Annotated in this window: 54 protein-coding genes and 1 pseudogene (1 of these 55 running past the window's edge); 25 read left to right on the top strand and 30 right to left on the bottom strand. The window is 72.9% G+C overall.

From position 1 onward, the window contains the following. Positions 1–191: 191 nt before the first annotated feature. On the bottom strand, positions 192–581 hold the full coding sequence (locus tag ACK4LS_RS06585) for a hypothetical protein (RefSeq protein ID WP_409714980.1): 390 nt from the start codon (positions 579–581) through the stop codon (positions 192–194). A gap of 129 nt (positions 582–710) precedes the next feature. Here ACK4LS_RS06585 and cofG point away from each other — a divergent pair, with 129 nt between their 5' ends. From cofG to cofC, 4 genes are all read left to right on the top strand, one after another. Further along, entirely contained in the window at positions 711–3,167 is a 2,457-nt protein-coding gene (cofG, locus tag ACK4LS_RS06590; protein ID WP_409714983.1) for a 7,8-didemethyl-8-hydroxy-5-deazariboflavin synthase CofG, read from the top strand. Further along, positions 3,164–4,627 (top strand): flavin-containing monooxygenase, encoded by a 1,464-nt coding sequence (locus tag ACK4LS_RS06595; protein ID WP_409714986.1) that lies wholly within the window; start codon positions 3,164–3,166, stop codon positions 4,625–4,627. The genes cofG and ACK4LS_RS06595 overlap by 4 nt, the downstream gene beginning before the upstream one ends. A 49-nt stretch (positions 4,628–4,676) precedes the next feature. Further along, positions 4,677–5,687, top strand: coding sequence for a glucose-6-phosphate dehydrogenase (coenzyme-F420) (fgd, locus tag ACK4LS_RS06600; RefSeq protein WP_409714989.1), 1,011 nt, complete (start codon positions 4,677–4,679; stop codon positions 5,685–5,687). Positions 5,688–5,898: 211 nt separating this feature from the next. After that, a complete protein-coding gene (cofC, locus tag ACK4LS_RS06605) occupies positions 5,899–6,534 on the top strand; it encodes a 2-phospho-L-lactate guanylyltransferase (RefSeq protein WP_409714992.1) in 636 nt (211 codons plus the stop codon). A 27-nt stretch (positions 6,535–6,561) separates the two neighbouring features. Here the strand turns inward: cofC and cofD are convergent, their stop codons facing one another. The 6 genes from cofD to hemQ form a co-directional block, all read right to left on the bottom strand. Beyond that, positions 6,562–7,527, bottom strand: coding sequence for a 2-phospho-L-lactate transferase (gene cofD / locus ACK4LS_RS06610; RefSeq protein ID WP_409714995.1), 966 nt, complete (start codon positions 7,525–7,527; stop codon positions 6,562–6,564). A 261-nt stretch (positions 7,528–7,788) separates the two neighbouring features. Then, positions 7,789–9,129: a glutamate-1-semialdehyde 2,1-aminomutase gene (gene hemL, locus ACK4LS_RS06615; RefSeq protein WP_409714998.1), complete on the bottom strand. Its 1,341-nt coding sequence runs from the start codon at positions 9,127–9,129 to the stop codon at positions 7,789–7,791. 181 nt (positions 9,130–9,310) lie between these two features. Then, the gene (hemB, locus tag ACK4LS_RS06620) at positions 9,311–10,294 is read right to left on the bottom strand and encodes a porphobilinogen synthase (RefSeq protein ID WP_409715001.1); all 984 of its coding nucleotides are present in this window, start codon (positions 10,292–10,294) and stop codon (positions 9,311–9,313) included. Further along, positions 10,291–11,106, bottom strand: a complete 816-nt coding sequence (locus tag ACK4LS_RS06625) for a uroporphyrinogen-III synthase (RefSeq protein WP_409715003.1) — start codon at positions 11,104–11,106, stop codon at positions 10,291–10,293. The genes hemB and ACK4LS_RS06625 overlap by 4 nt, the downstream gene beginning before the upstream one ends. Further along, positions 11,103–12,101, bottom strand: coding sequence for a hydroxymethylbilane synthase (gene hemC / locus ACK4LS_RS06630; RefSeq protein ID WP_409715006.1), 999 nt, complete (start codon positions 12,099–12,101; stop codon positions 11,103–11,105). Before hemC ends, ACK4LS_RS06625 begins: the two co-directional genes overlap by 4 nt. Next, on the bottom strand, positions 12,098–12,772 hold the full coding sequence (gene hemQ / locus ACK4LS_RS06635; RefSeq protein ID WP_409715009.1) for a hydrogen peroxide-dependent heme synthase: 675 nt from the start codon (positions 12,770–12,772) through the stop codon (positions 12,098–12,100). Before hemQ ends, hemC begins: the two co-directional genes overlap by 4 nt. Before the next feature lie 172 nt (positions 12,773–12,944). On the opposite strand from hemQ, the gene ACK4LS_RS06640 reads away from it, so the two are divergent. After that, positions 12,945–13,733 (top strand): DUF4239 domain-containing protein, encoded by a 789-nt coding sequence (locus ACK4LS_RS06640; protein WP_409715012.1) that lies wholly within the window; start codon positions 12,945–12,947, stop codon positions 13,731–13,733. 212 nt (positions 13,734–13,945) lie between these two features. Here ACK4LS_RS06640 and ACK4LS_RS06645 read toward each other — a convergent pair whose 3' ends face one another. From ACK4LS_RS06645 to hemE, 5 genes are all read right to left on the bottom strand, one after another. Continuing rightward, the gene (locus tag ACK4LS_RS06645) at positions 13,946–14,224 is read right to left on the bottom strand and encodes a hypothetical protein (RefSeq protein ID WP_409715015.1); all 279 of its coding nucleotides are present in this window, start codon (positions 14,222–14,224) and stop codon (positions 13,946–13,948) included. Further along, on the bottom strand, positions 14,214–14,624 hold the full coding sequence (locus ACK4LS_RS06650; protein ID WP_409715018.1) for a phage holin family protein: 411 nt from the start codon (positions 14,622–14,624) through the stop codon (positions 14,214–14,216). The genes ACK4LS_RS06645 and ACK4LS_RS06650 overlap by 11 nt, the downstream gene beginning before the upstream one ends. Before the next feature lie 3 nt (positions 14,625–14,627). Then, positions 14,628–15,029 (bottom strand): hypothetical protein, encoded by a 402-nt coding sequence (locus tag ACK4LS_RS06655; RefSeq protein WP_409715020.1) that lies wholly within the window; start codon positions 15,027–15,029, stop codon positions 14,628–14,630. Positions 15,030–15,140: 111 nt separating this feature from the next. Then, a complete protein-coding gene (gene hemG / locus ACK4LS_RS06660) occupies positions 15,141–16,649 on the bottom strand; it encodes a protoporphyrinogen oxidase (protein WP_409715023.1) in 1,509 nt (502 codons plus the stop codon). Next, positions 16,646–17,683, bottom strand: coding sequence for a uroporphyrinogen decarboxylase (gene hemE, locus ACK4LS_RS06665; RefSeq protein ID WP_409715026.1), 1,038 nt, complete (start codon positions 17,681–17,683; stop codon positions 16,646–16,648). Before hemE ends, hemG begins: the two co-directional genes overlap by 4 nt. 100 nt (positions 17,684–17,783) lie before the next feature. Here hemE and ACK4LS_RS06670 point away from each other — a divergent pair, with 100 nt between their 5' ends. The 3 genes from ACK4LS_RS06670 to ACK4LS_RS06680 all read left to right on the top strand — a co-directional run bounded on the left by ACK4LS_RS06670 (position 17,784) and on the right by ACK4LS_RS06680 (position 20,403). Then, positions 17,784–19,121 carry a glutamyl-tRNA reductase gene (locus ACK4LS_RS06670; RefSeq protein ID WP_409715029.1) on the top strand — a complete coding sequence of 446 codons (1,338 nt, stop codon included), beginning with the start codon at positions 17,784–17,786 and terminating at the stop codon, positions 19,119–19,121. A 204-nt stretch (positions 19,122–19,325) separates the two neighbouring features. Further along, on the top strand, positions 19,326–19,607 hold the full coding sequence (locus tag ACK4LS_RS06675) for a hypothetical protein (RefSeq protein ID WP_409715032.1): 282 nt from the start codon (positions 19,326–19,328) through the stop codon (positions 19,605–19,607). A 223-nt stretch (positions 19,608–19,830) separates the two neighbouring features. Next, complete coding sequence (locus ACK4LS_RS06680) at positions 19,831–20,403, top strand: HhH-GPD-type base excision DNA repair protein (protein WP_409715035.1); 573 nt, start codon at positions 19,831–19,833, stop codon at positions 20,401–20,403. 10 nt (positions 20,404–20,413) lie between these two features. On the opposite strand, the gene ACK4LS_RS06685 is transcribed toward ACK4LS_RS06680, so the two are convergent. Further along, positions 20,414–24,514: an SCO7613 C-terminal domain-containing membrane protein gene (locus tag ACK4LS_RS06685; RefSeq protein WP_409715038.1), complete on the bottom strand. Its 4,101-nt coding sequence runs from the start codon at positions 24,512–24,514 to the stop codon at positions 20,414–20,416. 376 nt (positions 24,515–24,890) lie between these two features. Here ACK4LS_RS06685 and ACK4LS_RS06690 point away from each other — a divergent pair, with 376 nt between their 5' ends. Continuing rightward, the gene (locus tag ACK4LS_RS06690; protein ID WP_409715041.1) at positions 24,891–25,061 is read left to right on the top strand and encodes a hypothetical protein; all 171 of its coding nucleotides are present in this window, start codon (positions 24,891–24,893) and stop codon (positions 25,059–25,061) included. A 228-nt stretch (positions 25,062–25,289) separates the two neighbouring features. Here the strand turns inward: ACK4LS_RS06690 and ACK4LS_RS06695 are convergent, their stop codons facing one another. From ACK4LS_RS06695 to menC, 3 genes are read right to left on the bottom strand one after another with little or no spacing between them, the layout of a single operon-like run. Beyond that, positions 25,290–26,678 (bottom strand): glycine--tRNA ligase, encoded by a 1,389-nt coding sequence (locus ACK4LS_RS06695; RefSeq protein WP_409715044.1) that lies wholly within the window; start codon positions 26,676–26,678, stop codon positions 25,290–25,292. Positions 26,679–26,735: 57 nt separating this feature from the next. Beyond that, on the bottom strand, positions 26,736–27,434 hold the full coding sequence (locus ACK4LS_RS06700) for a hypothetical protein (RefSeq protein ID WP_409715047.1): 699 nt from the start codon (positions 27,432–27,434) through the stop codon (positions 26,736–26,738). Then, positions 27,431–28,564 (bottom strand): o-succinylbenzoate synthase, encoded by a 1,134-nt coding sequence (menC, locus tag ACK4LS_RS06705; RefSeq protein ID WP_409715050.1) that lies wholly within the window; start codon positions 28,562–28,564, stop codon positions 27,431–27,433. Before menC ends, ACK4LS_RS06700 begins: the two co-directional genes overlap by 4 nt. 366 nt (positions 28,565–28,930) lie before the next feature. On the opposite strand from menC, the gene ACK4LS_RS06710 reads away from it, so the two are divergent. Beyond that, positions 28,931–29,743: an SDR family oxidoreductase gene (locus ACK4LS_RS06710; protein ID WP_409715053.1), complete on the top strand. Its 813-nt coding sequence runs from the start codon at positions 28,931–28,933 to the stop codon at positions 29,741–29,743. A 5-nt stretch (positions 29,744–29,748) separates the two neighbouring features. Further along, positions 29,749–29,958: a multidrug transporter gene (locus tag ACK4LS_RS06715; RefSeq protein WP_409715056.1), complete on the top strand. Its 210-nt coding sequence runs from the start codon at positions 29,749–29,751 to the stop codon at positions 29,956–29,958. Between the two features lie 54 nt (positions 29,959–30,012). Here the strand turns inward: ACK4LS_RS06715 and ACK4LS_RS06720 are convergent, their stop codons facing one another. The 3 genes from ACK4LS_RS06720 to ACK4LS_RS06730 form a co-directional block, all read right to left on the bottom strand. Then, positions 30,013–30,699, bottom strand: coding sequence for a GNAT family N-acetyltransferase (locus ACK4LS_RS06720; protein ID WP_409715059.1), 687 nt, complete (start codon positions 30,697–30,699; stop codon positions 30,013–30,015). A gap of 97 nt (positions 30,700–30,796) precedes the next feature. Continuing rightward, positions 30,797–32,119, bottom strand: coding sequence for an MFS transporter (locus ACK4LS_RS06725; RefSeq protein ID WP_409715062.1), 1,323 nt, complete (start codon positions 32,117–32,119; stop codon positions 30,797–30,799). Positions 32,120–32,129: 10 nt separating this feature from the next. Beyond that, positions 32,130–32,705 carry a TetR family transcriptional regulator gene (locus ACK4LS_RS06730; RefSeq protein WP_409715065.1) on the bottom strand — a complete coding sequence of 192 codons (576 nt, stop codon included), beginning with the start codon at positions 32,703–32,705 and terminating at the stop codon, positions 32,130–32,132. 80 nt (positions 32,706–32,785) lie between these two features. Between ACK4LS_RS06730 and ACK4LS_RS06735 the strand changes: the two genes are divergently transcribed. Next, positions 32,786–33,904, top strand: a complete 1,119-nt coding sequence (locus tag ACK4LS_RS06735) for a zinc-binding alcohol dehydrogenase family protein (protein ID WP_409715068.1) — start codon at positions 32,786–32,788, stop codon at positions 33,902–33,904. Between the two features lie 94 nt (positions 33,905–33,998). After that, positions 33,999–34,880 carry a formyltetrahydrofolate deformylase gene (gene purU, locus ACK4LS_RS06740; protein WP_409715071.1) on the top strand — a complete coding sequence of 294 codons (882 nt, stop codon included), beginning with the start codon at positions 33,999–34,001 and terminating at the stop codon, positions 34,878–34,880. 140 nt (positions 34,881–35,020) lie between these two features. On the opposite strand, the gene ACK4LS_RS06745 is transcribed toward purU, so the two are convergent. After that, entirely contained in the window at positions 35,021–35,914 is an 894-nt protein-coding gene (locus ACK4LS_RS06745; protein ID WP_409715073.1) for an FHA domain-containing protein, read from the bottom strand. A 14-nt stretch (positions 35,915–35,928) separates the two neighbouring features. Beyond that, positions 35,929–36,204, bottom strand: coding sequence for a hypothetical protein (locus ACK4LS_RS06750; protein ID WP_409715076.1), 276 nt, complete (start codon positions 36,202–36,204; stop codon positions 35,929–35,931). 155 nt (positions 36,205–36,359) lie between these two features. Between ACK4LS_RS06750 and ACK4LS_RS06755 the strand changes: the two genes are divergently transcribed. Continuing rightward, on the top strand, positions 36,360–36,968 hold the full coding sequence (locus ACK4LS_RS06755; RefSeq protein WP_409715079.1) for a helix-turn-helix domain-containing protein: 609 nt from the start codon (positions 36,360–36,362) through the stop codon (positions 36,966–36,968). Beyond that, positions 36,965–38,170 carry an MFS transporter gene (locus ACK4LS_RS06760; protein WP_409715082.1) on the top strand — a complete coding sequence of 402 codons (1,206 nt, stop codon included), beginning with the start codon at positions 36,965–36,967 and terminating at the stop codon, positions 38,168–38,170. The genes ACK4LS_RS06755 and ACK4LS_RS06760 overlap by 4 nt, the downstream gene beginning before the upstream one ends. Positions 38,171–38,173: 3 nt before the next feature. Here ACK4LS_RS06760 and ACK4LS_RS06765 read toward each other — a convergent pair whose 3' ends face one another. Together ACK4LS_RS06765 and ACK4LS_RS06770 are read right to left on the bottom strand one after the other, a co-directional pair. After that, entirely contained in the window at positions 38,174–39,136 is a 963-nt protein-coding gene (locus tag ACK4LS_RS06765; RefSeq protein WP_409715085.1) for a serine hydrolase, read from the bottom strand. A gap of 48 nt (positions 39,137–39,184) precedes the next feature. Further along, positions 39,185–41,164, bottom strand: coding sequence for a M13 family metallopeptidase (locus tag ACK4LS_RS06770; protein WP_409715088.1), 1,980 nt, complete (start codon positions 41,162–41,164; stop codon positions 39,185–39,187). A 233-nt stretch (positions 41,165–41,397) separates the two neighbouring features. Between ACK4LS_RS06770 and ACK4LS_RS06775 the strand changes: the two genes are divergently transcribed. After that, a complete protein-coding gene (locus ACK4LS_RS06775; protein ID WP_409715091.1) occupies positions 41,398–42,726 on the top strand; it encodes an MATE family efflux transporter in 1,329 nt (442 codons plus the stop codon). A gap of 21 nt (positions 42,727–42,747) precedes the next feature. On the opposite strand, the gene ACK4LS_RS06780 is transcribed toward ACK4LS_RS06775, so the two are convergent. The 5 genes and pseudogenes from ACK4LS_RS06780 to ACK4LS_RS06800 all read right to left on the bottom strand — a co-directional run bounded on the left by ACK4LS_RS06780 (position 42,748) and on the right by ACK4LS_RS06800 (position 46,229). Continuing rightward, positions 42,748–43,158, bottom strand: coding sequence for a RidA family protein (locus tag ACK4LS_RS06780; RefSeq protein WP_409715094.1), 411 nt, complete (start codon positions 43,156–43,158; stop codon positions 42,748–42,750). Positions 43,159–43,178: 20 nt separating this feature from the next. Continuing rightward, complete coding sequence (locus ACK4LS_RS06785; protein WP_409715200.1) at positions 43,179–43,814, bottom strand: TrmH family RNA methyltransferase; 636 nt, start codon at positions 43,812–43,814, stop codon at positions 43,179–43,181. Between the two features lie 426 nt (positions 43,815–44,240). After that, a pseudogene (locus ACK4LS_RS06790) lies at positions 44,241–44,378 on the bottom strand (TetR family transcriptional regulator); the annotation flags it as partial. Between the two features lie 7 nt (positions 44,379–44,385). Then, on the bottom strand, positions 44,386–45,600 hold the full coding sequence (locus ACK4LS_RS06795; protein ID WP_409715097.1) for a low temperature requirement protein A: 1,215 nt from the start codon (positions 45,598–45,600) through the stop codon (positions 44,386–44,388). Then, the gene (locus ACK4LS_RS06800) at positions 45,597–46,229 is read right to left on the bottom strand and encodes an NAD(P)H-binding protein (RefSeq protein WP_409715100.1); all 633 of its coding nucleotides are present in this window, start codon (positions 46,227–46,229) and stop codon (positions 45,597–45,599) included. Before ACK4LS_RS06800 ends, ACK4LS_RS06795 begins: the two co-directional genes overlap by 4 nt. A 143-nt stretch (positions 46,230–46,372) precedes the next feature. Between ACK4LS_RS06800 and ACK4LS_RS06805 the strand changes: the two genes are divergently transcribed. Together ACK4LS_RS06805 and ACK4LS_RS06810 are read left to right on the top strand one after the other, a co-directional pair. Continuing rightward, entirely contained in the window at positions 46,373–47,698 is a 1,326-nt protein-coding gene (locus tag ACK4LS_RS06805) for an Nramp family divalent metal transporter (RefSeq protein WP_409715103.1), read from the top strand. Between the two features lie 9 nt (positions 47,699–47,707). Then, the gene (locus ACK4LS_RS06810) at positions 47,708–48,343 is read left to right on the top strand and encodes a metal-dependent transcriptional regulator (protein WP_409715106.1); all 636 of its coding nucleotides are present in this window, start codon (positions 47,708–47,710) and stop codon (positions 48,341–48,343) included. 110 nt (positions 48,344–48,453) lie between these two features. Here the strand turns inward: ACK4LS_RS06810 and ACK4LS_RS06815 are convergent, their stop codons facing one another. Then, positions 48,454–49,401, bottom strand: a complete 948-nt coding sequence (locus tag ACK4LS_RS06815) for an SDR family NAD(P)-dependent oxidoreductase (protein WP_409715109.1) — start codon at positions 49,399–49,401, stop codon at positions 48,454–48,456. A 191-nt stretch (positions 49,402–49,592) separates the two neighbouring features. Between ACK4LS_RS06815 and ACK4LS_RS06820 the strand changes: the two genes are divergently transcribed. The 4 genes from ACK4LS_RS06820 (at position 49,593) to ACK4LS_RS06835 (ending at position 51,549) form a co-directional block, all read left to right on the top strand. After that, positions 49,593–49,763 (top strand): CsbD family protein, encoded by a 171-nt coding sequence (locus ACK4LS_RS06820; protein WP_409715112.1) that lies wholly within the window; start codon positions 49,593–49,595, stop codon positions 49,761–49,763. Between the two features lie 138 nt (positions 49,764–49,901). Then, on the top strand, positions 49,902–50,732 hold the full coding sequence (locus ACK4LS_RS06825) for an HAD-IIA family hydrolase (RefSeq protein WP_409715115.1): 831 nt from the start codon (positions 49,902–49,904) through the stop codon (positions 50,730–50,732). 2 nt (positions 50,733–50,734) lie between these two features. After that, positions 50,735–51,307 carry a YdeI/OmpD-associated family protein gene (locus ACK4LS_RS06830; RefSeq protein WP_409715118.1) on the top strand — a complete coding sequence of 191 codons (573 nt, stop codon included), beginning with the start codon at positions 50,735–50,737 and terminating at the stop codon, positions 51,305–51,307. Between the two features lie 92 nt (positions 51,308–51,399). Beyond that, positions 51,400–51,549, top strand: coding sequence for a hypothetical protein (locus tag ACK4LS_RS06835; RefSeq protein ID WP_409715121.1), 150 nt, complete (start codon positions 51,400–51,402; stop codon positions 51,547–51,549). 531 nt (positions 51,550–52,080) lie between these two features. On the opposite strand, the gene pyrE is transcribed toward ACK4LS_RS06835, so the two are convergent. Next, a complete protein-coding gene (pyrE, locus tag ACK4LS_RS06840; protein WP_409715124.1) occupies positions 52,081–52,659 on the bottom strand; it encodes an orotate phosphoribosyltransferase in 579 nt (192 codons plus the stop codon). Positions 52,660–52,742: 83 nt separating this feature from the next. Between pyrE and ACK4LS_RS06845 the strand changes: the two genes are divergently transcribed. The 3 genes from ACK4LS_RS06845 to ACK4LS_RS06855 form a co-directional block, all read left to right on the top strand. Then, positions 52,743–53,588 carry an exodeoxyribonuclease III gene (locus ACK4LS_RS06845; RefSeq protein WP_409715127.1) on the top strand — a complete coding sequence of 282 codons (846 nt, stop codon included), beginning with the start codon at positions 52,743–52,745 and terminating at the stop codon, positions 53,586–53,588. Between the two features lie 173 nt (positions 53,589–53,761). Continuing rightward, on the top strand, positions 53,762–54,187 hold the full coding sequence (locus ACK4LS_RS06850; protein ID WP_409715130.1) for a YciI family protein: 426 nt from the start codon (positions 53,762–53,764) through the stop codon (positions 54,185–54,187). Between the two features lie 11 nt (positions 54,188–54,198). Further along, a protein-coding gene (locus ACK4LS_RS06855) for an RNA polymerase sigma factor (RefSeq protein ID WP_409715133.1) crosses the window boundary here: on the top strand, positions 54,199–55,325 show its 5' portion. Its footprint extends 115 nt past the window's final position; 1,127 of the gene's 1,242 nt are visible here — the first part of the coding sequence; it begins with the start codon at positions 54,199–54,201; its stop codon lies off the right edge, out of view.

The raw sequence follows: 55,325 nt of genomic DNA on the forward strand, positions 1-55,325 counted from the left end.
GCTCGCCCGCCCGCTCGCCCGCCCGCCCTCCCGCCCGCCCGCCCGCCCGCCCGCTCGCCCGCCCGCCCGCCCGCCCGCCCGCCGAGTGTCCAAGAAACCCGGACGGCACGAGATCCTGTCCGGGTGTTCTGGACACTCGATGCTCGTCAGGGGGCGCGGGGGCGGGACGGCGGGGGCGGGGGCGGGGGCGCTCAGCGGACGATGTGGGCGACGTTCTCGGGCTCGGATGCCACGTCGAGCCGCAGCGCCTTCACCAGTGCCACGCCGTGCGAGGTGGTGAGCACGAGACGCTCGAACTCGTCATGACCGGAGAGGTCGACGACGACGCTCGGCTTGCGACCGCGGATGACGACGAAGTCGTTGCCGCCGGCGGACTTCCACGTGCCGGCGCCAACGGCGACGGGCAGGTTGATCCCGGGATTGGGCACCCCGCGGATCCACGTCCACGCGTCGTCGGTCAACTGCACCCGGTCGATGTGCTCGCGGGGAACGACGATGTTGCTCTTGCGGAACGACAGAGCGCGCTCGGTGGGAGACAGCACGACCTCGAGCTGCGTCGAATCCAACAGCAGGGTCACCATGCCCTCCATCCTGCCAGCGTCGCCCGGGCCGCATCGGCCCCCGGTCTCACAGGAGCGCAACGATCGCCGGCGATCACCGGCGGCGCCGCCCACGACCCCGATGTCGGCGCTGCGGGATAGCCTGGAGCGATGAGCACGGGCAGCGCTGCGCCGCGAGTCGCACCGGCCCGGGGCACCACGATCGACGATCTGCTGCGGCGCGTGCGCGCGGGTCACCGGCCCGACGTCGACGAGACCGAGGCCCTGCTGGGCGCCGACCTCGACGCGCTCCTCCCGACCGCTGCGGCCCTGCGCGACGAGGGACTCGAACGGGCCGGGCGCGCGCGCGTGATCACCTACTCGCGCAAAGTGTTCGTGCCGCTCACGACGCTGTGCCGCGACCGCTGCCACTACTGCGTGTTCGTCGACACCCCCGGCCAGCTCGCCCTGCTGCGCAAGCCCGCCTACATGAGCCCTGAGCAGGTGCTCACCGTCGTGCGCCAGGGGCAGGCCCTCGGCTGCAAAGAGGCGCTGCTGACCCTCGGCGACCGCCCCGAAGAACGCTGGCCCGAGGCCCGCGTGTGGCTCGACGAGCACGGTTTCGCCTCCACGATCGACTACGTCGCGCACATCGCCCGCCTCATCACCGCCGAGACCGGCATGCTCGTGCACGCCAACCCCGGCGTCATGCACCCCGACGAGCTGGCGACGCTGCGGCCCGTCTCGCCGTCCATGGGCATGATGCTCGAGACCACGTCGCGGCGCCTGTTCGAGGAGCCCGGGCAGGTGCACTTCGGCTCCCCCGACAAAGACCCCGAGCTGCGCCTCACGGTGATCGACGACGCCGGGGCCGCCGGCATCCCGTTCACCACCGGCATCCTGGTCGGCATCGGCGAGACCGTGCGCGATCGCGCCGAGTCGCTCGTCGCGCTTCGCGACAGCGACGACCGGCACGGCCACGTGCAGGAGGTGATCGTGCAGAACTTCCGCGCGAAGCCCCGCACCGCCATGCAGGGCGCCCCGGATGCCGACATGGCCGAGTACCTCGCCGCCGTCGCCGTCGCGCGATTCGTGCTCGGACCCGACATGCGCATCCAGGTTCCGCCGAACCTGTCCGACCCCCGCGAGCTGGGCCTGCTGATCGCGGCGGGAATCGACGACTGGGGAGGGGTGTCGCCGCTCACCGCCGACCACGTCAACCCCGAGCGCCCGTGGCCCCAGATCGACGAGCTCGCCGCCTCCACCGCGCGCCACGGCTACGAGCTGCGCGAGCGCCTTACCGCCCACCCCGAGTACGTGCACGACGCCCCCCGCTGGATCGACCCCGCCCTGCATGCACCCGTGCGGGCGCTGGCGGATGCCGACGGCCTCGCCGCCGACGTGATCCCCGGTGCCGCGCGGACGGCCGCGGCGGCCGCGACGGCGACAGAGGGAGGAACGCCCCGGCCCGTGGCATCCTCCGCTCAAACCGCAGACCCCGGCGTCCGGCGCCTCGCGGAGTCCGCCGCGGCCGACCCGCTCGCGCTCGACGACGCCGAGTGGACGCGGCTGCTGCGCGCCACGGGCGCCGAGCTCGACGCCCTCACCGTCGCGGCCGACGACGCGCGCCGCTACACCGTCGGCGAGCCGGTGACCCTCGTGCGCAACCGCAACCTCACCTCGACCGGGTTCCGTCGCGCGGGCCGCGCCGGCGCGGGCGAGTTCGACCTCGCGGATGCCGAGGCGATCGCCGCGGATGCCGCCGGGCTCGGTGCCACCGAGATCTGCGTCCAAGGCACCCTGGCCGAGGGCGAAGACCCCGCCGGGTACCTCGACCTCGTGCGGGCCGTGAAGCGCGGGGCTCCCGGCATCCACGTCCACGCGTTCCGCCCGCTCGACGTCCGCGATCTGGCCGATCGCGGCGGATGGGGGCTCGAGGGGGCGCTCGCGGCGATGCGCGAGGCCGGCGTCGACACCGTTCCAGGTACCGGAGTGAAGGTGGTGAGCGAGCGCGTCCGCGGGCTCATCGCCCCGGGCGACCTCGAGATCGACCGCTGGGTCGAGGGCATCACGGCCGCCCACCGAGCCGGCTTCCGCTCCACCTCGGTGCTGTTCTACGGCCACGTCGAGACCGCCGAGGAGCGCGTCGCGCACCTGCGGACGCTTCGGGGCATCCAGGCCGAGACGAAGGGCTTCGCCGAGTTCGTGCCGATCCCGCTCCCCGGTGGCGACGTGCCCCTGGTCGAGGGTCGTTCCCCGCTGGACGAGCACCGCGCGATGGTCGCGGTGTCGCGACTGCTCCTGTCGGGGGCGATCCCGCACGTGCAGATCCCCTGGACCCGCGTGGGGCGCGAGAGCGCCGCGGTGCTGCTGCGTTCCGGGGGCGACGACCTCGGCGGCACGCTCTTCGACGGGCGCGTGCTGCCCGACACCGGCATCGAGCAGGGCCTCGAGCTGCCCGTCGCGGCGGCTGAGCGGATCGCGCGGAGCCTGATGCGCCCGTTCCGCCTGCGCACCACCGACTACGGCGCGGTCGTGCCGCCGATCGACCCCGCCCCGCCGTACGTCGTCACGGGCGGGGGCACGACGTTCCCGGTCGCCCACCCCGCCGCCGGGGCCCCGGCGTGAGCGTCGTCGACGTCGTCGTGGTCGGCGCGGGCTTCGCCGGGCTCGGCATGGCCGACGCCCTGCGGCGCGCGGGACGCGACGACGTCGTGGTCATCGAGCGCGCGGGCGACGTCGGCGGCACGTGGCGCGACAACACGTATCCGGGCGTCGCGTGCGACGTCCCGGCGCACCTGTACAGCTACGCCGCGCACCCGCACGCGGGGTGGTCGCGAACGTTCGCCGAGGGGCACGAGATCCAGCAGTACCTCCGCGACGTCGCCGCGGGCCTCGGCGACCGCATCCGCCTGCACACCCCGCTCGTCGGGGCGGAGTGGGATGCCGAGACCTCGGTGTGGCACATCGACACCGGCGCCGCGACCCTTCGGGCGCGCTCGCTGGTGCTCGCGTGCGGACGACTCACCGAACCGCACGTGCCCGCGATCGACGGCCTCGAGTCCTTCCCCGGTCCGCTGTTCCACTCCGCCCGCTGGGACCACGCCGTCGACCTCACCGACAGGAACGTCGCGGTGGTCGGCACCGGCGCGAGCGCGGTGCAGCTCGTCCCCGAGCTCGCCCGCCGCGCCGCGCACGTGACGCTGTTCCAGCGCACCCCGGCGTGGATCGTGCCCCGCGGAGGTGGCGAGATCCCCGCGGCCGAGCGCGAACGTCTCGCCGACGACCCCGGCGCCCTCGCGCGGCTGCGCGCCGAGCTGTACGCCGAGGGGGAGGCGCGCTTCGCGTCGCGCTCGGGCGATGACGCGGCCGCCTCCGCCGCTCGCGAAGTCGCGCTCGCGCACCTGCACGCCCAGGTGTCCGACCCCGCGTTGCGCGCCGCGCTCACCCCCGACTACGCCTTCGGGTGCAAGCGGGTGCTGCTCTCCGACGCGTTCTACCCCGCCGTGGCATCCGACCGGGTCACCCTCGAACCCACCGCCCTCGACCGGGTCGACGGGTCGACGCTCACCGCCGCGAGCGGGCGCCGCCACGAGGCCGATGTGCTCGTGCTGGCGACGGGCTTCGCCTCGACGCAGCAGCCGTACGCCGACCTGGTGCGCGGTGACGACGAGACGCTCGCCGAGCACTGGAGCACGGGAATGACCTCGTTCAGCTCCACGGTCGTCGCGGGCTTCCCGAACCTCTTCGTGCTGAACGGTCCCAACGCGAGCCTCGGCCACAACTCGGCCGTCCTCATGGCCGAGGAGCAGGCGGCCTACGTCGTGCGCGCCCTGTGCGAGCGCGACCGCCGGCCCGGGCGCGTGCTGCGCGTGCGCCCGGAGGCCGAGGCGGCGTACACCGACGAGATCGCCGCGGCCGCGGCATCCACCCCCTGGCTGACCGGCGGATGCCGCAACTGGTACGTCGACGAGCGGTCGGGGCGCCTGACGCTGTTGTGGCCCGGGACCGTGCAGGCGTTCCGCGAGCGCCTCACCGGCGCCGACGGGTCGGAGTTCGAACCCGCGCACACCCCCGTGCGCGGCTGACGCATCGCCCCGCGCACGCCCCGTGCGCGACCCACGCAGAAGGAGAGTCATGAGCGTTCCGCTGAGATTCGGTTACAAGGCCTCGAGCGAGCAGTTCGGGCCCAACGAGCTGCTCGACTTCGGCGTGCTCGCCGAAGAGATGGGCTTCGACTCGGTCTTCCTCTCCGACCACCTGCAGCCGTGGCGGCACGAGGGCGGGCACGCCCCGAATGCCCTGCCGTGGCTCGGCGCGCTCGGTGCCCGCACCCAGCGCGTGATGCTCGGCACGAGCGTGCTCACCCCCACGTTCCGCTACCACCCGGGCGTCATCGCCCAGGTGTTCGCCACTCTCGGTGTGATGTTCCCGGGCCGCGTCGCCCTCGGTGTCGGCACGGGTGAGGCGCTCAACGAGGTGACCCTCGGCCTCGACTGGCCCGAGCCGCCCGAGCGCTTCCAGCGCCTGAAAGAGGCCATCACGCTCATCGACAAGCTGTGGACCGAAGACCGGGTCACCTTCGAGGGCACCTACTACTCGGTGAAGGATGCCACGATCTACGACCGGCCCGAGCAGAAGGTGCCGATCTACATCGGCGCCTCGGGTCCCGCGGCCACGCGCCTGGCCGGCCGCATCGCCGAGGGGTACATCACCACGAGCGGCAAGGATCCCGAGCTCTACACCGAGAAGCTGCTGCCCGCTCTCGACGACGGGCTCGGCAAGGCCGGCCGCACGCGCGACGACGTGGACACGCTCATGGAGGTCAAGGTCTCGTACCACCCCGACCACGCCACCGCGCTCGAAAAGACGCGCTTCTGGGCTCCGCTGGCGCTCTCGGCCGAAGAGAAGATGAGCGTGCACGACCCCCTCGAGATGCAGCGCCTCGCCGACGAGCTGCCCATCGAGCGCGCGGCATCCCGGTTCATCGTCTCGACCGATCCCGACGAGCACGTCGAGCGCATCGCGCACTACGTCGACCTCGGGTTCCGTCACCTCGTGTTCCACGACCCCGGTCACGACCAGGAGGAGTTCCTGCGCACCTACGGGTCGGAGATCCTGCCCCGCCTGCGCAAGCGCTTCGCCTGACGCCGCCGCCGGCGGCCGCGCCGGCGCGGCGGCGGCTGGCGGCCGCGGCGGGGCGCCGAGATCACGCTTGTTCGTCGAGATGACCCGCGGTTGACTGCCATCCCGGGTCATCTCGACAAGGGCCCGTCATCTCGACGCCCCGCCTGCACGTTTCGCGGCGCCCCGCCACCCCCGCACGGGAATGTCGGATGGCCCGCACACAATGGAGGCGATGAGCATTCCTGACACCTCCGGCTGGACGATCATCGTGCCGGTCAAGCCCGCCGCCGTCGGTAAGACGCGTCTGACCGACGTCGGCACCGACCGCGAGGCCCTCGCGCGCGCCATCGCGCTCGACACCATCGCGGCCGCCGCGGCGACGCCCCGTGTCGCTCACGTGCTGGTGGTCACCGACGACGCCGAGGTGTCGGCGCTCGTGTCGCTCTGGCCCGCCGTCGACGTCGTGCCCGAGGGAGACATGCGCGGCCTCGACGCGGCGATCGCGCTCGGCGCCGACGCGGCCGGCCAGGGCGTGCCTCGGGCGGCTCTACTGGGCGACGTGCCCGCGCTCACCCCGCACGACCTCGACGCCGCCCTCGAGCTCGCCGGCCACGTGGAGCGGGGCCTGGTCCCGGATGCCGAGGGCACCGGCTCCACCCTCGTCACCGCGCGCCCGGGCGCGGTATGGGTGTCAGCCTTCGGCCCCGACTCCGCCGCGCGCCACCGCCTGCTCGGCTGCACCGGTCTGGACGTCCCCCGTGACTCCACGCTGCGCCGCGATGTCGACACCGCCGCACAGTTGGCCGAGGCCGTGTCGCTGGGTGTGGGGCCGCGGACGTCGGCGGTGCTGGCGGAAGCGGCGGCGTAAGACACCGCCCGGATCCTGGGCGTCGATCTACGCCCCGAGCGCCGCCTCGACGATCGCCGCCGACGTCTCCTCGTCGCGCATCCACAGCGGCGCGACGACCGCCCGGATCCCCGCGGCGTCGACCTCCGGTGCGGCGGCGGCATCCTCCTCCGCGAGCAGCCACGCGTCCAGCACCCCGCCGGCCGACCGCGCACCGTAGTGCTCCGCGACGGCCGCGGCCGAGGTCTCGACGCCGATCGCCGTGAGGCACACGTCGGCCATGCCGCGAACGACGCGCCCGCCGATGATCGGCGAAACCCCCACGACGCGCGCCGACGTGGCCGCCAGCGCCCCGCGGATACCGGGGACGGCGAGGATCGGACCGATCGACACGACGGGGTTCGACGGCGCGAACAGCACCACGTCCGCCGCCGCGATGGCATCCGTCACTCCGGGGGCGGGCACGGCATCCGCGATCCCGGGGTTCTCGAAGGCGCTCGGGGTCAGCTGCGCGCGGTGCCGCGTCCACCACTCCTGGAAGTGCAGGCGCCGCCCGTCGTCGAGCAGCACGTGAGTGTCGACCTCGCTGTCGGTCATGGGCAGCAGACGGATGCCGAGCGGCCACCGCTCCGCCATGCGGGCGAGCACCTGGGTCGGGGTGAAGCCCTCGCGCAACCAGCCGGTGCGCGCGAGATGGGTGCCGAGGTCGAGGTCGCCGAGGGTGAACCAGGGCCACCCCGCGCCCCACGCCTGCAGTTCTTCATTCACCCGCTCGGTGTCGCCCGCGCGGCCCCAGCCGCGCACGGTGTCGTTGACCCCGGCCAGGGCGTAGGTGATCGAGTCGACGTCGGGCTGCAGCCGCACGCCCGAGAGCCACAGGTCGTCGCCGGTGTTGACGACCACGGTCGCATCGGGGGCACCCAGGCGGCGAAGGGCGGCGCGGACGCCGAGGGTGAACTTCGACCCCCCGACTCCACCGGCGAGGACGACGACACGGGGTGAGGAGGGAGCCATCGTTCCAGTCTTCCACCGCACGGCCGGGCCCGGGATCGCGCCGGGACGCCTGGGTAGGTCGGAGCCGGTGCCGGGTCGGAGCCGGTGCCGGTTCGGGGCGCTCCCTCGCGGCCGGCGCCGTGCACAACTCCGGGAAATCCCACGCACACCCCGCCGCCGGCCGCGGCATCCTGGACACCCCGCTCGACCGCACCGCCCATCTACAGGAGTCGTGCACCGCCCAGCGACTCGCCGCGACGTCGGGAACCCGGCCCCGACCCCTTACTGCGCGAGCAGTGTCGGGTCCAGCGCCTCCGCCGCGGCCTTCGCCGCGATCGGCAGCGCCTCGAGCACGCGCTCGAGGGCGACGTCGTCGTGGGCCGCGGTGAGGAACCAGGCCTCGAACACGCTGGGGGGCAGCGAGACGCCGGCATCCAGCATCGCGTGGAAGAACGACGCGTAGCGGTAGGACTGCTGCGTGAGGGCCGTGGCGTAGTCGCGGGGGACCTCGGGCAGGAAGGCGACGCCGAAGAGCGAGCCCGCGCGGGGCACGGCGTGCACGACGCCCTCCGCGGTGAGGGCCGCATCGAGCGCGTCGGCGATCCGGGTCGCGGCGGCGTCCACCGCGGCGTACACCTCGGGCGTCGCCAGGCGCAGCGTCGCCAGGCCCGCCGCGACCGACAGCGGGTTCCCCGACAGCGTGCCCGCCTGGTACACCGGGCCGAGGGGCGCGAGGTGGTCCATGATCTCGGCGCGTCCGGCGAGGGCGGCCAGCGGCATCCCTCCGCCGATGACCTTGCCGTAGGTGAGGATGTCGGGCAGATAGCGCTCGCCCTGCGACGCCTGCAGGCCCCAGAAGCCGGCGGGGTGCACGCGGAAACCGGTGAGCACCTCGTCCATGATCAGCAGGGCTCCGCGGCTGTGCGCGATGTCGGCGATCGCGGCGTTGAAGCCGGGGAGCGGGGGGACCACGCCCATGTTGGCCGAGGCCGCCTCGACGATGATCGCGGCGATGTTCTCGCCGTGCACCGCGAACACCTCGCGCACCGCGTCGAGGTCGTTGTAGGGCAGCACGAGGGTCTGGGCGGCGATGGGCGCGGGAACGCCCGCCGAACCGGGGAGGGCGAGAGTGGCGACGCCCGACCCCGCTGCGGCCAGCAGCCCGTCGGAGTGACCGTGGTAGTGCCCGGCGAACTTGATGAGCAGGTCGCGACCGGTGACGCCGCGCGCGAGGCGGATCGCCGTCATCGTCGCCTCGGTGCCGGTCGAGACCAGGCGCACCTTCTCGATCGGCGCGAGGTCGTCGACCCGCACGCGCTGGGCCACCAGGTCGGCCAGCTCGACCTCGGCCCCCGTCGGGGCGCCGAACGACAGACCCCGGGATGCCGCCGCCTGCACCGCCGCGACCACCTCGGGGTGAGCGTGACCGAGCAGCGCCGGGCCCCACGAGGCCACGAGGTCGACGTACTCGCGACCCGCGGCATCCGTGATGCGGGGACCGGACGCGGACTGCACGAAGCGCGGCGTCCCGCCCACCGACCCGTAGGCGCGCACCGGCGAGTTCACCCCGCCCGGGATGACGTCCTTGGCGCGGGCGAACCACTGGTCGTTGAGATCGGTCATGGGTTGCTCATCCTCTCGATGTGCACAACGCAGGAGGGTCGTACGCCGTCCTGCGCCACGAAGCTGCACGGTCAATCTTTCCGCAGTCGTGTGCGGAGCGGCCTCGAACGGCGGTGGGAATCTCCTGCGTCGTGTCCGGCCGGCCGGCCACAGCGCCGGTCGGAACAGACGACGGTCGGGGCTAGAGCTCGGCGTGGAGCCAGCGGGCGGCTTCGACGGCCCAATACGTCAGGATCGCATCGGCGCCCGCGCGGCGGATGCCGAGCAGGCTCTCCAGGATCGCGCCGCGGCGGTCGATCCAGCCGTGGGCGGCGGCGGCCTCGACCATCGCGTACTCCCCCGACACCTGATACGCCCACACCGGCACGTCGACCGAGGCCTTCACGTCGGCGAGGACGTCGAGGTAGGGCAGGGCCGGCTTGACCATGACCACGTCGGCGCCCTCTTCGACATCGAGCAGCGCCTCGCGCACGCCCTCGCGGCCGTTGCCGGGATCGAGCTGGTACGACCGGCGATCGCCCTTCAGCTGGGAGTCGACCGCCTCGCGGAACGGGCCATAGAAGGCCCCGGCGTACTTTGCGGAGTAGGCGAGGATCAGCGTGTCGGTGAAGCCCTCGGCATCCAGTGCCTCGCGCACGGCGCCGACCTGGCCGTCCATCATGCCCGACAGCCCCAGCATCGCCGAGCCCGCGCGCGCCTGCGCGAGTCCCATCGCGGTGTAGCGCTCGAGCGTGGCGTCGTTGTCGACCGCACCGTCGGCCTGCAGTACGCCGCAGTGACCGTGGTCGGTGAACTCGTCGAGGCACAGGTCGGTCTGCACCACGAGCGCATCGCCCACCTCGGCGACGACGGCCTCGGTCGCGACGTTCAGGATGCCGCGGGGGTCGTCGGCTCCGGAGCCCACGGCGTCGCGCACCTCCGGCACGCCGAAGAGCATCACCCCGCCGATGCGCTCCTCGGCCGCCTCGGCGACGGCCCGGCGCAGCGAATCGAGCGAGTGCTGCACGATGCCGGGCATCGATCCGATCGGGCTCGGCTCCGTGATGCCCTCGCGCACGAACATCGGCAGCACGAGCTGCGACGGCACGAGGTGCGTCTCGCGGGCGAGACGACGGACGGCGGGGGTGCGGCGCAGGCGCCGCGGGCGGTGCTCGGGGAAGCTCATGGGGTCGATTCGTCGGTGGGGAGGGGGAAGCGGGCGACGGCATCGATCAGGGAGTCGACGGTCTGCGTCTCGGCCACGACGTCGACGCTGAGTCCCGCGCGCTTGGCATCCTTGGCGGTGCGCGGGCCGATCGCGGCGATGACGGTGGATGCCGGGATCTCGGGGAACTGCTCGACCACCTGTTCGGCGACCGAACCGCTCGTGACGAGGATCGCGTTGATGCGCCCCGACTGCACGTCACCGGCGATCTTCTCGGTGACGGGCACGCCCACGGTGCGGTAGGCCACGACGCTGCGCACGTTGTGCCCGGCCTCGATGAGCAGGCGCGTGAGCACGGGCTTGGCGATCTCACTGCGCAAGGTCAGCACCTTGCGGGGCTCGGTCTCGAGGGCGATCATCTGCTCGGCCATGCCCTGGGCGGAGTTGTCGCGCTCGGGGACGAGGTCGACGTGGTAGCCCACGGCCTGCATCGCGGCGGCCGTCGTCTCGCCCACGACGGCGACCTTGGTCTGATCGGGGATCACGGCCTCGTAGGCGTAGAGCACGTCGACCGTGGTGGCGCTGGTCAGGGTCAACCAGTCGAACGCGCCCGCCGCCAGGTCGGCGAGCGCCTGGTCGAGGGTCGCCTGGTCGTTGGTGGGCGCGAAGTTGATCAGGGGCGCGATGACCGGAACGGCCCCGAGCTGCCGCAGTCGCGCGGCGACGCCGTCGCCCCAGGGGCCACCGCGTGGCACGAGGACGCGCCGGCCGGCGAGCGGCTTGGGCACGCTGCCCGTCGAGGGGTTCGGCGTGTGCCAGTGGCCTTCATTCATGTGGTCGACTCTCGTGGTACCAGGTCGGCCGCCCCACGTTCGAGCAACCGACGCGCGGCTTCTCGGCCCGCTCGCGTCGCACGCGCGATCGGCCCCCCGTCGTCGGCAGCATCCGCTCCATTGCCACTGCCCGGTTCCCCACCATACCCCGGCGCGAGACGCACGGTCCGGTCGATGCCGATCCGTTGTGTTCCGTCGAGAGCGTAGACCACCGCGCGCAGGCGGAGATCGCCCTCCACGAGGGCGGCGTGGGTGCCGACGGGGGCGCTGCAGCCCGCGTCGAGGGCTTGGAGCACGATGCGCTCCGCCGTGATCGCGACGCGGGTGTCCTCGTCGTCGAGCTGAGCGAGGGCGGCGTGGATCTCGGGATCGATGTCGTCGCGCGTCTCCACGGCGAGCGACCCCTGCCCCGGCGCGGTGGGCCACTCCGACAGGCCCAGGGCTTCGGCGTGCAGGCCGCCCAGGTCGCCGCCGAGACGGGAGATGCCCGCGGCGGCGAGGATGACGGCATCCAGCTCTCCGTCGCGCACGCGCGCGAGGCGGGAGTCGACGTTGCCGCGGATGTCGCGGATGTCGAGGCGGGGGTTGTGCCGCAGGGCCTGGGCGATGCGACGCGGCGATCCGGTGCCCACCCGCGCCCCCGGCGCCAGCGCGCCGAGCGGGGTGCCGTCGCGGGTGACGACGACGTCGCGGGCGTCTTCGCGCGGCGGCGTCGCGGCGATCACGAGGCCGTCGGGCTGCAGCGTCGGCAGGTCTTTGAGCGAGTGCACCAGGAAGTCGCACCGATCGGCGGCGAGCGCCTCGCGCAGACCGTTGGCGAACACGCCGCGACCGCCCAACTGCGACAGCGAGGCGCGGTTGACGTCGCCCTCCGACACGATCGGCACGAGCTCGACGGGGCGCCCGGATGCCGCGGCCACCGCGTCGGCGACCATCTGCGACTGCGCCATCGCCAGCGTGCTGCGACGTGTGCCCAGCCGCAGGGGCGTGCTCACTGGAGGATCTCGGGGATCTCGTCGAGCGTGACGAGACGGCCGGTGTAGAACGGCACCTCCTCGCGCACGTGGCGCCGCGCCTCGGTGTAACGGAGGTCGCGCATCATGTCGACGAGGTCGGTGAGCACGTCGGACTCCATCGGCAGCATCCACTCGTAGTCGCCGAGGGCGAAGGATGCCACCGTGTTCGCGATGACGCCGCGGTACTCGGACCCCTTCTTGCCGTGCTCGATGAGCATGTCGCGGCGCTCCTCCTCGGGCAGGAGGTACCACTCGTAGCTGCGCACGAACGGGTAGAGGCACAGCCACTGCTTCGCCTCGATGCCGCGGAGGAAGCCGGGCACGTGCGAGCGGTTGAACTCGGCGTCGCGGTGCACGCCCATCGCGTTCCAGGTGGGAAGCAGATTCTTCAGCAGCTCGGTGCGGCGCAGACGCCGCAGATCGCGCTGCAGCGCCTGGGGGTCTTCACCGTGGAGCCACACCATGAGGTCGGCGTCGGCGCGCAGACCGCTGACGTCGTAGAAACCGCGCACGGTCACCCCGTCGGCCTCGACGAGCGAGACGAGGTCGGCGAGTTCGGTCGCGTCGACGGCGGTGACCGGGTTCTCGGGATCGCGGCGGAAGACCGCCCACAGCGTGTAGACGGAGGAGGAGGAGCTGTCGTGGGACATGTACCCAGTGTCGTCCGGTCGGAGCGGCCGTCCAAACCGGTTGACTCACCGCCGAAGCACCCCTCCCCCGCGACGACGGGATGCGCCACCGGGCCGGCGGGGTGCGCGCGGGTCGCGCGCGTTGATACTGTGCGTCGACGGCGTCGGGGGACGCCCGCCGGAAGGGTGCCCCATGTGGCTGTACGACCTCCCCATGTCCGTGGGGCTGCCGCTGTTCATCGTGCTCGTGGTGGGCGGTTCGTGTCTGATCCTGCTCGTCCTCCGAAAGTGGGTCTTCCGCGTGGCCCCGCAGGGTGAGGAGTGGGATCGCGTCCTCAGTTACGCGGTGGGCGCGTACGGCGTGTTCTACGGCGTCACGCTGGCCCTCATCGCGGCCGCGGCCTACGGCAACTTCACCGAGGTCGACGGCGTCGTGCTGGAGGAGTCCTCGTCGCTCGCCTCGCTCTACCGCACGGCGTCGCTGCTGCCCGATCCGCAGGGCGATGAGTTGCGGAACCAGATCGTGCAGTACACGCGCAACGTCATCGACCTCGACTGGCCGCTGCAGAAGCGCCTCGAGATCCCGTCGGAGACGGATGCCAACATCTCGGCGATGCAGCAGGCGATCGGCGAGGTGCAGCCGTCGACCCCCGCCGAGACGCTGTACGTGCAGCAGTCGCTCGATCAGTTCCAGCTGCTGGTGGAGAACCGGCGCGACCGCATCGCGTTGACGCACCTCGCGCTTCCGAGCGTGCTGTGGATCGTGTTGAGCGTGGGGGCCGTGTTGAACGCCGTGCTCATCGCCCTGATCGAGGTGCGCAATCTGCGCGTGCACCTGCTGATGTCGAGCATGCTCGCCCTGTTCGTGGCGCTGCTGCTGTACGCCATCGCCGGCTTCGACCACGCCTACGCGGGGCCGATCGCGGTGACGCCGGAGCACTTCGAGGATCTTCTGCAGGGGCTGTTCGCGAACGAGCCGTAGGGGTGCACAGCCCCGCGGACCGCCGGCCGGCGAGGCGCCGCCCGCCTCCTCGGCGACGTGCGATCCCGCGGATGCTCGCGACCGCGTGCCCCGCCGCCCGCCGCCCCGGCCGCCCCAGCCGCCCGGCCGCCCCGGCCGCCCCGGCGGAGCGGATGCCGGAAACGGCGAAGCGGCCCGCCCCCCGAAGGGAACCGGGCCGCTTCGCGGACGGATCAGCGCGTGTAGGCGCGGACGATGCCCCAGACGGCGACGCCCACGAGGGCGGCGACACCCGCGACGGCCGCGGCGGCGGCCCCCGGGTTGCGCTGCGCCTTGGCGCGCGCGTCGTGGACGGTGCGATCGACGGCGTCGCTCGCACGGCGGGGGAGGTTCGCCTTGACCTCGATCGCGGCGAGGGCCGCCTTCAGCTCGGCACGGGCGGCTTCGACGGGGTCGGTGATCCCCAGCGGCACGGCGGTGCGGGGCACGGGAACGGGACGCTCAATACTCATCGCGGGCCTCCTTGACGATGCGGACGTCTTCGGCGATGGCCTTGCCGGGGTTCTCGCGGTTCGAGAGCTTCTTGAACCGCAGGTAGCCGAGCAATGCCAGGATCGCGGTGACCACCAGCATCACGCCGAAGACGACGAGAGCGGACAGCCATACGGGCCACCACGACGACAGACCGGCGATCACGAACGCGAAGAACACCGGCACGGCCCAGAACAGCACGATGAGCGCGCCGACGAACCAGCCGGCGCCGATCCCGGCGTCTTTCGCGGTGCGCTGCGCCCACGCCTTGGCACCGTTGATCTCGGCGACGACGAGGTTGCGCACGAGCTCGGGGATGTCTCCGAGCAGCGTGAACAGGCCGTCGTCGGAGCGGTCGCGGAATCCGCGCGGAGTGGTCATGCGTCAGCTCCCGGACGAGTCGGAGCCGCTCTTGGCCGCTCGGGCGCGCGAAGACGCGGTCTTCTCGGCCTGCTTGGCGTCGTCGACGGAGTCCTCCACGACGTCGGCCACCTCGTGGGCCGACTGCTTGGCGGCGCGCGTCGCGCGCTGGGCGCGCTCCTGGGCGCTACCCGACTGGGCCGCGGCGCCGGTGACCGACTTCGCGCCCTTCCACACCACGCCGGGAACGGACCTGAGGGCGGAGACGCCGAACGCCTTCACCTTCTCGACCTGTCCCTGCACGACGGGCTGGTCCCAGACCTTCTCGGCCTGCGCCTTGATCTGCTCGTACCGCTGGCGGCCGGCCCGTGCTCCGAGCACGTAGCCCGCCGCGAGTCCGACGACGAGTGCTGCTTTGCCCCGCATGGGGTCTCCTCACGCTCGTTCGAGTTGTGGTCGAGTCTCACAGTAGTCACGTATGCCGCCTCCGGCATCCACCCTTGACAGGGGGCGGTGCGTGCGGGAGGGCGACGCGCGTCAGCGACCCCAGAGTGCCGCGCTGCGGACGCGATCGGCCTCGTCGCGCGCGTCGGGTATCACCTGCGCCAGACCGGTGCCGGAGAGCCAGGCGCCCGTCGCGCCGAGTCCCGCGACGGCGCGCACCGCCCCGCGGGCGGCGGCCGTCACGGCCGCGCGGCCGATGGTCGCCGCGGGCTGCGACTGCACGTAGCGCACGCGGTGGGAATCGCGCAGGGCGGATGCCGGAACCTCGACGCCGAGCATCGCAGCGGCCTCGGCCAGGGCGAGCCGCGCCGCCGCGTCGTCATCGAGCGCCGCGGTGGCGGGCTCCTCGCCCTGCGCGCCGAACGACACGCGCACGACGTGGACGCCGGGCTCGGTGGCATCCCGCACCCAGTCCCATTTGGCGGTGGAGTGCGTGAGCGCTTTCGCGACGAAACTCCCGGGCACCGTCAAGACCCCGGTCCCCCGCGGCGCCCGGTCGAGGACCGGGGCGTTCACCACCAGGGTCACCACCTCGACGACCGGGGCGACCGGCTCGGCGGCCTCGAGGCCCGGCACGACGGGCGCGAGCAGGGCACGGGCCGGCCCCTCGGGAAGGGCGACGATGACGGCGTGGGCGGCGAGCGGCTGCTCGTCGGCCGAGGTCGCGAGCGCCCACCCGTCGTCGGTGCGGGTGAGGCTCTCGGCGGCGACGTCGGTGCGCAGGTCGGCGCCGGCGTCGCGGAGGTGCGCGACGAGCGCGTCGACGAGGCGCGACATCCCGCCCACGATGCCCTCGACGGCGCCGCCGGGTGCTGCCGCCCTCGGCGCCTCCCCCGCGACGACGGGGACGTCGGAGGCGGGAGCGTCGGCGGGGCGGGCCGTGGCCCGGCGCGCGCGCAGCTCCGCGACGGCGCCGGTGAGCGAACCGGTGCGCGTGAGGGCGGCGTTCAGACCCGGGGCCGCGAGGTCGACGTCGATGTCGTCGGGACGGGCGGAGTAGACCCCGCTCGTGACGGGAGCGACGAGGCGGTCGAGCACGCGCTCGCCCAGGCGCGAGCGCACGAGCTTGCCCAGGCTGTGCTCATGGCCGATCGTGAACGGCGGGCGCACGCGGTCGACGTAGGCGCGCCACGCGCCCGACCAGCCGATGATGCGGCGCACGTCGGGGGCGAAGGGATTGTCGGGGATGCCGAGCACCCCGCCCTTCGGCAGGGGCGCGGCGCCGACGCCCGGGACGCCGGCGACCCAGGCCCCGGCCGGGTTCGGCGACACGACCTCGGTGCCGAGACCCAGCTCGTCGAGCAGGTCGCGCACGACGCCGCCCCGCGTCGCGAAGCTCTCGGCACCCACGTCGAGCCGGACACCTCCCACCTCGGCCGCTCGGATGACGCCGCCGAAGACCCCGCTCGCCTCGAGCACGGTGACCTGCAGGCCGACCTTGGTGCACTCGCGCGCGGCCACGAGGCCCGAGACGCCCCCGCCGATCACGATCACGCGCGTCTCGTGGGCGTGCCGGACCAGGCGGTCGAGGGACTCGCTCACGCCTCTTTCCCGTGGGCACGGGCGACGATGCGGGTCAGCACGTCGGGGTCGGTGTCGGGCGGCACGCCGTGGCCGAGGTTGAGCACGTGCGCGCGCGCCGCGCGGCCGCGGGCGAGCACGTCGTCGACGTGGGCGGCGAGCACCGGCCACGGCGCCCCGAGCAGGGCCGGGTCGATGTTGCCCTGCAGGGTGGTGTCGGGGCCGACGAGCGCGGCCGCCTCGTCGAGCGGCATCCGCCAGTCGACGCCCACCGCGTCGGCGAGACCACCGAGGCGCATGTCGTCGAGGAAGGCCCCGGTGCCCACGCCGAAGTGGATGCGGGGCACCTCGATGCCCTCGAGCGCCTCGGTGGAGTGGGGCGCGATGAACTCGCGGAAGGTCGAGGGCGAGAGCGAGCCTGCCCACGAGTCGAAGAGCTGCACGGCCTGCGCCCCGCCCTCGATCTGCGCGTCGAGGAACGCGCGCGACACCTTCGCGAGCCACGCGGCGAGGCGGTGCCACGAGGCGGGGTCGGCGTGCATCATGCCGCGCGCGCGCAGGTGCTCCTTCGACGGCCCGCCCTCGACGAGATAGGCGGCGAGCGTGAAGGGTGCACCCGCGAAGCCGATCAGCGGCACCTGGTCGTCGAGCTCGGCGGTGACCCGGCGTGCGGCCTCGCGGACAGGTTCGGCCGCCGCGGCGACCTCGGCCGGATCGATCGCGGTGACCCGCGCCACGTCGTCGGCGGTGCGCACCGGATCGGCGAACACCGGACCGCGACCGGGCTCGATCACGACGTCGACACCGGCCAGGCGCAGCGGCACGACGATGTCGCTGAAGAAGATCGCGGCGTCCACGTCGTGACGACGGATCGGCTGGAGCGTGATCTCGGCCGCGAGGTCGGGGGTCAGGCACGCGTCGAGCATGCGCGTGCCCACGCGCAGCTCGCGGTACTCCGGGAGCGACCGCCCCGCCTGCCGCATGAACCACACCGGCTGCCGCTCGGGACGGTCGCCTCGGAGGGCGCGGAGCAGGGGTGCGTCGAGGGAGGCCATGGCATCCATCCTCCCATCCGCGCTCCTCGCACGAGGGGGATGCCTTGACGTCGAGAGGCCGCCCGGAATACCCCGAGGGACCCGGGCGTAGAATATGTACGTGCTGCTGTGCGTCAGCGCGAGTCACAAGACCGCGTCCTTCGAGCTCCTCGAGCGACTCAGCGTACCCTCGACCCCCGTCGCTCCCCTGATCGCCGAGCACGACGAATGCGTCCAGGGCGCTGTGGTCGTCGCGACGTGCAACCGCTTCGAGGCCTACGTCGACATGGACGAGCCGGTCACCGCCGCGGTCGCCCTCGGCATCGACGCCACCCTCAGCGCGATCGAGGCCGCCACCGGCGTGCCCGCGAGCGAGCTGGAGGGGTCGTACACCGTCATGGGCGGCGACGACGTGGCCGAGCACCTGTTCTCGGTGGCGTCCGGACTCGAATCCGTCGTCGTCGGCGAGGGCGAGATCGCCGGCCAGGTGCGCCGTGCCCTCACCGAGTCGCGCCAGCTGGGGACGACCTCCGCCGAGCTCGAGCGTCTGTTCCAACGCGCGTCCGAGGCGCAGCGCGGCGTGAAGAACTCCACCGCGATCGGTCGCGCCGGCCGCTCGCTCGTGCGCCTCGGCCTCGAGCTCGCCGACAGCCGCATCGCCGACTGGTCGACGCAGCGCGTCCTGCTCGTGGGAACCGGCGCCTACGCCGCGGCCACGGTCGCGGCCCTTCGCGACCAGGGCGCCGAAGACATCTCGGTGCACTCCCCCTCGGGCCGCGCCGCGACCTTCGCCGCCAAGCACGGCCTCAAGACCGTGTCGGCCGAGACGTTCCCGACGGCCGTCGCCCATGCCGACCTCGTCATCACCTGCACGACGAGCGAGCACCACGTCGTCAGCGCGGCCACGTTCTCCGCCGGACGCACGGGTGCCGAGTCCACGGCCCCCGCCGCGTCCTGCCCGGTCGATCACGCCGGTCGCCGCCTGGTCATCGACCTCGGCCTGCCGCGCAACGTCGACCCCGACGTCGCCACCGTCCCGGGCGTCGACCTGCTCGACCTCGAGACCATCCGCCTGCACGCCCCGCTCGAGGAGCTGCAGGCCACCGACGCCGCGCGCGACCTCGTGCGCGACGCCGCGCGGCGCTTCGCCACCGTCGGCGAGCGCAAGAACATCACGCCCGCCGTCGTGGCGCTGCGTGCGCACGTGTTCGGCGTGCTCGACGCCGAGGTGGCCCGCGTCCGCGCCCGCGGCGACGAGGGCGGCCAGACCGAGCAGGCCCTGCGTCACCTCGTCGGCGTGCTGCTGCACACCCCGACCACGCGCGCGCACGAGCTCGCCGAGACCGGACGCGCCGACGAGTACATCGACGCCCTGTCGGCGCTGTTCGGCATCGAGGTCGCCGATCCCGCGGCCTCACGCGACGCCGGCCATCGCGACGGCATCGCCGACGCGGGCTGACCCTCCCCACGCGACTCGAGGGCCCGCCGTTCCGCGGGGCCCGCGCAAGCTGAGCCGTGTCTCGGCCGGCTCCTCGGCGGGAACGGAGGGCTTCCCGCGCGCGGAGGACCGCACCCCCGGCATCCATCCTCCCGTGCCGGGATCTCTCGCCGGGCGAGGGGCGGACGTCCCGAGCGGCGCGACGGCTCGGGCAAGATGGGTGCCGTGAGCACTCCGGCATCCGAGGTCTACGTCGTCACGGGAGAAGATCGCGCCCGCAACGGCCTGCGGTGGGCGGCGACCGTCGTGCTCGGTCTGCTGGACGCAGGCGGCGTCGCGCCGTCGGTGAGCGAGGTGGTCGTGCGGCGGGTCGACGGTTCGCTGGTCAAGCGGCTGCCGCCGGGCGACGTCGACGAGTTCCGCGTGCAACTGAACGAGATCACCCTCGACCTCGCCGCAATGGATGCCGTGCCCTTCGCGCAGAAGTGGATCGCGGCGCCGGAGTGACCGGCGCGGGCGGCGCGTGTGAAGCCGCGGCGCGTGGGGACGCCGCGGCGTGGGGCGGGTCGGGGGCTGGATCACGCTGACCCCTCGGTCGCGAGACGCCGCCGCGACGGCGGGGGCCGCGGCTCGGGTGGCGCCGGCGCTCGCGGCGACGCGCGGGAGTGACACGCGAACGGCGCCTCGCGCGGGCGGCGCGATCGAACGCCGGGCGGGCGAGAATGGACGCATGAGCCTGCGCATCACCGACGACCCCGCCGCCGACGACCTGCTCTCCCGCAACCCGCTCGCCCTGCTGATCGGCATGCTGCTCGACCAGCAGGTGGCGATGGAGACGGCGTTCGCGGGTCCGCTGAAGATCCAGGAGCGCACCGGGTCGATGGATGCCGCGACGATCGCGCACGAAGACCCCGACGACTTCGCCGCTGCCTTCGCGCAGTCCCCCGCGGTGCACCGGTTCCCCGGGTCGATGGCCACGCGCGTGCAGGCGCTGTGCGCCGCCGTCGAGGAGGACTGGGACGGGGACGCCGCCACCATCTGGAGCCGCGACGACCCCGACGGCGCGACCGTGCTGAAGCGGCTGAAGGCGCTGCCGGGCTTCGGTGAGCAGAAGGCCAAGATCTTCCTCGCTCTTCTGGGCAAACAGCGAGGCTTCGACGGCGCCGGCTGGCGCGAGGCGTCGGCGCCCTACGGCGAGGAGGGCGCCTTCCGCTCGGTCGCCGACATCGTCAGCCCCGAGTCGCTGACGAAGGTGCGCGAGCACAAGCGCGCGGCGAAGGCGGCGGCGAAAGAGACGAAGTAGCGCCGCGCGCTCAGCGCAGCGCGCGGATCGCCAGGGCCACCGCCTTCGCCTCGCGGATGCGGCGCTCGTAGGTCGCCGCGACGAAGATCAACAGTGCCCCCGCGACACCCAGCCACAGCCACCCCAGCCCCGACGCGCTCTCGTAGATCGAGGCGATCCAGGGCCACAGTTGCGCGACCGCGTGCGCGATGAGCACGGCCCCGCCGAGGAGGACCGGGGCCTGCAGGCGGAAGCGCACGCCGAGCAGGAGCGCGGCGAGGGCGACGATTCCGAGACCGATCACCCGCCAGAGCGTGTTGTCGTCGGAGAAGTCGAACAGCAGGGAAGGCGCGAGCAGCAGGGCGAGGCCGATGCCGAGGGCGGGCCAACTGTCCAGGTCGGGGCGCCGGCGCAGCTCGCGGATGCCGTGCACGAGCAGCGCGGCGGCCGGGGGCACCGTGGCCGCCTCGACGGGGTCGACGGCTCCGGTCGCGATCGAGAGGACCGCGAACCCGAGGCTCAGCCCCACCGCCACCCAGAAGACCGCGCGAGACAGGGGCTCACGCCACCACACGCCGATCCCGAGCAGAACGATCAGCGTCACCACGACGCGCAGGGTCTCGTCGTCCGGCGAGGCCAGGCGCACCGCCGACAGCACCGTCACGACCCCGAGGGCGGCGATAGTCAGCGCGGGCGGCATCCCTGCGGGCGCGGCCGCCGAGCGGCGCTTCAGCAGGAGCGCGACGCCGACCAGCACCAGAGCGGCCGCGAGCACCCACAGGTCGAACGCCGGGGAGTCGCGCTCGCGCAGGGCGCGGAGCGACGCCGCCACCACGAGCGCACCCGCGGCGATCGTCACGGTCGGAACGAGGAGCGACTCGAACGCACCGCGGAGCCACCGGACGGCCGCGAGGAGCACCAGCAGCGCGACGACGACCACCGCAATCGCGCGCGGGAGGGACTCCCCCGCGAGGACCGCCGAGGGCAGCATGCCCACCGCCAGCCCCGCGGACGACAGGATGACGATCACGCGCGGGGGCGGTTCCGACCCGGCGCGCGCCAGGGTGAGGATGCCGACGATCGCCAGGGGGATCGTCATCCACTCCACCGGCCGCACGCCGGCGGCGGTCGCCGCGAGGGCGATGAGCGCCGCGCCGCCGAGGGCCGTCCAGGCCACCGTGCTCCCCGAGGAGGCACGACGGAGGGCCAGGATGCCGACGGCTCCGAGCACCGAGATCGAGATGACCGCGCGCGCCACCGGCCCGCCGTGGGCCAGCACGAGCGCGGTCTCGGCGGCCGCCACGACGCCGACCGCGGCGACCGCCGTCCCTCGGGCCACCGGTCGCGCCCAGGACACGTCGCGCCGGGCGATGCCGACGCTCGCCGCACCGAGGGCGGCCGCGGTGACGACCACGACGGCGTCCGCGGCACCGAGGCCTGTGAGACCGAGATCGATCACGCGGGTGAGCTGCGCGGCGACGAGCAGCACGAGAGCGAGGGCGCCGGATACGCCGAGGGCCACCAAGAGCGCGTCGGGCGTGCGGGGTGGGCGCACCCACGCACCGGCGACGGTCACGGCGACCGCCACGACGACGACGATCAGCCCGCGCGGGAGGTGTCCGGGGGCGCTGAGAGCGCTGGGGACGAGCGCCACCGCCGCCCCGGCCGCCGCGATGACGGCGGAAGCCGCCACGGAGCGGTCCGGGAGCCGTCGGCGCGCTCTCTCCGTGCCGGCGGCGAGCAGGAGCACGGCGACGCCGACGGGCACGGTGAAGAGCTCCAGCGACTCGGCGCCCTGCCACGACAGGCGGGTCCACAGCGCGAGGGTCCCGAGGAGGAGGGCCAGCCAGACGAGGTGACGTCGCCCGCTGCGCGACGTGAAGAGCCCGTCCGTGGCGGTGGCCCACAGCAGCGCGGTGACGGCGGCGAGGACGAGCGGCACCCAGCGCAGCCCCTCCGAGGGGGTCGCCGCGACGGCGAGGGTGACCACGGCGGCCGTGCCGACGTCGGCGATCCACCGAACCGCGGTCTCGCCCCCCAGCGTCCGCAGGGCGAGTGCGGCGAGGAGGACGGCGAGGGCGGCCGCCACGACCACGCGGGTCGACGCGTCGGCGTCGGCGAGACGCATCACCGCGTCGACGCCGCCGGCCGCGAAGACCGGGGCCGCGAACGCGGCGACCGGACGCGCGGACCGCCACGTCCGGAAGGACGGCGCACCCACGACGACGGCGGCGACGGCCGCCGCCGTCAGCAGGGCGACCGCGAGCCAGGCGTCGGTGGCCGCCGCCGAGGCCACGACCAGGGCCCCGAGCCCGGAGAGCGCGACCAGGGGAAGGGCCGTGAGCACCCCGGCCGAGCGCTGCGCGGCATCGAGCCCCCACCGCTGCGGCAGGGGCACGACGAAGACGAGGGCGCACAGGGCCGCGACCGCCATCGCGACGGCGGGCGGCGAGCCGCCGTCGAGCGCGACATCGAGCCCCGCTCGGAGCGCCGCGGGCACGAGAAGGGCGCCGGTGGAGGCGAACAGCACGACAGCCACGGTCGAGGCGACGCGCAGGGACCGGTGGATCCCGGCCGCCGCCCCGAGGATGCCGATCGTCGCCAGCGCGGCGAGGCTCCACGAGAGGGGCGAGGCGAACGACAGGGTCCCCGCGACGACCAGAGCCACCGCGCCGACGACGGCCGCCACGACCACCGACCCGGCGACAGCGGGCGGCGACGGCGCGTCCGCGGGTCGGTCGGTCGTCAGCACACCGCGGCGCAGCCGGAGGACGGCGATCGCCGTGATCGCGATGGCCAGATACCAGGCGACGACGAGCAGCTGAACCCGCAGCTGGGGTCCGGCCAACAGCGCCACGGCGGCGGCCGCCGAGGCGAGCGCCAGACGCCGCTGCGCCCACACGCCCGACAGGCGCGACGCCACGGCGGCGAGCGCCACGACGACGGCGAGCGTCACCACGGCGGCGGTCGCGTCGGCATCCGGGCGCGCGACGTCGAAGGCGGATCGCCCGAAGACCGCCAGCGCCGCCGCCACGAGCGGAAGTACCGCCGAGAGCGCCGCACCGACGGGGACCAGCGCCGCCAGGCCGGTCACGGCGCCCGCGGCGATCGCGGCTCCGGTCAGTGTCGTGCGCGGCGCACCCACCAGGGCGCGACGTGACGCGACGTCGAGCACGAGAGCGAGCACCGCGGTGACGAGCACGGGGACCGTAGCGCTCAGAGTCGGGTCGGCAGCGCGCACGGCGGCGATGCCGACGCCCGCGCCCACCACGAGCACCGCGGCGATCGCGACGGTCGACGCCGGCCGCGGCTCGCCGCGCCGGGTCATCGACCACGCGTGCGCCGCCAGCGCGAGAGCGAGCACCCCCGTGAGGACCACGGGCGACCACGTCGAGCCGGGGTCGACGAAGAAGGTGGCGGTGAGGGCGAGAAGCGCGCCGAGGGCGGCCACGACGCGGACCGCGACGATCTCCGCCCGGAGGGCCACCGTGCGGGGTCGGGCCAGCACGGGCGCGTGCGGTGCCGCGAGGGCCACCACCACCGCGACGAGACCGGCCGCATATGCACCGAGCGAGCTGTCGGGGCCGACGAGGCCCGACGCCAGGATTGCGGGGCCGAGGGCGAGCACGATGACCGCCGCCGACAGGGGCGCGCGCAGCCGCGACATCCGCGACCATCCGACGAAGGCGACTCCCGCCGCGATCGCCCCCGTCCCCCAGAACACGGCGGGGTCGGCGGATGCCGCGCCGGCCACGTCGGTGGCGCGCACGGCCCAGACGTCGAGGCCGACCAGCGCGATGCCGAGCAGCGCGATCCCCTCGGCCGTGGCATCGAGCTTGCGCCACCGCAGCACCGAGGCCGCCGCGATGACCGCCGCGGTGACGAGGCCGATGACGACCGCGCGCTGCACGAGGCCGCCGCTGATCCACGCCACGGTGAGGAAGAAGGCCGCGGCGACCGCCAGAAGCACCACGCCGGCCGACAGGAGGAACACCTGCACGCTCGACCGGCGGGGTGCACGGGGCTCCGCCGGGGTGCTGTCGGTGCCGCCCGGGCCGCCGGTCGCGGGAGGGCGGATGCCGGGCGTCGGCGGTGCGGGAACGGTCGAGGCCGGAGCGGTCGAAGCGGGCATCGCCGGAGCCGGAGGGGGCATGCTCGGCGGGGCGGCCGGCGCCGAGACGACCGGAGCAGGGGCAGCGGCGGCCGGAGCCGACCGGGCCGGTCCACCGGCGGTGGGTCCGCCTCCGGGACCGGCATCCCCTCCCGGCGCGATCACGGGGGCGATTGCGGACGCAACCGGCGGGGGGAAGGCCGCCGGCGTATCGAGCGGAACCCCGACCAACACCGCGCCCTCCGCCGAGCCCGGCGCGTCATCCGCGACGGGCGTCGGGTGCTCCCCCGCGGCTGGACCCGCGGCCGGGGCTACCCGCGGCGGCGGCACGGCGGCCACCGCGGCGTCGCGGTGAATCGTGAGCAGCGCATCGGCCCGTTCGTCGACGAGGGAGACGATGCGCCGCGACAGGTCGAGCACGCGGGCCGTGCGGGCGTCGGTGAGATCGAGCCCGCACGCGGGGCACGGCGACGTCGAGATGGCCGTGAAGCACGACGGACACCGCGTGGTGTCGACGAACGTCCCCGGCTGCGACGGCCACGCGACGCCCGCGCGTGCTCCCCCGTGATCGACTTCCGTCATCGTGCCCCCTCGGCGTCGGTCGTCGCCCCAGGCTAGCGAACCCCCCGGACGCACCTCGCGATCCGTCCACACCCGGGCGACCGCGGCTCCTCCCCAGCACCCTCCCGCCCGCTCCGGGGGTCGCGCAGACGGCGGACCCGGGGCACCCCGCGCAACGACGGAACCGGATGCCGCGACCGCCGGGGTCAGGGCATCCGGTTCCGGATGACGCGGGTCAGGCGCCGCGCAGGCGCTCCGCGAGGTAGCCGTGGAGCGCGTCGAGGGCGATGCGCTCCTGACCCATGGTGTCGCGGTCGCGGACGGTGACCGCGTTGTCGTCGAGCGAGTCGAAATCGACCGTGACGCAGAACGGCGTGCCGATCTCGTCCTGGCGGCGGTAGCGCCGACCGATGGCACCGGCGTCGTCGAAGTCGATGTTCCAGCCGGCCGCGCGCAGGGTGTCCGCAACCTCGCGGGCCAGCGGAGACAGGCGCTCGTTGCGCGAGAGCGGGAGCACGGCGACCTTGACGGGTGCGAGGCGCGGGTCGAGCTTGAGCACCGTGCGGGTGTCGGTGCCGCCCTTGGCGTTGGGCACCTCTTCTTCGCGGTACGCGTCGACGAGGAACGCCATCATGGCGCGCGTCAGACCGAACGAGGGCTCGATCACGTAGGGCGTGTACTTCTCGCCCGAAGCCTGGTCGAAGAAGGTGAGCGACTGTCCCGACGCCTCGGAGTGGCTCTTCAGGTCGTAGTCGGTGCGGTTGGCGACGCCCATGAGCTCGCCCCACTCCTTGCCCGGGAAGCCGAAGCGGTATTCGACGTCGATCGTGCCGGCGGAGTAGTGCGCGCGGTCGTCTTCGGGAACGTCGAAGCGCTTCATGTTCTCGGGGTCGATCCCGAGCTCGATGAACCAGTTCCAGCACGCCTCGACCCAGTGCTCGAACCACTCGTTCGCCTCGGCCGGCGGGGTGAAGTACTCGATCTCCATCTGCTCGAACTCGCGCGTGCGGAAGATGAAGTTTCCCGGGGTGATCTCGTTGCGGAACGCCTTGCCGACCTGGCCGACGCCGAACGGGGGCTTCCGACGGGATGCCGTGAGCACGTTCGAGAAGTTCACGAAGATGCCCTGAGCGGTCTCGGGACGCAGGAAGTACAGCCCCGACTCGTCGTCGACGACGCCGAGGTAGGTCTTGACCAGGCCCGAGAACGACTTGGGCTCGGTGTACTGCCCCTTCGTGCCGCAGTTGGGGCAGGGCACGTCGGCGAGACCGTTCTCGGCCTTGCGGTTCTTGCGGGCCTCGAAGTCCTCGATGAGGGTGTCGGCGCGGAAGCGCTTGTGGCAGCTGAGGCACTCGACCAGCGGATCGGTGAAGGTGGCGACGTGGCCCGAGGCCTCCCACACGCGCTTGGGGAGGATGATGCTCGAGTCCAGACCGACCATGTCGCCGCGACCGCGGACGAAGGTCTGCCACCACTGGCGACGGATGTTCTCCTTCAGCTCCGTGCCGAGGGGGCCGTAGTCCCACGCCGAGCGCGAACCGCCGTAGATCTCACCGGCCTGGAAGACGAACCCGCGGTGGCGGGCGAGGGCGATGACCTTGTCGAGGCGGGACTGTTCGGCCACGGTGGCTCCAATGGTCGCAGAGGTGTGGGGGTGCGGCGCGAGTGCGCGGCATCCAGTTTATCGAAGCGACCCGGCCTCGCCGGGCCCGCCGTCGCGCGCGCGATCGCGCTCCGAGCGCCACGTCTGCAGATACGGCATCGCGACGTTCACGGAGTGGGCGGTGAGGGTCGCCCGCGCGGCCGCGGCGAGCGCCTCGGGCGGGGGCACGGAGACGACGGGCATGTGCGCGATCGGGTACGGGAAGCGGTTACGGAACATGTCCATCCACAGCAGCACCAGGTCGCCGTCGTCCGGCAGCGTCGCGTACGTGCGCGACCCGCGCTCCCGGCGCTCGATCCGCCATCCCGGCCGAACGCGCGTCGCCGTGTAGTCGGGATCGCCGCCCCACGACCAGCCGCCCCGGCTGCGGACGGGCGTGCCGTAGCCGGACCCGTCGAGGGCGAGGGCGAGTGCCTCGGGGGTCCAGGGCGCCGGGAAGAAGGTCGACAGGCTCACACCGAGCGCCAGCGGCGACAGGCGCGGGGCTTGGGTCGCCGCCCGCGGAAGCTCGGCCTCGAGGGCGGCGGCGAGAGCGATGGTGGCTGCCGACGGATCGCCCGCGTCGAGCAGCAGCACGAACGTCTGCAGCGACCGCAGATAGGTGCGGTGGGTCGCGGCATCCGCGAACGGCGGGGTCGGGATGCCGTCGACGGCCGGCCGACCCCAGGGCACGTCGTCGCGGTCGGTCTCGGACAGCCCCGACCGCCCCGCGCTCACCGCGTGATCCGTTCGCGGCGCACGGTGAAGGTCTCGAGCGCCGACGCGTCGATCTCGACGCCGAGCCCCGCGCCGATGGGCACGCGCACGTGTCCGTCCTCCAGCACGGCGGGCTCGGTGACGATGTCGCGGTCGTAGAAGCGGGCGGATGCCGAGATGTCCCCGGGCAGCGTGAACCCGGGGAGGGCCGCGAGCGCGGCGTTGGCGGCGCGTCCGATCCCGGTTTCGAGCATGCCCCCGCACCACACGGGGACGCCGGCGGCGAGCGCGCGGTCGTGGATCGCGAGGGCCTCGAGGTAGCCGCCCACCCGGCCCGCCTTGATGTTCAGGATCGCCGCCGACCCCAGCGCCAGGGCATCGGCGGCCGCCTTGTCGCTGACGATCGACTCGTCGAGGCAGACGGGGGTGCGCAGGCGCTTCGCCAGGGTCGCGTGGTCGACGAGGTCGTCCTCCTGCAGCGGTTGCTCGATGAGCAGGAGGTCGAAGCGGTCCAGCTCGGCCAGGGTGTCGGCATCCTGGAGCGTGTACGCCGAGTTGGCGTCGACCTGGAGCGGAATCGAGCCGAACGCCCCGCGCACCGCCGCGGTGTCGTCGACGTCGCGACCGGGCTTGATCTTGATCTTGATCCGCACGTAGCCGTCGTCGAGGTAGCCGCCGACGGTGTCGACGAGCGCCGCCGGGTCGCTCTGGATGCCGACCGAGACCCCCGAGGGCACCCGGGTCTTCTCGGCGCCGAGGTAGGCGGCGAAGCTCCGTCCCTCGGCGCGCAGGGCGGCGTCGATGACCGCGAGTTCGAGCCCCGCCTTGGCCATGCGATGCCCGACGACCCGCCCCAGGATGCCGCCCACCTCCTCGGGCGCGAGAGTGCGGCGCTCGAGCAGTGCGGGCGTGAGGAAGCGGGTGAGCACGTCCCACGCGCCCTGCGTGTACTCGCTGGAGTAGAACGGCTCGGCGGAGGTCACGACCTCGCCCCACCCGCGACCGTCGGGCGTCTCGGTGGTCACGACGATGACCTCGCGCACCGTCTCGGTGCCGAACGAGGTCGTGAAGGGCGACACGAGCGGCAGGTGCAGGACGCGGAGCTCGACGGCATCCAGGGTCACGGGCGAAGCGGGGCGGGTGAGGGGCATGGGGGCAGAGTAACCGGGGCGGTTCGGACACAACGCAGGACTCTCCTGCGTTGCGGCGGAGCACACCGTGCACACGCCGCGACAAGCCACCGGTTCTCCTGCGTCGTGCTCGGCGCGCCGGGTGGTCCGCCGCCGACGGCCGAAACCGAGACGACGTCGCGGCAGCGGGACACAACGCAGGACTTTGCCGCGGGGTGGCGCGTGCGTGCGGGGAACCAGCGGGGGCGGGGCACCGATGCCCTGCGTTGTGTCACGGCGCCGAAGCGCGGACCGGGGCTGGACGGACGCGGCTCGCGACCGTAACGCCCGCGCCCGGCCGTGGCAAGGCCGCCCGCGTGCCGCGGCCCCGCGCGTAGCGTCGCCCGCATGAGCGACGACTTCACCCCCCGCCACGCGATCGTCACCGGCTCCGACTCGGGCATCGGCGCGGCCACCGCCCTCGCCCTCGCCGACGCCGGAATCGACGTCGCGATCACCTACCACTCCGACAAAGACGGCGCCGAAGAGACGGCCGAGGCCGTGCGCGGCCGCGGCGCCCGCGCGATCGTCGCGCAGTTCGACGCCACCGACTTCGACTCGGTCCCGGATGCCGTGAACGCCATGGCCGACGAGCTCGGCGGCCTCGACGTGTTCGTGAACAACGCCGGCGGCGGCATCGGCGGCAGCTTCCTCGACCTCGACCTGAAGACCTGGCGCACCGACGTCGCGCTGAACCTCGACGGTGCGTTCCTCGCGCTGCACACCGCGGCCCGCCGCATGGTGACGGCCGGTAACGGCGGGCGCCTGATCGCCGTGTCGAGCGTGCACGAGCACCAGCCGCGCGTGGGCTCGGCGCCGTACGTCGCCGCCAAGCACGGCCTCGGCGGCCTCATCAAGACGATGGCTCTCGAGCTCGGCCAGTACGGCATCACCGCGAACGCCGTCGCCCCCGGCGAGATCGCCACCCCCATCAACGACATGTCGGCCGAGGACGCCGATCGCGTGCACCGTCCCGGCATCCCGCTCGGCCGCCCCGGCAAGCCGGAGGAGGTCGCGGACGTCATCCGCTTCCTCGCCTCGCGCTCGGGCTCGTACGTCACCGGCGCGAGCTGGGTCGTCGACGGCGGCATGCTGCACATGGGCCCGCAGGCGGGATCGCACATGGAGAGCGACGCCTGGCGTTCGGCGGGAGAGGAGTGAGCGCGATGGGCGACGAGAAGAGCTTCGAGGAGAACCGTCACGACCAGCTGACGAGCGCGCCGAAGGCGACGGAGGCCGATGCGGCCCCGCGCTTCGACGTCAGCGAGCACGACGGCGTGACCCGCATCGACGTGCGCGACGACGCGGCCGTGCGTCCGGGTCCGGGCCAGGGCGACCCGGCGGCCGACGAGGACACCCCGATCACCGAGCAGTGAGCGCCGTGGCCTGCGCTCGACGCGCACGGCCTGTCGACCGGCACCGCCCGCGCGTCACCCGACGATGAGGTAGCCGCGCCGGTCGAACCCGCCGATCCGGCGGCCGGATGCCAGGTGCTCGCGCATCTCGTCGCGTACGCGCGCGCGCCAGGAGGCGGCGGCAGCCGGATCGCTCCGGCGCAGAGCGGCGATGTCGTCGGGTACGGCCACGATCGCCGAGGTCTCGGCATCCGTCGGGGTGGGGGCGGGCGGCTCGGCGAGCGCCCACGACACCATCAGGCGGTCGGACTCGTCACCGCGGTTGACCGCGTCGTGCATCGCTCCGTACTGGTTCACGAGGTAGTCGGTGACCCGCGCGCCCAGCACCGCGAGATTGAAGTGCGCGTTCCGCGGGATGAGCGGGTCGAACGTCCACGTGATGCGGCCGACCCCGCGCTCGAGCGCCCACTCGCGCTGGTGCGTCTTCAGCCGGCGTCCGAGGCCGCGACCCTGATACCCGTCGACGATCCCGGTGATGTGCGAGTGCATCGTCCGCGCGGCCGGCGGGCCGAAGAACGCCGCCGACGCCCCGATCATCCGGTCGCCGTCGAACAGGCCGACGACGTAGTTCCCCGCGTGCTCGAGGGCGCGCAGGATGTTCGCCGGCATCGTGCCCCGGTCGTCCCACACCTCGTCGAGAACGCGCGCGGCCTCGTGGATGCCGTCGACGGTGTCGAGCGTGCGGATCTCGATGGATGCCATGCCTCCGAGTCTGGCACCGGCACCGAACGGGCGCGGGCTCAGCGGAGAGCACGGCGGGAGACGACCCGACGGCGGTGCGGCCGGAGGGCGGCGCTGCTCAGCGGGGCAGCACACCGCCGACGTGCCGGATCGTGCGACCGCGCTCGATCACGATCGCGATCCCGCCGATGAGCCACAGCGGCACCTGCGTGAGGAACGCGAGGCGGAAGGCGTCGAGCGAGTAGGTCTCGGGGCTGCCCGCACCCTGCACGTCCATCGCGATTCCGATGAACAGGATGGCCAACAGCGCCGCGAGGAAGCCGCCGCCGTTGACGATGCCCGTCGCGGTGCTGAGACGGTGGCTGGGGGTGAAGGTGCGCGCGTGGTCGAACGCGATCATCGACGCCGGCCCACCGGTGGCCAGGGCGAACATCAGCAGGATCAGCAGCCACAGCGGCGCGGGCCCGGGCCACGCAGCGACGACGATCCACACGAGCGCCTGGAACACGACCGTCGGCAACACCAGCCAGCGCGAACGGCGACGCGGATGCCGACTCGACAACGCGCCGATCACCGGACCGCTGACGATGCCGAACAGCACGAACAACGTCATGATGCCCGACGCGGTCGCCGGCTCGAGCCCCTCGCCCGCCGTGAGGAAGGGGAAGCCCCACAGCAGCATGAACGCCGTGCCCGCGAACGGGGTGGCGAAGTGCGACCAGAAACCGAGCCGCGTACCGGGATGCGCCCACGACTCGCGGAAACCCTGCCGGAGGTCGGGCGCCGAGCGCACGATGCGCACGGCGCCGGTCTGCGTGTCGACCGAGGTGTCGACGGGGTCGTCGCGCCGCTCGGGCGGGCGGTTGCGGATGACCGCGAAGGTCAGCACCGCGAACAGCACGCCGAGCCCCGCGACGCTTCCGAAGGCGACGCTCCAGCTCGTGGCGTGCAGCAGCGCCGCCAGCGGCACGACCGCCACGATCTGGCCGAGCTGGCCGATGATCCCGGTCAGCTGCACGAGCACGGGCGCGCGCTGCGCCGGGAACCACGTCGCGATCACGCGCAGCACGCTGGGGAAGATCATCGCGTCGCCCGCGCCGATGAGCACCCGGGCCAGGATGCCGATGCCCACGGCATCCGCGAACGCCATGACGAGCTGGCCCAGGGCCATCAGCACCATGCCGATGGCGATCATCGGGCGCGCGCCGAAGCGGTCGAGGAGGAGGCCGACGGGGATCTGCATCGCGCCGTAGACGAACAGCTGGATGACGGCGAACAGCGACAGCGCCGAGGCGTCGGCGCCGAAGCGCACGGCGGCATCCACCCCGACCGCCGACAGCGAGGTGCGGTTGACGATCGAGACGACGTAGGCCAGGACGCCGACGATCCACAGCGTCCAGGTGCGCCAACCCGGCCGGTCGAGGCGCAGGGTGCTGGTCACGTGTTCCAGGCTAACGGGGACCGCCGACATCGAGCACGAGCGCCATCTCCGCGCGGACGCGCTCGAGATGGTCGATGAGAGGGGTGCCCGTGTCATCGGCGGCCCACTGCTCGAGCGCCGCCTGGAGCAGCTCGACCACCACGCCCGCGACGATCCGCGCGCGAAGGGCGTCGATTCCGCGCTCGCGGTATCCGTCGGTCAGAACCTCTCGCAGGTCGGCCTGCTTCTGCAGGTCCCGCTCGCGGAGGGCCGGTTCGAGTTCGATGAGGCGCCGGGCCGCGACGATCTCGGGGCGGCGGGGCTCGAACCGCCCGGCGGCGAGGGTCCGGAGCCCGGTCCAGGCGAGGTCGAAGGGCGGCGAATCGGCGGGGGCGGCGGCGATCATCGCGGCGGCGAGACGAGGGATCTCGTCGCCGGAGAAGAACACCTCGCGCTTGTCGGCGAAGTGGCGGAAGAACGTGCGCCGCGTCACGCCGGCGCGCTCGACGATGTCGGACACCGTCGTCGCCTCGAAGCCGCGCTCCACGAACAGCTCCACCGCGGCGGCGCGCAGCCGCTCTCGCGTGTCGGGTGCCCATCTGGCCATGCCGCGATCCTACGTGACGACACGGAGTGTCATCAGGTCTAGAGTGAGGACACTCCGTGCCATCACGAGGAGAGGCCCCCATGTCCACCCACGCCGCCGCGACGCTCGCCGCACCCCGAGCCCCGCTCACCCTCACCACGATCGAGACCCCGACCCCCGCCGCCGACGAAGTGCTCGTGCGCGTGCGCGCCGTGGCGATCAACCCCGTCGACTGGATCGTCCAGGGCGTCGGCCGCATCATCTACCGATGGCTGCGCACCCCCGCCGTCCTCGGTTCCGACGTGGCCGGCGAGGTCGTGGCCGTGGGCGCGGACGTGACGCGCTTCCGCGTGGGCCAGCGCGTCTTCGGCCTCGCAACGGGCACCGATCGCGGGAGGGACCCCCTCCGCGAGGGGGCCTTCCAGCAGTACTCGACCCTGCTCGAGCGCCTCACGGCCCCGACGCCCGACGACCTCCCCCACGAGGAGGCGGCCGTCTTCCCGCTCGGACTCTCGACGGCCGCCTGCGCGCTGTTCCAGCCGCAGCACCTCGGACTCCGGATGCCGGGCGCCCCGGCATCCGGCACCCCGTCCGAGGTCGTGGTGGTCTGGGGCGGGTCGACCAGCGTGGGGATGAACGCCGTGCAATTGGCCCGCGCCGCGGGCTACATCGTGGTGAGCACGGCATCCGCGAAGAACGCCGGGACGGTGCGTGCCCTCGGCGCCGAGGCCGTGGTCGATCACGGGTCGCCGTCGGCGGTGACCGACCTGGTCGCCGCCATCGGCGGACGCCCCGTCGCCGGCGCCGTCGCTCTCGGTGCCGGCTCGGCGCAGGCCTGCCTCGACGTGCTGTCGCGCACCGACGGGACCCGCCTGGCCCTGGCGAGCACCCCGGTGTCGCTCGCCTCCCTGGTCGGGCGCCGCCACCTCTTCCCCGCGATGCTGCCCGTCTTCACCCGCATCGGGCTCGGCACCCTGCGTTCGAGCCTGCGCGCCCGCCGCCTCGGCATCCGCGCGGGGTTCGTGTGGGGAAGCAGCCTGCGCGACGACGAGATGGGCCCGCGCCTGTGGGGCGAGGTCGTGCCCGGGATGCTCGCCGACGGATCCCTTCGCGCCGCGCCCGCGCCCCTCGTCGTCGGCGAGGGCCTCGGGGCGATACAGGACGGCCTCGACCGCCAACGCGCCGGCGTCTCGGCGCGGAAAGTGGTGGTGCGCCTCTGACCCGGGGCCACCCCGGCATCCCCACCCCGCGTCCGCCCCGACGCGCACCGCGAACGTGGTCGGCGACGCCGCGCGCGCACGGCAGAATGGTCCGATGGTCTCCGCGAGCCCCCATCTGCAGCCCGATCACGCGTGCCTCATCGTGCACGGGAGCGACACCCCCGGCATCATCGCCGCGGTCTCGGCCCTCATCGCCCGCCAGGGCGGCAACATCGTCGCGTTCGACCAGTACTCCGACGACCCCCGCGGCGGCGCGTACTTCCAGCGCGTGGTGTTCCACCGCCCCGACCTCGCGGCGGCTCTGCCCGAGATCGAGGCCGACCTCGCCTCGACGCTCGGCGAGGGCTTCGAGCTGGAGTGGACGCTCACCGACCTCTCCACGCCCAAGCGGATGGCGATCCTGGCGTCCAAGCAGGACCACTGCCTGCTCGACCTGCTCTGGCGTCACCGCCGCGGCGACCTTCCCGTCAGCATCCCGATGGTCGTGTCCAACCACACCACCGCCGCCGACGACGTGCGTTCGTTCGGTGTGCCGTTCTTCCACGTGCCCTCCACTCCCGGCCCCGACAAGTCGGCATCCGAGGCCCGCATCCTCGAACTGCTCGTGGGCAACGTCGACTTCGTCGTGCTGGCGCGCTACATGCAGATCCTCTCGCCGGACTTCCTCGACAAGATCGGCGTGCCGGTCATCAACATCCACCACTCGTTCCTGCCGGCCTTCATCGGCGCCGAGCCGTACAAGAAGGCCAAGCAGCGCGGCGTCAAGCTCATCGGCGCGACCTCGCACTACGTCACGAGCGACCTCGACGAGGGGCCGATCATCGAGCAGGACACCGTGCGGGTCACGCACGCCGACTCCTCGGCCGAACTCGCCCGCCGCGGCGCCGACGTGGAGCGCCAGGTGCTCTCTCGCGCCGTGCTCTGGCACGCCGAAGACCGCATCATCCGGCACGGCAACCACACCATCGTCTTCTGACGCCCGGGGCCGGGCGCCGCGCTCACCGTGGAGATCACCGGCGATGAACGAGATGACACGCGAGGGGCCGCAGACGCGTGTGATCTCGGCGGACCCGCGTGCGCTCGGCGAGACCTCGCGTCCGCGGGCGACGCGGGCCGTCAGTCGGGGTCCGTCGCGCGACTGAGCGGGCCCGACCCTCCGCGCGGGGGCTGCTTGCGCTGACGCGCGAACTCGCCGCCCTGACGGCCTCCGTAGGGGCGCCCGTGATCGGCGAACTCGGCGCGGAAGTAGGCCAGACGCCAGTCGCCGAGCTCGATCCGGGCCCCGGTGCGCAGGATGCGACCTCCACCGCCGCGTCCCGGCCCCTGCTCTCGGGCTCCGCCGCCGCCCACCTGATCGAAACCGTAGAGGACGTACTCGTCGTCGCCCTCGTGGCGGATCTCGGCGTGCACCGGAGCGAGCCCCGGCAGGCGCAGGTCGGCGTCGTCGCCCGACCCGATCACCGTCTTGGTCGGGAGCAGGTCGAACTCGCGCGGCCGGGAGCCGTCCCACGACGAGTCCCCCACCGCGAAGATCAGGCGGGGGCGCCCCGACCCGGGCGTGTAGTGCGTCGTCGTGATGCGTCGGCGCACCGTGCGGTTGACCGTCGGCACGAGCGGGAGCGGCGTCTCGGGCGGGATCGGGAAGGTCAGCGCGCTTCCACTGTTGCGACGCGTCAACAGCGGCGCGATCGCCGATACTGAGCCCAGGCGGATGTGCGACGACCCCGTCACCACCCGCTGGAGTCTGCTCTTCTTCACGTCGCCGAGCTGCAGGATCGGCCCATCGGGACCCTCGAGCGTCACGGAGACACCCCGGGATGCCAGGGCGTCGGCGACCGTGGACAGCTCGGCGAGCGTGCGCCGGCCGTTGCCGGGCAGGCGCGAGGGGTCGCTCACGACGATGCGCACCTCCGTTCCCGCGGCCGTGATCGTCCCCTCGAACGGCGGGGTGTCGGCATCCGACCCCCGCTCCTGCTCCGAGAAGGCGAGGTCGATGTCGAGGCGCACCATGACGGCGCTTCCCCTCAGTTGCCGCGGTACGGGTCGGACCCGGCCGCGGTGTCGTCGCTCGTGGTGACGCGGAGGGTGCCGTTCAGCTTCCACGTGGCGCGCGGCGCGTCGGGGCCGATGTCGCGCGGGACCTCGACGGTCATGTCGACGAAGGAGTAGTTGACCGCGGCACCGCGGCCGGTGAGGTACGACCACATCTCGCGACCGAGATCGGTCCAGTCGGTGATCGAGTGACCTTCGGGGCCGGTGGAGTTCGCGAACGGGTCGGTGGAGGCAGGAGAGTCGGACATGGCTTCGGTCCTTCCTTTCGTTTCGAGGCCACCACTGTCCCAGCGCCCTGGGCCGCGGAAGGAGGGATTGCGCTCGGGCCCGGATGGGGGCACCATTTCCGCCACCCCCAAAGAGTCGTTTGACGGTTGTCGACCGCGTCGGTCACGATGGCGGGATGTCGCGACTCGACGAACTCCGCGCCACCGCCCATCCGCTGCGCCTGCGCCTGCTCTCGCTTCTGACCGGCGCGGCCATGAGCGCCGCCGAGGCGGGCCGCGAGCTCGGGGTCTCGCAGGCCGCGGCGAGCTACCACCTCCGGGTGCTCGAGCGGGCGCGTCTGGTGCGCGTGGTCGAGATCGTCCGCCTGCGCGGCGGGGAGGCCAAGCGCTACCGTCACGAGTCGTCGTCGCGCCGCTACGATCCCGACGCCCACCTCCCCGACCGCTCCCGCGAGGGGGAGGCCGAATACGTCGAGGCGCTCATCGAGGAGCTGCGCCGACGGGCCGCGCAGCGCGTCGACGGGCCGGCCCTGTCGACCGACGCCGAGCTGTGGGTCGACCCCGTCCTGTGGCGCCGCATCGTGCGGCACGTGGGCGAGGCCTCGGCGCTGCTGCACGCGGCGGCGCAGCCCCCGCGCACCCCCGGGACCCGCCCGGTGTCGATGACGGCGGCCCTGTTCCCCGTTCACTCCTCACCCCCGCGTGCGACCTCGCCGACCGCCGGAGCCGACCGCCCGAGAGACGACGGACCCCGAAACGACGCCCCGCGGAGCCCGGCGCGATGACCGGTCCCCTGTCGTCCGCGCCGTTCCGGTGGCTGCTCGCCGCGCGCACGACGGCGATCGTCGGCAACGCCGTCGCACCCATCGCGCTCGCCTTCGCGGTGCTCGACCTCACGGGGTCGGCGGCCGACCTCGGACTCGTCGTCGCCGCACGCTCGGTCGCGAACGTGGCGATGCTGCTGTTCGGCGGGGTGATCGCCGACCGATTGCCGCGCGGCGCCGTGCTGGTGGGGTCGTCCCTGGCCGCCGCGGCGACGCAGGGCACGATCGCCGCCCTGGTGCTCACCGGAACCGCCGGCGTCCCGGTCCTCGTCGCCCTGAGCATCGCGAACGGCGCCGTCGCGGCCGTGAGCCTCCCCGCCGCCGCGGCCCTCGTCCCCGACACCGTTCCCGCCGCCCTGCTCCGACCGGCCAACGCGCTCCTGCGGCTGGGGCTGAACGCCGGCGGCATCGTCGGCGCGTCGGTGGGCGCCGTCGTGATCGCCGCGACGGGGCCCGGGTGGGGGCTCGTGATCGACGCCTGCGCCTTCGCCGTGGCGGCGGTGCTCTTCTCCCGACTGCGCCTGCCCGCACCCGCGGATGCCGCGCCCGGCGGCGACGGCGCCTCGGTCTGGGGCGACCTCCGCGAGGGGTGGCGCGAGTTCGCGAGTCGTCGGTGGGTGTGGATCGTGGTGCTGCAGTTCACGGTGCTGAACGCCGCCTTCGTCGGCGCGACGACGGTGCTGGGCCCCGTGGTCGCCGATGAGACCTTCGGCCGCGGCGGCTGGGGCATCGTCGTCGCGGCCCAGACGGCGGGGCTCGCGCTCGGGGCGGTGATCGCCCTGCGCTGGCGTCCGCGACGTGCGCTCGGCATCGGCGTGGCCGCCATGGCATCCGCCGCCCTCCCCGCCGCGGCGCTGGGCCTGGCGCCCACGCTTCCCGTGCTGATCGTGGCCTTCGCGCTCGGGGGACTCGCCATCGAGCTGTTCGCGATCGCCTGGGACCAGTCGCTGCAGGCGCACATCCCCCGCGCCGCCCTGTCGCGGGTCTACTCGTACGACATGGTCGGTTCGTTCGTCGCGGTGCCGGTGGGAGAGGTCGTCGTCGGCCCCCTCGCCGAGGCCGGCGGGGCCACGCCCGTGCTGCTCGGATGCGCGGCGATCATCGTCGTGGCGACCGTCGCCGCGTCGTGCTCGCGCAGCATCTGGCGCATCCGCGCCCCCTGAGCGTCAGTACACGTACTCCATCAGCTCGACGCCCAGCACGCGGAAGGCGTCGTGCGCGCGAAGACGGTGCGCGATCGAGAGGTCGTCGAAGTTGACGATCAGCGCGTACGCGACCCCGGCACGCGGTCCGCCGAGCACGCCCGCCTCGGCGCGCACGCCGGGCGCGCGGCCGGTCTTGTTGACGAACAGCAGACCGTGCTGGTCGTTCTCGTGCGCGAAGGGGTCGAGGCCGGTGGCGGATGCCACGAGCGAGAGGTCGTGGTTCAGGCTCAACCACTCCGCGACCTGCGCGCTCACGCCGGGCGAGACGACCGTGGAGTTCACAAGGCCCGCGAACACCTGCGCCATCTCGCGCGCCGTCGACAGGGCCACGTGCGGGGCGTCGTCGGGACCGCGGTCGTCGCGGAAGCGGTCGAGCAGCGCCGTGCGTCGCAGCCCCAGCTGCTCGAGGCGGGCGCGGACCGACTGCAGCCCCGCGCGGTGCAGGAGGGCGTTGGCGGCGAGGGCGTCTCCCGTCGAGGCGGCGAGCATCGCGAGGTCGGTCACCGGCAGCGCCGGAGCCTTCAGGTGCTGCCAGACGCCGCCGTGGGCGGCCTCGTGCACCGCGGCACGGTCGACGATCTCGAGGGGATCGAGCCGGCCCGTCTCGAACGCGGCGGCGACCTCGATCAGCAACGGGACGACGCCGAGCCCGCCGACGGGGAGGGTCAGGAAGTCGTCGCCCGAGAGCACGGCGGCGCCGCCGTCGAGGTCGTCGATGCGCACCGAGACCTTCGCGCCCGAGGCGGCCAGCTCGTCGAGCGAGCGCAGGGTCGCGGTGAACGACCGCCGGCCGGCCGCCGCGCGCCGGGGCAACCTCTTGGGGCCCTTGCGCCCCGTGCCCCGGAGGGCCGGGGCGTCGCGTCGGGACGACTCCACCGGCCCACCGATGGGCTCGGGTGCGGCGGGCTCGGGAACCGGGGGCATGCCCACGAGCGTGGCTCCTTCCGGGTCAGCGGGGCAACAAACGCCGTCTCACCAAATGGTGACGCGATGGTCGGGGTCGAGCCAGAGGGCGTCGCCCTTGGTCACCCCGAACGCCTCGTAGAACGCGTCGATGTTACGCACGATCTGGTTGCAGCGGAACTCGTTGGGCGAGTGCGGGTCGATGGTGAGCAGCCGGATCGTCTCGGCGTCGCGCCCCTTCTGCTGCCAGATCTGCGCCCAGCTGAGCAGGAGCCGCTGGATCCCGGTGAACCCGTCGACCACCGGTCCGTCGCCCTCGCCTTCACCCTGCTGCTCGAGGAACAGGCGGTAGGCGGCGATGGCGATTCCGAGCCCGCCCAGGTCGCCGATGTTCTCCCCGATCGTGAGGGCACCGTTGACGTGATGCTCCTCGCTCAACCCCTGCGGCACGAGCGCCTCGTACTGGGCGATGAGGACCGTGGTGCGCTCCTCGAAGGCCGCGCGGTCGGCATCCGTCCACCAGTCGCGCAGCGACCCGTCGCCGTCGAAGCGGCTGCCCTGGTCGTCGAAGCCGTGGCCGATCTCGTGCCCGATCACCGCGCCGATGCCGCCGTAGTTGGCCGCGGCGTCGCGCTCGGCGTCGAAGAACGGGTACTGCAGGATCGCCGCGGGGAACACGATCTCGTTCATGAGCGGGTTGTAATAGGCGTTGACGGTCTGCGGCGTCATGTACCACTCGTCGCGGTCGATGGGCTGCCCCACCTTGGCGAGCTGGCGATCGTGCTCCCACACGTGCGCGCGGCGCACGTTGCCGACCAGGTCGCCGGCGTCGATCTGGAGGTCGGAGTAGTCCTTCCACCGCACGGGGTAGCCGATCTTGGGCGTGAACGCGTCGAGCTTGGCGAGAGCGCGCTCGCGGGTCTCCTCCGTCATCCACTCCAGGCTGCGGATCGACCGGCGGTAGGCCTCGATGAGGGTGGCGACGAGTCCGTCCATGGCGTCTTTGGCCTCGGGCGGGAAGTGCCGCTCGACGTACACCTTGCCGACCGCCTCGCCCAGGGCCGCCTCGACGAGGCTCACGCCGCGCTTCCAGCGCTCGCGGTTGACCGGGACTCCGGTCAGCTGCGTGCCGTAGAACGCGAAGTTCTCGGCGACGAAGTCGTCGGAGAGGAACGCGGCGCCGGCGTGCACGATCTTGAAGCGCAGCCAGGCCGTCCAGTCCTCGAGGCGCTCGGCGGCGAGCAGGCCGCCGAGCGACTCGATGAAGCTCGGCTGGTACACCACGACCTCGGCGAGCGCGTCCTCGTGGCCCGGGGCCACCCCCGCGCGCCAGGGATCCAGGTCGACGCCGGCACGGGCGAGCGTGTCTTCCCAGGTCATCAGGTTGTAGGTCTTGACCGCGTCGCGGCTGTCCTCGCGCGACCAGTGGTGCGTGGCGATCTCGGTCTCGAGGGCGAACACGCGCTCGGCGGATGCCGCAGGCTCGGCGACACCGGCGAGCTCGAGGATGCGCTCGATGTGCGCGCGGTACGCGGAGCGCGTCTCGTCGAAATTGTCGAGGCGGTAGTAGCTCTCGTCGGGCAGCGAGATGCCACCCTGGTACACGACCGGGACGTAGCGCGTCGGGTCGCCCGGGTCGGGCTCGACGAACAGCGTCAGCAGGCCGCTGATCCCGTCGCGCTCGAGCTCGCCGATGAGCCGGAGCAGGGAGGGGATGTCGGAGACGCCGTCGACGGCCGCGAGCTGGGCGGCCAGCGGCTGCCCACCGAGCGCCTCGATGCGGTCGGTGTCCATGAAGCTCGCGAACAGGTCGCCGATCTTGCGGGTCTCGGTGCCGGGCTCGGCATCCTGCGACTCCTCGACGATGGTGCGCACGTCGGCCTCGGCCTGCTCGGCGATGAGGTGGAACGACCCCCAGCGCGCCTTGTCGTCGGGGATCTCGGTGCGCTCCAGCCAGCGGCCGTTGACGTGGCGGAAAAGGTCGTCCTGCGGGCGGATCTCGTCGCTGAGTTCGTCGAGTGCAAGACCCGAGCGGGGGGTGTCGGTCATGCAGACAGGATAGGTGCCCCACATCGGTGCGGGCTCGGAACGCCCGCTCCGGCCACGGCGTCGCGCGGAGGACCTCCGCGATGTGACCGCCGTCCTCGCCGGACGCGGCGTGGGCGATGTGCACGACCTCCGCGGCATCCACCCGCGTCGGACGGAGGTTGCGCGCTTCGCGCAGCTGACGCACGGCGCACACGAAATGACGTGCTGTCGGAACCCCGCCCTAGGCTCGGAGCGTGACGATCCCCCCGCCCGTGACGCTGAACCGTTCGATCCTGCGGCTCGCGGTGCCGGCGCTGGGCGCGCTGATCGCCGAGCCGCTCTTCCTGATCGTGGATGCCGCGATGGTGGGCCATCTCGGGGTCGCTCCGCTGGCGGGCCTCGGTATCGCGGGGGCCGTGCTGCAGACGATCGTGGGGCTGATGGTCTTCCTCGCCTACTCGACGACGCCCGCGGTCGCCCGGCACTTCGGGGCGGGCGACTCCGGCCGGGCGGTGTCGGTGGGCATCGACGGCATGTGGCTGGCCCTGGCCCTGGGCGCCGTGCTGGCGGCGGTCGGGTCGATCTTCGCGCCGCTGGTGATCGACCTCTTCGGCGCCGCCCCCGACGTCGCCGAGAACGCGCGGGTGTACCTCTCGATCTCGATGTGGGGCCTTCCCGCCATGCTCGTGGTGTTCGCGGCCACGGGGCTTCTGCGCGGCCTGCAGGACACGGTCACGCCGCTCTGGATCGCCGGTGTCGGCTTCGCCGCGAACGCCGCGCTCAACGCCCTGTTCATCTACGGGATCGGGTGGGGGATCGCCGGATCCGCGATCGGAACCGTCGCCGCGCAGTGGGGCATGGTGGGCGCGTACGTGCTCGTCGTGCGCGCACTGGCCCGCCGGCACGCCGCCTCGATGCGTCCGCAGCGCGACGGGTGGGCCGGCACCGCGCGCTCGGGCGGGTGGCTGTTCCTGCGCACGCTGAGCCTGCGCGTCGCGTTCCTCGCGACGGTCGCGGTGGCCACCGGGCTCGGCTCCGCAGAACTCGCCGGCTGGCAGATCGCGTTCACGATCTTCTCCACGGCGGCCTTCGCCCTCGACGCCCTCGCGATCGCCGCGCAGGCGCTCATCGGCCGAGCGCTCGGCGCCGGCGAGCCCGAGACGGTGCGGCGCGTTCTCGGGCGCACGAGCGCCTGGGGCGTCTGGTTCGGCGTCGCCGTGGGTGCCGTGCTCGCGGCATCCTCGGGCGTCATCGGCCTCGTCTTCACCGGCGACGCCGAGGTCGCCGCGCTCGTGCACCCCGCGCTCCTCGTTCTCGCCGTCGCGCAGCCGCTCGCGGGCCTCGTCTTCGTGCTCGACGGGGTGCTCATCGGAGCGGGCGACGCCCGCTACCTCGCCCTCGCCGGTGTGCTCAACCTCGTGCCCTATGCACCCGCGCTCGTTCTCGTCGCCGTCTTCGCCGGCGGGGGTCCGGCGGGGCTCGCGTGGCTCGCGGCCGCGTTCTTCGGGGTCTACATGCTCGCTCGCGCGCTCACCCTCGGGCTGCGCGTGCGGGGGCGTGCGTGGATGACGGCGGGCGGCTGACGCCCCTCGGCGCGGCGGCGCTCAGTCGTCGACGACCGCGGCGACCGCCTCGAGCTCGACCAGTTGCTCGTCGTACCCCAGCACCGTGACGCCCAGCAGGGTGCTCGGCGCGTCGTGCACGCCGAACGCGTCGCGCACGACCTCCCAGGCCGCCACGAGGTCACTCCGACGAGTGGATGCCACGAGCACGCGCGTGCTGATCACGTCGGTGATCTGCGCCCCGGCGTCGGAGAGCGCGGTCACGAGGTTCTCGACGCAGCGCGCCGCCTGCGCACGCACATCGCCCACGCCGACCGTTGCACCCTCCGCATCGAGCGGGCAGGAACCGGCCAGGAAGATGAGACGGGCGGCGGCGGGAGCGGTCGCGGCGTAGGCGTACTCGGCGATGCCCGACAGCGACGCCGAACGGATGAGGGTGACGGCTCTCGGCATCCGTCCACCCTCGCACGCCGCTAGGCCCAGCGGCGGCACCACTCGTACATGATCACCGCGGCGGCCGAGGCCGCGTTGATCGACCGGGTCGAGCCGTACTGCGTGATCTCGACGACGCCGTCCGCTGCCTCGATCGCCTCGGGCGACAGCCCCGGCCCCTCCTGCCCGAACAGCAGAACGCAGGCCTCGGGGAGCTCCGCGCGGTCGACGGGCACCGAGCCCTCGACGTTGTCGACGGCGATCACCGGCAGGCCCGCCGCGCGCGCCCACGCGGTGAAGGCCGCGACGTCTTCGTGGTGGCGCACGTGCTGGTAGCGGTCGGTGACCATCGCCCCCCGACGATTCCACCGGCGCTTGCCCACGATGTGCACCTCGGCGGCCAGGAACGCGTTCGCACTGCGCACGATCGAGCCGATGTTGAGGTCGTGCTGCCAGTTCTCGATCGCGACGTGGAACGGATGCCGCTTCGCGTCGAGGTCGGCGACGATCGCCTCCATGCTCCAGTAGCGGTAGGCGTCGACGACGTTGCGCCTATCGCCGTCCGCCAGCAGCTCGCGGTCGTAACGCTCGTCGGCGGGCCACTCCTGCGGCCCGCCGGGCCAGGGCCCCACGCCGTACAGCGGGAGCGGTTCGCTCGTTCGGTCGGGGGTGTCCACGGCGCCCACCCTATCGACGCCGTTCCGATGACCCGTCTGATCGACCACCCGCACCGCCAACCGATCGATCATCTCGTCCGACACCGGGACCTGAGCGATGAACCGCGCGAAGAACAGCGGACCTGTCAGCAGGGCCAGGGTCTCCTCGGTGCACGCGGAGCCCACGATGCGGGTCAGGTCGTCGGCCCTGTGCGCGGTGACGGTGCGCAACGCCTCCGCCGCCGACCGGTCGGTGGCAGCGCCGGCGATGAGCACGGCGATGGCGGCTCGAATGCCGGGGTCGTCGAAGGAGTCCCGCACCGACCGCAGGAACGCCCCCGCGGCCGCAACCGGATCGGCGGGAACGTCGGGATCCGTGTCGGCCACCGCCTCGTGAGCCGCGAGCAGCACGTCGGCCACGACCGCCGGGACGGTCGGCCAGTGGGCGTACACGGTCTTGCGGGCGACACCCGCCGCGTCGGCGATGCGAGAGACCGTCAGCGGCTGGCCCGCCCCCTCGGCGAGCATCCGGTGGACGGCGGCGATGACTCGCTCCCGTGTGCGCCGCACGCGCGGGTCTTCCATGTCGGACTCACTTCCCGAGGTCCCGTATCGGCGGCGCCGCCCTCCCCGTCTCGACGACGACGACGATCGCGACCGCGCACAGGGCCAGCACGATGACCGACCCGGGCGAGAGCACGCTCGCTCCCATGATCGCGCACAGCGCCACGACCAGCGTGTTCGCCCGCCGGCGGAGAGCCGGGCGCAGCGCCAACCACCAGACGCTGAGGAAGAACAGTGCCACGGGGCCCGCGAGGGTTGCACGCCACTCCACCGGATCACCATCGGCACCGTGCCCGAGGGCGGCGACCGCGACCTCGATACCGGCCGACACCGCTCCCGCCGCCGCGAAGATCACGTAGTGGAAGTACCCGAACACCATGGCCCGCCCGAGGCCGCCGGTGAGGCGCGCCGACGCGGGGCAGGCGAAGTAGACCCACCACATGGCCCCCACGACCATCAGCCCCGACACCGCCACGACGACCAGGTCGCCGAGATGCGCGGTGCTTTCGAGACCGGCGATGACGGCCTTCGCCGACGCCAGGATCGACTCGCCCAGAAGGATGAGGGTGAAGAGCCCGAATCGCTCCGCGATGTGGTGGGGATGCCAAGGGGTCGGGCGCGTTCGTTCGGCGAACGGCGGCACGAGCATCTCGAGGCAGATCACCGGGAGGAGCACCCACAGGCCGAGGGCCGACGCATCGACCGCGAGCAGCGAGAGCCAACAGACCTGGACGATCGCGACGCCGGCGGCGTAGCGCACGGCGGTGGCCCGATACGACGGATTCGCGATCGCGACCCGCACCCACTGGGGGATCGCCACGAGTCGCATCAGAGAGTACCCGCCCACGAGAAGGGTGACCTCGCCCGTCGTCATCGCGGGCACGACCCCCGCGGCGATCACCAGGGCGCCGCCCATCTGCGCGAACGTCGCCACGCGATACAGCCAGTCGTCGGTGTCGAAGGAGGTCCCGAACCACGTGAACGTCATCCATGCCCACCAGATCGCGGCGAACACCAGGAGGTAGCTGATCACCCCCTGCCCGAACAGGCCCTCCTGTTCGAGCTCGTGGAGGGTGGATGCCGCGAACGACACGGCCACGACGAAGACGAGGTCGAACAGGAGCTCGAGTTCACTGGCCGTGCGGTGCGGCTCGGCGGCATCCCTCGGTCGAAGCGCGCGGATGCCGAGCCGCCGCCACGGGGGCGCGACCCGGTCGACCCCGTGCGTGGAGAGCCCGCTCACGTGAAGAGGTGAACGGTCTGCCCGACGTGAGCGGGACGACGGACTTCGGTGAGCAGGAAGCGCGCGACGTCGTCGCGCGTGAGCGACCGCATCTTCTCGCCGGGAGCGAGCGCGACCTCCGCCCTCACCACCCGGTCGGCCCGGGACTCGGCGAGGACGGCGGGGCGGACGATCGTCCATTCCAGACCCGACCGCCTCACCACCTCCTCCTGACGCTCCTTGTCGGCGTAGACGGAACGCAGGATCGTGGGCCGCACGAGAGCGTCGTACCACCACGGCCCGTGACCGCGACTGTCGCCCGCTCCCATCCCCGTCACGCAGAGCAGGCGACGCAGCCCCCGCGTCGTCATCGCGGCGACGATGTTCCGGGTCCCGTCCTCGAGCAGGTGCGGGCTCGAAGAGCGCGGACGCGAACCGAGCACGCTGACGACGGTGTCGATCCCGCTGAGCGCCGAGGCGATCGTCTCCACCTGCTGCACGTCGCCGCCGACGACATCTTCGGCCACCCCCGCGAGGGTCTCGGGCCGTCGAGCGAAAGCGCGCACGTCGACCCCGCTCTCGCCGGCGCGGGCGAGAACGGCCCGACCCATCGGTCCGGTCGCTCCGATCAGAAGAGCGCGTGGTCTCACTGGTCCTCCCCTTCGCCGCTGAGCGGCACTGTTCGCGGGGGGCGCGAAGAGAGTATCAACCTGTTACGGAGCGGCGCGGGCAGACGCCGGGTGATGTTTCCGTGCTATTTTTCGGCCGACCGAAAAGACGCTAGGGTTTCGGCATGCCGAAAACAGTGGATGCCGCGGACCCCCGCCACGCGTCCGGCCGCGCGCTGTGGCTGCTGGGCCCCGCGATGGTCGCCGGGGTGGCGTACCTCGATCCGGGCAACGTCGCGAGCAACATGACGGCGGGCGCCGCCTTCGGCTATCTGCTGGTGTGGGTCGTCGTGCTCGGCAACGTCATGGCCTGGCTCATCCAGTACCTCTCGGCCAAGCTCGGCATCGTCACCGGCGAGAGCCTCCCCCAGATCCTGGGCCGACGCCTGCACCGCCCCTGGGCCCGGCGGGCGTACTGGGTGCAAGCCGAGTTGGTCGCGATGGCCACCGATGTCGCCGAGGTCATCGGCGGGGCCGTGGCGCTTCACCTGCTGTTCGGCATCCCGCTGGTGTGGGGCGGCGCGATCACCGGTCTCGTGTCGATGGGACTGCTGCTCGTGCAGACCCGTCGTGGGACGCGCGCGTTCGAGACCGTGCTGATCGGTCTGCTCGTCGTCATCGCGGTGGGGTTCTCGTTCGGCCTCTTCTTCGCCCCGCCCGACCCCGCGGGGGTCGTCGAGGGGCTCGTCCCGCGTTTCGAGGGCACGAACTCCGTGCTGCTCGCCGCCTCGATCCTCGGCGCGACCATCATGCCGCACGCGATCTACGCGCACTCGGCTCTCGCGCGCGACCGGTTCGCGCCGCCGAGCCCGTCGGGTGTCGAGGCGGCCGCAGCCCCCGCCGCCCCGGCCTCCGCCGCCGACGCCCGCGCCGACCTCGAGCGGGCCCGCGGCATCTCGACCCCGCGGCTCCTGCGCGCGACCCGCTGGGACGTCACGATCGCCCTGGCGGTGGCCGGCACGGTGAACCTCGCCATCCTGCTGCTGGCCGCCGCGAACCTCGCCGGGGTCGACGGCACCGACAGCCTCGAAGGGGCCTACGCCGCGCTCCGCGACGGTCTCGGGCCGCTCGTGGCGACACTGTTCGCCGTCGGGCTCCTGGCCAGCGGTCTCGCCTCGACCTCGGTCGGCGCCTACGCCGGTGCCGAGATCATGCACGGGCTGCTGCGCGCCCGCATCCCGCTGGTCGTGCGGCGCCTGGTCACCCTCGTTCCCGCGCTCGTCATCCTCGCCCTCGGCGTCGATCCCACCCTCGCGCTCGTGCTGAGCCAGGTGGTGTTGTCGTTCGGCATCCCCTTCGCGCTCGTCCCGCTCGTGGCGCTCACCGCGCGCACCGACGTGCTCGGTCGCCACCGCAACCGCCGCGCGACCACGGTCGCCGGGGTGCTGGCATCCGTGTTCCTCATCACCCTCAACGTCGCGCTCCTGTGGCTGGTCTTCACCGGCGGATAGGCTGACGGCGTGGAATCGCCCGTGGCAGACGACTATCTCAAGGCGATCTACCACCACACCGAGTGGCAGGACACCCCGATCACGCCCTCGCAGCTCGCGGGCGTGTTGGGCCTCGCCCCGTCGAGCGTGACCGAGATGGTGAAGAAGCTCGCCGCCCAGGGTCTCGTGACGCACAGGCCCTACGGGCCGGTGTCACTCACCGCCACCGGTCAGCGCAGGGCCGCCGGGGTGATCCGGCGTCACCGCCTCATCGAGACGTGGCTCGTTCGCGAGTACTCCTACGCGTGGGACGAGGTGCACGACGAGGCCGACGTGCTCGAGCACGCCCTCAGCGACCGACTGCTCGAGGGCATCGACGAGCGCCTGGGTCGTCCGCGTTTCGATCCGCACGGAGACGCGATCCCGGATGCCGAGGGAGCGGTGCACCGCGAGCCGTTCGTCCTGCTCGCCGAGGCCCCCACCGGCCATGCCGGCCGGGTCTTGCGCGTGAGCGACCGCGACCCCGAGCTGCTGCGCGCGCTCGTCGAACGCCGTATCGACGTCGGCCACGAGCTCGAGGTCGTCTCCGACGGCACCGTGCGCGCCGACGGCGTCGAGGTGTCGCTGCCGCCCGGGGCGGGCAGCTCCGTCTGGCTCACGCGCTGACGCGGACGCGAGCTCGCCGGCACCGCTGGCCGCGGCCGTTCCCTGCGGTCAGCGCGTCCGGTCGCGCGTGCGGCTCGCGCGCGAACCCGCACGAGGATCACTGCGCGGGATCAGGATGCCGCGCGCCGTGCGCGCTCGAACGGCCACTTCACGTGCGTCGCCGTCTCGCACGCGCGCCACAGTTCTGCGCCGAGCTCTCCCCCGCGCGTGCGGCGTGCGGGGGTCGCGAGGCGCGGGGCGCCCCGCGCGACGAGCGCCGGACCGTACATCGAGCCGCCCTGAGCGGAGGGGTCGACGAGCGCCCGCACGAGGGCCCAGGCTCCCTGCTCCTTGGACTGCGTGATCGGCGCTTGCAGGTTGTCGAGGAAGCGCGTGAGACGGCTGGGCTCGTTGACCCCGCGCACGCCGCGGGTGCGTCCACTCGTGGAGTAGCCGGGGTGCGCGACCAGGCTCTCGACCGGCACCCCGTGGGCGCGCAACAGCTTCTCGGCCTCGAGGGCGAGGGCGGTCGTCGCGGCCTTGGACTGCACGTAGGCCTTCCACGGCGTGTAGCCCTCGCGCAGCTCGGGGTCGGTGGGCACGTGCCGCCAGATCGAGGTGGACATGCTGCCCACCCAGACCATGCGACCGCGCGCCGCCGACAGGGGCTTCAACAGCTCCCCGGCGAGCGCGAAATGCCCGAGCACGTTCGTGGCGAAGACGAGCTCGTGGCCGCCGACGGTCTCGCGTTGCTTCGGCGGGTGCACGACCCCGGCGTTCAGCAGCAGTCCGTCGAGGCGGCCGCGGGCGCGAGCGGTGGCTGCGGCCGCCCGCACCGAGCCCATGTTGCTCGTGTCGAGCAGGAGCGTCTCGATCGCGGCATCCGGGTTGGACCGTTTCACGGCCGCCTTCGCCGCCGCGAGCTTGTGGGGGTTGCGCCCGGTCAGGAGCACGTGGGCACCGGCGGCGGCGAGCTGCTCGCACGCGAAATAGCCCAGGCCGCGGGTCGCCCCGGTGACGAGATAGGAGCGCCCGGAGAGGTCGGGGAGGTTCTCGGGGTCCCACTCGCTGCGCGTCACCCTTCGACCCTAACGAGATCGCGGGCCGGCGTCACGGGTTCATTCCGTTACGGGCATACCGCGCCCGGAGAACTTTTTCCGATCGCCGCGTGACGAATCCGTTGCGGAGTCCGTCTCCTTTCTGAGCACCCGCTCCGTCGCGACGAAACCGCTTCGCCGCCGACGCCGTCACACCGAGAAGGAGTCACATCATGGGTCTGGACGACAAGATCAAGGACGCCGCTCAGGACATCGCGGGCAAGGCGAAGGAAGCGATCGGCAACGCGACCGACAACGACAAGCTCGCCGCGGAGGGCAAGGCCGACCAGGTCAAGGCCGACGCCAAGAAGGCCGGCGAGAACGTGAAGGACTCCTTCAAGTAAGGCATCGCCACGGCGGACGGGCGGGCCACGACCCGCGGGGCGGGGCCGCCCCCCCGCGGTGCCGGCGGGGTGACAGCGCGATCGCCGCGACGGACAACCCACCTGGGCGGTGTCGGAGGCCGGGGCTAGGCTGGGGCCATGCGCACCCGGGGTGACATCGAATGCTGGCTCACCGACATGGACGGCGTCCTCGTCCACGAGAACACGCCGATCGCGGGCGCCTCCGAGCTGCTCGCGCAGTGGCGCTCCGAGGGAACACCGTTCCTCGTGCTGACGAACAACTCGATCTTCACGCCGCGCGACCTCAGCGCGCGCCTGCGGGCATCGGGCCTCGACGTCCCGGAGTCGTCGATCTGGACCTCGGCGCTGGCCACCGCAGACTTCCTGAAGTCGCAGATGCCGGGTGGATCGGCGTTCGTCATCGGTGAGGCCGGTCTCACGACGGCCCTCCACGAGGCGGGGTTCATCATGACCGAGACCACCCCCGACTACGTCGTGGTGGGCGAGACCCGCAACTACTCCTTCGAGGCGATCACCAAGGCCATCCGCTTCATCCGCGGCGGTGCGCGGTTCATCGCCACCAATCCGGATGCCACGGGCCCCTCGACCGAGGGGGTCCTCCCCGCCACGGGTGCGATCGCAGCCCTCATCACCAAGGCCACCGGCAAAGAGCCGTACATCGTCGGCAAGCCCAACCCGATGATGTTCCGCTCGGCCCTGAACCGCATCGGCGCCCACAGCGAGAACACCGGCATGATCGGCGATCGCATGGACACCGACATCGTCGCCGGCATCGAAGCGGGACTGCACACCGTGCTCGTCATGACGGGCATCAGCGACCAGCGCGAGATGGAGCGCTACCCCTTCCGTCCCGATGAGATCCTCGGTTCGGTGGCCGAGCTCGTGCGCGACGAGCCGATCGAGACCGAGCTGGCCGACGGCGAAGACGGGCTCGACGCGGGGCTCTGACGGTGGGTGCGCTCGACGACGGCGAGAAGGTGGCGGCGGTCGATGTCGCCGCCTGGAGTGCGTGGCTCGAGCAGAACCACACCGTGTCGAAGGGGGCGTGGCTCGTGCGCGGCCGCGGCACCGACGCGGGCCGTTACGTCGACTACGAAGACGCGGTGTGCGAAGCGCTCTGCTTCGGATGGATCGACGGACCCGTGCGCATCTTCGACGAGCCGAGCTCGGGCCTGTGGTTCGCTCCGCGCCGCGCCACGAGCGGCTGGGCGGCGACGAACAAAGCCCGCATCGCTCGTCTCGAGGCGGCCGGGCGCTTGCGCCCGGCCGGCCGGCTCGCGCTCGATGTCGCCCGGGCCAACGGGTCGTGGGCGATGCTCGACGGTCCGGAAGCGGGGGTCGAACCGTCGGATCTCGCGTCCGCCCTCGACGCGGTTCCCTCCGCGCGTGCGAATTGGGACGCATTCCCCCCGTCCAGCCGGAAGTTCGGGCTCACGCAGATCGCGACCGCCGTGCGCCCCGAGACCCGTGCGAGGCGCATCGCGAAGATCGTCTCCGACGCCGCGGAGAACCGCAGACCCTGAGCGACGCCGCGCGCCGATACCGCGACTCACAGCCCGGTCGCCAGGCGAGGCCATCCGGCTCGGCATCCCACGACATCGGGGAGGATGGGCGCATGGACGACCGCACCCTCTGGCTGATCACCGCCTTCTTCATCACCGCCGGCACGCTCGTCGCGTTCCTCGTGCAGTGGCGGCGCTCGAAGCGCGGCGGCGGCCGCCGCGATCCGTTCGACGGCCCGGGGCCGGAAGACGACGCGCGCTGAGGCCTCGCCGCCGCGGGCGTGACGCACGCGGCATCCGGGATCGCACCGCCACCGCCGACGCGGTGCTGTTCGCGGGTCGGGGCGCGGTCGACCCGATCGCGTGACCGGCGCGCGCGGCCACTCCAGAACAGGAGATCACGCCAGAACAGGACGGCTCCGCGGCGGGGCGACCTGTTCTCGCCGGATGTCCTGTTCTCGTGCGGGCGCCCGGCCGGCATCCCGCCCGCCGCCGCCGACGCCGAAACGCAGCGCTCCGAAACGCGGCCACTCCAGAACAGGAGATCACGCCAGAACAGGACGGCTCCGCGGCGGGGCGACCTGTTCTCGCCGAACGTCCTGTTCTCGTGCGGGCGCCCGGCCGGCATCCCGCCCGCCACCGCCGCCGCCGAAACGCAGCGCTCCGAAACGCGGCCACTCCAGAACAGGAGATCACGCCAGAACAGGACGGCTCCGCGGCGGGGCGACCTGTTCTCGCCGGATGTCCTGTTCTCGCGCGGGCGCCCGGCCGGCATCCCGCCCGCCGCGACCGGCTTACTGCGGCTGCAACCCCAGGTCGTCGAGGTCGATGGATGCCAGCCACTGCAGGCCCTCGGCCTCGACGGCGGCCTGCGCACCGGTCTTGCGGTCGACGATGACGGCGACGGCGACGACCTCGGCGCCCTCGCGTAGAAGCGCCTCGACGGCCTTCAGGGCCGACTGCCCCGTGGTCGAGGTGTCTTCCACCACGACGACGCGCTTGCCGGCGATGTCGGCGCCCTCGATCTGGCGGCCGCGGCCGTGGTCCTTGGGCTCCTTGCGCACCACGAAGGCGTCGAGCGGGCGGCCCGCGTGCACCGACTCGTGCATGACGGCGTTCGCGATCGGGTCGGCCCCCAGCGTCAGTCCGCCGACGGCGACCACGCCGTCGAGGTCCTTCACCAGGTCGAGCACGAGGCGACCGATCGCCGGCGCGGCGCGGTGGTCGAGCGTGAGCTTGCGCATGTCGACGTAGTACGTCGCCTTCTTGCCGCTCGAGAGGGTGAAGTCGCCGTGGAACACCGCCTCGTCGGCGATGAGGCGGATGAGGGCCTGGCGGTCGGCTTCGAGCTCGGGAGTGGAGGCGGCGGTCACGCCGTCGAGTTTAGTGCGCCGTGCGGATCACGCCCGGTCGGCTCCGCGCGGGGATGTCGGCGCGCGAAAGTAGGCTGGATGCCATGCGCCTGGCCACCTGGAACGTCAACTCCATCCGCGCCCGCGTCACCCGCACCGTCGAGTTCTGCGTGCGCGAGCACATCGACGTGCTGGCGATGCAGGAGATCAAGTGCAAGACGGAGCAGTTCCCGTACGCCGCCTTCGAGGAAGCCGGCTACCACGTCGCCGCGCACGGGCTGAACCAGTGGAACGGCGTCGCGATCGCGAGCCGCGAGCCGCTCGAAGACGTCGAGATCGGCTTCCCCGGGATGCCCGGCTTCGAGAAGGGCAAGGAGGGACCCGACCTCCCGCAGGAGGCCCGCGCCATCGGTGCGACCGTGAACGGCGTGCGCGTCTGGAGCCTCTACGTGCCCAACGGCCGCGGCCTCGACGACCCGCACTACGCCTACAAGCTCGACTGGCTCGACAAGCTGCGCCAGTACGCCGCTGACACCCTCGCGAAAGACTCCGACCTCCCCCTCGCGCTCACCGGAGACTTCAACATCGCACCCACCGACGACGACAACGGCGACCCGACGGTGGTCGAGGGTGCCACCACCCACGTCTCCCCGCCCGAGCGCGCGGCGTTCCGGGCGTTCGAGACGGCGGGGCTGACCGACGTGGTGCGCCCGTTGATCCCCACGGGCTACACCTACTGGGACTACAAGCAGCTGCGCTTCCCCCGCAACGAGGGCCTGCGCATCGACTTCATCCTCGGCTCGCGCGCCTTCGCCGACGCCGTGCACGGCGCCGAGATCCACCGCAACGAGCGCAAGGGCGAGGTGCCCAGCGACCACGTCCCCGTGGTCGCCGACCTCGACCTGTCGGGCGCAGACGACGATGACGATCTGCCGATGATCTTCGGCTGACGCCGCACAACGGGCATCCCGCAGCGCCCCCCTGTGCGCGTCCGCGACAGCACGGCATCCGAAGTTTTCTCAGCGCCCTGTCGATTCCGCCGGGCGCCGTTCGACGCGATAGTAGGGGAAGGCATTCGCTCCCCTCCGATCGCTCGAGAGAGCACCCACGAGAAGAGTTCACGATGAAGTACATGCTGATCATGCGCGGCACCGACGAGGCGTACGCGGCGTACAAAGAGATTCCGTTCGAGCAGGTCATCAACGAGATGGGCGCCTACAACGAGGCGATGATGACCGCGGGCGTGCTCGTCGCCGGCGACGGCCTGGCCGAAGACATGAGCCAGAACTTCGTCGTCGAGTTCGGCGGGGAGGAGCCGGTCGTCACCGACGGCCCCTACGGCGAGACGCACGAGCTGTTCAACGGCTTCTGGATCATCGAGGTGTCCACCCGTGACGAGGCCGTCGAGTGGGCGCGGCGTGCCCCGCTCATCGCCGGCAACACGCTCGAGGTGCGTCGCGTGACCGACGAGACGGACTTCGCCGCGTTCGCCGACAACGGGTACATCCAGAAGGAGGAGGGCTGGCGCGAGGAGCAGTCCTCCCGCTGACCCGCGAGCGGGTGAGCACCGACCCCGACCTGTCGCGCCGCGTCGCGGCGATCTGGCGCATCGAAGGAGCCCGGATCGTCGCGACGCTCGCGCGCGTGGTGGGCGACCTCGAGACCGCGGAGGACCTGGCTCAGGATGCCGTCGCCGAGGCACTCGTGCACTGGCCGCGCGAGGGCGTCCCCCGCAATCCCGGCGCCTGGCTGACGGCGGTCGCGAAGCGGCGGGCGATCGACGGCTGGCGCCGCGCACGGAGTCTCGGGGAGAAGTACCGACTGATCGGCGCGGATCTCGACGAGATCACGGATGCCGAGTGGCAACCGATCGACGACGACGTGCTGAGGTTGGTGTTCGCGGCGTGTCATCCCGTCCTCGCCCGCGAAGCGCAGGTGGCGCTGACCCTGAAGGTGGTCGCGGGTCTCGACACCGACGCGATCGCGCGGCTGTTCCTCGTGCCCGTGCCGACGATGCAGCAGCGGATCGTGCGCGCGAAGAAAGCCCTGTCCGCGGCGCACGTGCCCTTCGCGGTGCCCGATCCGGCGCAGTGGCCGGCGCGCCTCGGCGCGGTGCTCAGCGTGATCTACCTCGTCTTCACCGAGGGATACGCCGCGAGCGCCGGCGACGCCGTGCTGCGCACCGAACTGGCGCACGAAGCGGTGCGCCTGGGCCGCGTGCTGAACCGTCTGCTGCCCCGCGAACCCGAGGCGCTGGGTCTCTCGGCGCTCATGGAGCTGCAGGCCTCCCGATTCGCCGCGCGCGTGGACGCGAGCGGGGATGCCGTGCTCCTCGCCGACCAGGACCGTCGCCGGTGGGACCGCTCGGCGATCGCCCGTGGTGCCGCGCTGCTCGACCGCGCCGACGCCCTCGGTCGGGGACGAGGCCCCTACCAGCTGCAGGCGGCCATCGCGCGGTGTCATGCAGAGGCGACGAGCGTCGACGCGACGGACTGGGACCGCATCGTGCTGCTGTACGAGATGCTCGGCCGCGTCGCGCCGAGTCCCGTCGTCGAGCTCAACCGCGCGATCGCCGTGTCGATGGCATCCGGTCCTCTCGAGGGACTCGAGCTCGTCGACGGGCTGGCGGCGGCCGGGGTGCTCACGGGCTCGCACCTGATCCCCTCGGTGCGTGGGGAGCTGCTGTC

This window comes from Microbacterium sp. (assembly GCF_046295495.1).
Lineage (GTDB): Bacteria > Actinomycetota > Actinomycetes > Actinomycetales > Microbacteriaceae > Microbacterium.

Coding starts and splice junctions, on each gene's coding strand:
- ACK4LS_RS06585 (WP_409714980.1), bottom strand. CDS start 581: ATGGTGACCCTGCTGTTGGATTCGACGCAGCTCGAGGTCGTGCTGTCT.
- cofG (WP_409714983.1), top strand. CDS start 711: ATGAGCACGGGCAGCGCTGCGCCGCGAGTCGCACCGGCCCGGGGCACC.
- fgd (WP_409714989.1), top strand. CDS start 4,677: ATGAGCGTTCCGCTGAGATTCGGTTACAAGGCCTCGAGCGAGCAGTTC.
- cofC (WP_409714992.1), top strand. CDS start 5,899: ATGAGCATTCCTGACACCTCCGGCTGGACGATCATCGTGCCGGTCAAG.
- cofD (WP_409714995.1), bottom strand. CDS start 7,527: ATGGCTCCCTCCTCACCCCGTGTCGTCGTCCTCGCCGGTGGAGTCGGG.
- hemL (WP_409714998.1), bottom strand. CDS start 9,129: ATGACCGATCTCAACGACCAGTGGTTCGCCCGCGCCAAGGACGTCATC.
- hemB (WP_409715001.1), bottom strand. CDS start 10,294: ATGAGCTTCCCCGAGCACCGCCCGCGGCGCCTGCGCCGCACCCCCGCC.
- ACK4LS_RS06625 (WP_409715003.1), bottom strand. CDS start 11,106: ATGAATGAAGGCCACTGGCACACGCCGAACCCCTCGACGGGCAGCGTG.
- hemQ (WP_409715009.1), bottom strand. CDS start 12,772: ATGTCCCACGACAGCTCCTCCTCCTCCGTCTACACGCTGTGGGCGGTC.
- ACK4LS_RS06640 (WP_409715012.1), top strand. CDS start 12,945: ATGTGGCTGTACGACCTCCCCATGTCCGTGGGGCTGCCGCTGTTCATC.
- ACK4LS_RS06645 (WP_409715015.1), bottom strand. CDS start 14,224: ATGAGTATTGAGCGTCCCGTTCCCGTGCCCCGCACCGCCGTGCCGCTG.
- ACK4LS_RS06650 (WP_409715018.1), bottom strand. CDS start 14,624: ATGACCACTCCGCGCGGATTCCGCGACCGCTCCGACGACGGCCTGTTC.
- ACK4LS_RS06655 (WP_409715020.1), bottom strand. CDS start 15,029: ATGCGGGGCAAAGCAGCACTCGTCGTCGGACTCGCGGCGGGCTACGTG.
- hemE (WP_409715026.1), bottom strand. CDS start 17,683: ATGGCCTCCCTCGACGCACCCCTGCTCCGCGCCCTCCGAGGCGACCGT.
- ACK4LS_RS06680 (WP_409715035.1), top strand. CDS start 19,831: ATGAGCCTGCGCATCACCGACGACCCCGCCGCCGACGACCTGCTCTCC.
- ACK4LS_RS06685 (WP_409715038.1), bottom strand. CDS start 24,514: ATGCCCGCTTCGACCGCTCCGGCCTCGACCGTTCCCGCACCGCCGACG.
- ACK4LS_RS06690 (WP_409715041.1), top strand. CDS start 24,891: ATGCGCCGCGACAGGTCGAGCACGCGGGCCGTGCGGGCGTCGGTGAGA.
- menC (WP_409715050.1), bottom strand. CDS start 28,564: ATGCCCCTCACCCGCCCCGCTTCGCCCGTGACCCTGGATGCCGTCGAG.
- ACK4LS_RS06710 (WP_409715053.1), top strand. CDS start 28,931: ATGAGCGACGACTTCACCCCCCGCCACGCGATCGTCACCGGCTCCGAC.
- ACK4LS_RS06715 (WP_409715056.1), top strand. CDS start 29,749: ATGGGCGACGAGAAGAGCTTCGAGGAGAACCGTCACGACCAGCTGACG.
- ACK4LS_RS06720 (WP_409715059.1), bottom strand. CDS start 30,699: ATGGCATCCATCGAGATCCGCACGCTCGACACCGTCGACGGCATCCAC.
- ACK4LS_RS06730 (WP_409715065.1), bottom strand. CDS start 32,705: ATGGCCAGATGGGCACCCGACACGCGAGAGCGGCTGCGCGCCGCCGCG.
- ACK4LS_RS06735 (WP_409715068.1), top strand. CDS start 32,786: ATGTCCACCCACGCCGCCGCGACGCTCGCCGCACCCCGAGCCCCGCTC.
- purU (WP_409715071.1), top strand. CDS start 33,999: ATGGTCTCCGCGAGCCCCCATCTGCAGCCCGATCACGCGTGCCTCATC.
- ACK4LS_RS06745 (WP_409715073.1), bottom strand. CDS start 35,914: ATGGTGCGCCTCGACATCGACCTCGCCTTCTCGGAGCAGGAGCGGGGG.
- ACK4LS_RS06750 (WP_409715076.1), bottom strand. CDS start 36,204: ATGTCCGACTCTCCTGCCTCCACCGACCCGTTCGCGAACTCCACCGGC.
- ACK4LS_RS06755 (WP_409715079.1), top strand. CDS start 36,360: ATGTCGCGACTCGACGAACTCCGCGCCACCGCCCATCCGCTGCGCCTG.
- ACK4LS_RS06760 (WP_409715082.1), top strand. CDS start 36,965: ATGACCGGTCCCCTGTCGTCCGCGCCGTTCCGGTGGCTGCTCGCCGCG.
- ACK4LS_RS06765 (WP_409715085.1), bottom strand. CDS start 39,136: ATGCCCCCGGTTCCCGAGCCCGCCGCACCCGAGCCCATCGGTGGGCCG.
- ACK4LS_RS06770 (WP_409715088.1), bottom strand. CDS start 41,164: ATGACCGACACCCCCCGCTCGGGTCTTGCACTCGACGAACTCAGCGAC.
- ACK4LS_RS06780 (WP_409715094.1), bottom strand. CDS start 43,158: ATGCCGAGAGCCGTCACCCTCATCCGTTCGGCGTCGCTGTCGGGCATC.
- ACK4LS_RS06805 (WP_409715103.1), top strand. CDS start 46,373: ATGCCGAAAACAGTGGATGCCGCGGACCCCCGCCACGCGTCCGGCCGC.
- ACK4LS_RS06820 (WP_409715112.1), top strand. CDS start 49,593: ATGGGTCTGGACGACAAGATCAAGGACGCCGCTCAGGACATCGCGGGC.
- ACK4LS_RS06825 (WP_409715115.1), top strand. CDS start 49,902: ATGCGCACCCGGGGTGACATCGAATGCTGGCTCACCGACATGGACGGC.
- ACK4LS_RS06835 (WP_409715121.1), top strand. CDS start 51,400: ATGGACGACCGCACCCTCTGGCTGATCACCGCCTTCTTCATCACCGCC.
- ACK4LS_RS06845 (WP_409715127.1), top strand. CDS start 52,743: ATGCGCCTGGCCACCTGGAACGTCAACTCCATCCGCGCCCGCGTCACC.
- ACK4LS_RS06850 (WP_409715130.1), top strand. CDS start 53,762: ATGAAGTACATGCTGATCATGCGCGGCACCGACGAGGCGTACGCGGCG.